The sequence below is a fragment of the Ketogulonicigenium robustum genome, from assembly GCF_002117445.1.
In the GTDB taxonomy this organism is placed as follows: Bacteria; Pseudomonadota; Alphaproteobacteria; order Rhodobacterales; family Rhodobacteraceae; genus Ketogulonicigenium; species Ketogulonicigenium robustum.
Window position 1 is genome coordinate 27,501 of sequence record NZ_CP019937.1, and the last position, 57,051, is coordinate 84,551.

The 57,051-nt window shown below is 61.6% G+C and carries 48 protein-coding genes, 2 tRNA genes, 2 rRNA genes and 3 pseudogenes (2 of these 55 running past the window's edge); 32 read left to right on the top strand and 23 right to left on the bottom strand.

Annotated elements, in window-relative coordinates:
• The 5 genes and pseudogenes from BVG79_RS00150 to BVG79_RS13375 all read left to right on the top strand — a co-directional run.
• Positions 1–863 (top strand): 23S ribosomal RNA (locus BVG79_RS00150); it begins 1,974 nt to the left of the window's first position.
• Positions 864–935: 72 nt separating this feature from the next.
• Positions 936–1,050: ribosomal RNA gene (gene rrf / locus BVG79_RS00155) — 5S ribosomal RNA — on the top strand.
• Positions 1,051–1,095: 45 nt separating this feature from the next.
• A tRNA-Met gene (locus BVG79_RS00160) sits at positions 1,096–1,172 on the top strand.
• A 292-nt stretch (positions 1,173–1,464) separates the two neighbouring features.
• Positions 1,465–1,956: a GntR family transcriptional regulator gene (locus BVG79_RS00165; protein ID WP_257789405.1), complete on the top strand. Its 492-nt coding sequence runs from the start codon at positions 1,465–1,467 to the stop codon at positions 1,954–1,956.
• A pseudogene (locus tag BVG79_RS13375) lies at positions 1,935–2,054 on the top strand (integrase core domain-containing protein); the annotation flags it as partial. The gene BVG79_RS00165 and the pseudogene BVG79_RS13375, both read left to right, overlap by 22 nt.
• 39 nt (positions 2,055–2,093) lie before the next feature.
• Here the strand turns inward: BVG79_RS13375 and BVG79_RS13795 are convergent.
• From BVG79_RS13795 to BVG79_RS00175, 3 genes and pseudogenes are all read right to left on the bottom strand, one after another.
• Positions 2,094–2,225, bottom strand: a complete 132-nt coding sequence (locus BVG79_RS13795; protein ID WP_257789406.1) for a hypothetical protein — start codon at positions 2,223–2,225, stop codon at positions 2,094–2,096.
• A gap of 220 nt (positions 2,226–2,445) precedes the next feature.
• Positions 2,446–2,757: pseudogene (locus BVG79_RS13865) on the bottom strand (hypothetical protein); the annotation flags it as partial.
• 340 nt (positions 2,758–3,097) lie between these two features.
• Positions 3,098–4,055, bottom strand: a pseudogene (locus tag BVG79_RS00175) (IS481 family transposase).
• A 239-nt stretch (positions 4,056–4,294) separates the two neighbouring features.
• On the opposite strand from BVG79_RS00175, the gene BVG79_RS00180 reads away from it, so the two are divergent.
• From BVG79_RS00180 to BVG79_RS00210, 7 genes are all read left to right on the top strand, one after another.
• Positions 4,295–5,421, top strand: a protein-coding gene (locus tag BVG79_RS00180; protein ID WP_418268921.1) for an IS3 family transposase whose coding sequence is annotated in 2 segments (ribosomal slippage) — positions 4,295–4,556 and positions 4,556–5,421 — 1,128 coding nt in all. Because the reading frame shifts where the segments join, the coding sequence is not laid out codon by codon here.
• Between the two features lie 502 nt (positions 5,422–5,923).
• Positions 5,924–6,952, top strand: a complete 1,029-nt coding sequence (locus BVG79_RS00185) for an ABC transporter substrate-binding protein (protein ID WP_085785122.1) — start codon at positions 5,924–5,926, stop codon at positions 6,950–6,952.
• 232 nt (positions 6,953–7,184) lie between these two features.
• Positions 7,185–8,525, top strand: a complete 1,341-nt coding sequence (locus BVG79_RS00190) for an amidohydrolase family protein (RefSeq protein WP_085787151.1) — start codon at positions 7,185–7,187, stop codon at positions 8,523–8,525.
• Between the two features lie 11 nt (positions 8,526–8,536).
• Positions 8,537–9,334: an ABC transporter ATP-binding protein gene (locus BVG79_RS00195; RefSeq protein WP_085785123.1), complete on the top strand. Its 798-nt coding sequence runs from the start codon at positions 8,537–8,539 to the stop codon at positions 9,332–9,334.
• Positions 9,327–10,103, top strand: coding sequence for an ABC transporter permease (locus tag BVG79_RS00200; RefSeq protein WP_085785124.1), 777 nt, complete (start codon positions 9,327–9,329; stop codon positions 10,101–10,103). Before BVG79_RS00195 ends, BVG79_RS00200 begins: the two co-directional genes overlap by 8 nt.
• Complete coding sequence (locus BVG79_RS00205; protein WP_157115590.1) at positions 10,100–10,849, top strand: ABC transporter permease; 750 nt, start codon at positions 10,100–10,102, stop codon at positions 10,847–10,849. Before BVG79_RS00200 ends, BVG79_RS00205 begins: the two co-directional genes overlap by 4 nt.
• Positions 10,850–10,860: 11 nt before the next feature.
• Entirely contained in the window at positions 10,861–11,814 is a 954-nt protein-coding gene (locus BVG79_RS00210; protein WP_085785125.1) for a nucleoside hydrolase, read from the top strand.
• On the opposite strand, the gene BVG79_RS00215 is transcribed toward BVG79_RS00210, so the two are convergent.
• The 12 genes from BVG79_RS00215 to BVG79_RS00270 all read right to left on the bottom strand — a co-directional run bounded on the left by BVG79_RS00215 (position 11,811) and on the right by BVG79_RS00270 (position 25,501).
• Positions 11,811–12,701 (bottom strand): MurR/RpiR family transcriptional regulator, encoded by an 891-nt coding sequence (locus BVG79_RS00215; RefSeq protein ID WP_085785126.1) that lies wholly within the window; start codon positions 12,699–12,701, stop codon positions 11,811–11,813. The two genes, BVG79_RS00210 and BVG79_RS00215, sit on opposite strands and share 4 nt — an antisense overlap.
• A gap of 330 nt (positions 12,702–13,031) precedes the next feature.
• Entirely contained in the window at positions 13,032–13,976 is a 945-nt protein-coding gene (locus tag BVG79_RS00220; protein ID WP_085785127.1) for an ABC transporter ATP-binding protein, read from the bottom strand.
• A complete protein-coding gene (locus BVG79_RS00225) occupies positions 13,973–14,950 on the bottom strand; it encodes an ABC transporter ATP-binding protein (RefSeq protein ID WP_085785128.1) in 978 nt (325 codons plus the stop codon). Before BVG79_RS00225 ends, BVG79_RS00220 begins: the two co-directional genes overlap by 4 nt.
• Complete coding sequence (locus BVG79_RS00230; RefSeq protein WP_085785129.1) at positions 14,950–15,798, bottom strand: ABC transporter permease; 849 nt, start codon at positions 15,796–15,798, stop codon at positions 14,950–14,952. Before BVG79_RS00230 ends, BVG79_RS00225 begins: the two co-directional genes overlap by 1 nt.
• Positions 15,795–16,811: an ABC transporter permease gene (locus BVG79_RS00235; RefSeq protein ID WP_085785130.1), complete on the bottom strand. Its 1,017-nt coding sequence runs from the start codon at positions 16,809–16,811 to the stop codon at positions 15,795–15,797. The genes BVG79_RS00230 and BVG79_RS00235 overlap by 4 nt, the downstream gene beginning before the upstream one ends.
• Positions 16,808–18,427, bottom strand: a complete 1,620-nt coding sequence (locus BVG79_RS00240) for an ABC transporter substrate-binding protein (protein ID WP_157115591.1) — start codon at positions 18,425–18,427, stop codon at positions 16,808–16,810. The genes BVG79_RS00235 and BVG79_RS00240 overlap by 4 nt, the downstream gene beginning before the upstream one ends.
• Positions 18,428–18,555: 128 nt before the next feature.
• On the bottom strand, positions 18,556–19,884 hold the full coding sequence (locus tag BVG79_RS00245; RefSeq protein ID WP_085785132.1) for an amidase: 1,329 nt from the start codon (positions 19,882–19,884) through the stop codon (positions 18,556–18,558).
• Positions 19,885–20,853: a polysaccharide deacetylase family protein gene (locus BVG79_RS00250; protein ID WP_085785133.1), complete on the bottom strand. Its 969-nt coding sequence runs from the start codon at positions 20,851–20,853 to the stop codon at positions 19,885–19,887.
• Positions 20,850–21,779, bottom strand: a complete 930-nt coding sequence (locus BVG79_RS00255) for a polysaccharide deacetylase family protein (RefSeq protein WP_085785134.1) — start codon at positions 21,777–21,779, stop codon at positions 20,850–20,852. The genes BVG79_RS00250 and BVG79_RS00255 overlap by 4 nt, the downstream gene beginning before the upstream one ends.
• The gene (locus BVG79_RS00260) at positions 21,776–22,456 is read right to left on the bottom strand and encodes an isochorismatase family protein (protein WP_236951373.1); all 681 of its coding nucleotides are present in this window, start codon (positions 22,454–22,456) and stop codon (positions 21,776–21,778) included. Before BVG79_RS00260 ends, BVG79_RS00255 begins: the two co-directional genes overlap by 4 nt.
• Positions 22,453–23,199: a VOC family protein gene (locus BVG79_RS00265; protein WP_198167858.1), complete on the bottom strand. Its 747-nt coding sequence runs from the start codon at positions 23,197–23,199 to the stop codon at positions 22,453–22,455. The genes BVG79_RS00260 and BVG79_RS00265 overlap by 4 nt, the downstream gene beginning before the upstream one ends.
• Before the next feature lie 22 nt (positions 23,200–23,221).
• Positions 23,222–25,501, bottom strand: coding sequence for a molybdopterin-dependent oxidoreductase (locus BVG79_RS00270; protein WP_085785136.1), 2,280 nt, complete (start codon positions 25,499–25,501; stop codon positions 23,222–23,224).
• 251 nt (positions 25,502–25,752) lie between these two features.
• Between BVG79_RS00270 and BVG79_RS00275 the strand changes: the two genes are divergently transcribed.
• The 4 genes from BVG79_RS00275 to metC are packed head-to-tail and all read left to right on the top strand — an operon-like array spanning position 25,753 to position 30,095.
• Complete coding sequence (locus BVG79_RS00275; protein ID WP_085785137.1) at positions 25,753–26,661, top strand: LysR substrate-binding domain-containing protein; 909 nt, start codon at positions 25,753–25,755, stop codon at positions 26,659–26,661.
• Positions 26,662–26,713: 52 nt separating this feature from the next.
• Positions 26,714–28,045 (top strand): NAD(P)/FAD-dependent oxidoreductase, encoded by a 1,332-nt coding sequence (locus BVG79_RS00280; RefSeq protein WP_085785138.1) that lies wholly within the window; start codon positions 26,714–26,716, stop codon positions 28,043–28,045.
• An 11-nt stretch (positions 28,046–28,056) separates the two neighbouring features.
• Positions 28,057–28,935 carry a sulfurtransferase gene (locus BVG79_RS00285; protein ID WP_085785139.1) on the top strand — a complete coding sequence of 293 codons (879 nt, stop codon included), beginning with the start codon at positions 28,057–28,059 and terminating at the stop codon, positions 28,933–28,935.
• Positions 28,935–30,095: a cystathionine beta-lyase gene (metC, locus tag BVG79_RS00290; protein WP_085785140.1), complete on the top strand. Its 1,161-nt coding sequence runs from the start codon at positions 28,935–28,937 to the stop codon at positions 30,093–30,095. Before BVG79_RS00285 ends, metC begins: the two co-directional genes overlap by 1 nt.
• On the opposite strand, the gene BVG79_RS00295 is transcribed toward metC, so the two are convergent.
• Genes BVG79_RS00295 through BVG79_RS00310 form a run of 4 tightly spaced genes read right to left on the bottom strand, consistent with a single transcriptional unit; the run spans position 30,092 to position 34,211 of the window.
• On the bottom strand, positions 30,092–31,417 hold the full coding sequence (locus tag BVG79_RS00295) for a F390 synthetase-related protein (RefSeq protein WP_085785141.1): 1,326 nt from the start codon (positions 31,415–31,417) through the stop codon (positions 30,092–30,094). The two genes, metC and BVG79_RS00295, sit on opposite strands and share 4 nt — an antisense overlap.
• Positions 31,410–32,237 carry an MBL fold metallo-hydrolase gene (locus tag BVG79_RS00300; protein WP_085785142.1) on the bottom strand — a complete coding sequence of 276 codons (828 nt, stop codon included), beginning with the start codon at positions 32,235–32,237 and terminating at the stop codon, positions 31,410–31,412. Before BVG79_RS00300 ends, BVG79_RS00295 begins: the two co-directional genes overlap by 8 nt.
• Positions 32,230–33,198, bottom strand: coding sequence for an NAD-dependent epimerase/dehydratase family protein (locus BVG79_RS00305; RefSeq protein ID WP_085785143.1), 969 nt, complete (start codon positions 33,196–33,198; stop codon positions 32,230–32,232). The genes BVG79_RS00300 and BVG79_RS00305 overlap by 8 nt, the downstream gene beginning before the upstream one ends.
• Positions 33,198–34,211, bottom strand: a complete 1,014-nt coding sequence (locus tag BVG79_RS00310) for a 3-oxoacyl-ACP synthase III family protein (protein ID WP_236951374.1) — start codon at positions 34,209–34,211, stop codon at positions 33,198–33,200. The genes BVG79_RS00305 and BVG79_RS00310 overlap by 1 nt, the downstream gene beginning before the upstream one ends.
• A gap of 123 nt (positions 34,212–34,334) precedes the next feature.
• Here BVG79_RS00310 and BVG79_RS00315 point away from each other — a divergent pair, with 123 nt between their 5' ends.
• Positions 34,335–35,402 (top strand): DUF3419 family protein, encoded by a 1,068-nt coding sequence (locus tag BVG79_RS00315; protein WP_085785144.1) that lies wholly within the window; start codon positions 34,335–34,337, stop codon positions 35,400–35,402.
• Here the strand turns inward: BVG79_RS00315 and BVG79_RS00320 are convergent.
• A complete protein-coding gene (locus BVG79_RS00320) occupies positions 35,399–36,235 on the bottom strand; it encodes a hypothetical protein (RefSeq protein ID WP_085785145.1) in 837 nt (278 codons plus the stop codon). The two genes, BVG79_RS00315 and BVG79_RS00320, sit on opposite strands and share 4 nt — an antisense overlap.
• Before the next feature lie 229 nt (positions 36,236–36,464).
• On the opposite strand from BVG79_RS00320, the gene BVG79_RS00325 reads away from it, so the two are divergent.
• On the top strand, positions 36,465–37,895 hold the full coding sequence (locus BVG79_RS00325) for an NAD-dependent succinate-semialdehyde dehydrogenase (protein ID WP_085785146.1): 1,431 nt from the start codon (positions 36,465–36,467) through the stop codon (positions 37,893–37,895).
• Between the two features lie 36 nt (positions 37,896–37,931).
• Here BVG79_RS00325 and BVG79_RS00330 read toward each other — a convergent pair whose 3' ends face one another.
• Complete coding sequence (locus BVG79_RS00330) at positions 37,932–38,714, bottom strand: acetoin reductase (protein WP_236951375.1); 783 nt, start codon at positions 38,712–38,714, stop codon at positions 37,932–37,934.
• Between the two features lie 54 nt (positions 38,715–38,768).
• Positions 38,769–40,160 carry an NAD-dependent succinate-semialdehyde dehydrogenase gene (locus BVG79_RS00335; RefSeq protein WP_085785148.1) on the bottom strand — a complete coding sequence of 464 codons (1,392 nt, stop codon included), beginning with the start codon at positions 40,158–40,160 and terminating at the stop codon, positions 38,769–38,771.
• A 396-nt stretch (positions 40,161–40,556) separates the two neighbouring features.
• Here BVG79_RS00335 and BVG79_RS00340 point away from each other — a divergent pair, with 396 nt between their 5' ends.
• The 6 genes from BVG79_RS00340 to BVG79_RS00365 all read left to right on the top strand — a co-directional run bounded on the left by BVG79_RS00340 (position 40,557) and on the right by BVG79_RS00365 (position 46,186).
• A complete protein-coding gene (locus tag BVG79_RS00340; RefSeq protein ID WP_085785149.1) occupies positions 40,557–42,914 on the top strand; it encodes a heavy metal translocating P-type ATPase in 2,358 nt (785 codons plus the stop codon).
• A gap of 69 nt (positions 42,915–42,983) precedes the next feature.
• Positions 42,984–43,334 (top strand): DUF1304 domain-containing protein, encoded by a 351-nt coding sequence (locus BVG79_RS00345; protein WP_085785150.1) that lies wholly within the window; start codon positions 42,984–42,986, stop codon positions 43,332–43,334.
• Positions 43,335–43,405: 71 nt separating this feature from the next.
• Positions 43,406–44,134 (top strand): response regulator, encoded by a 729-nt coding sequence (locus tag BVG79_RS00350; RefSeq protein WP_085785151.1) that lies wholly within the window; start codon positions 43,406–43,408, stop codon positions 44,132–44,134.
• Complete coding sequence (locus tag BVG79_RS00355; protein ID WP_236951376.1) at positions 44,131–45,537, top strand: sensor histidine kinase; 1,407 nt, start codon at positions 44,131–44,133, stop codon at positions 45,535–45,537. Before BVG79_RS00350 ends, BVG79_RS00355 begins: the two co-directional genes overlap by 4 nt.
• A gap of 100 nt (positions 45,538–45,637) precedes the next feature.
• A tRNA-Ser gene (locus BVG79_RS00360) sits at positions 45,638–45,728 on the top strand.
• A gap of 152 nt (positions 45,729–45,880) precedes the next feature.
• Entirely contained in the window at positions 45,881–46,186 is a 306-nt protein-coding gene (locus tag BVG79_RS00365) for a DUF6538 domain-containing protein (RefSeq protein WP_085785152.1), read from the top strand.
• 66 nt (positions 46,187–46,252) lie between these two features.
• Here the strand turns inward: BVG79_RS00365 and BVG79_RS00370 are convergent, their stop codons facing one another.
• Positions 46,253–48,073 carry an ATP-dependent nuclease gene (locus BVG79_RS00370; RefSeq protein WP_085785153.1) on the bottom strand — a complete coding sequence of 607 codons (1,821 nt, stop codon included), beginning with the start codon at positions 48,071–48,073 and terminating at the stop codon, positions 46,253–46,255.
• A gap of 1,502 nt (positions 48,074–49,575) precedes the next feature.
• Between BVG79_RS00370 and BVG79_RS00375 the strand changes: the two genes are divergently transcribed.
• From BVG79_RS00375 to BVG79_RS00410, 8 genes are all read left to right on the top strand, one after another.
• Positions 49,576–50,145, top strand: a complete 570-nt coding sequence (locus BVG79_RS00375; RefSeq protein WP_217622879.1) for a hypothetical protein — start codon at positions 49,576–49,578, stop codon at positions 50,143–50,145.
• Positions 50,146–50,209: 64 nt separating this feature from the next.
• Positions 50,210–51,184: a LysR family transcriptional regulator gene (locus tag BVG79_RS00380; protein ID WP_236951377.1), complete on the top strand. Its 975-nt coding sequence runs from the start codon at positions 50,210–50,212 to the stop codon at positions 51,182–51,184.
• 116 nt (positions 51,185–51,300) lie between these two features.
• Positions 51,301–52,818 (top strand): NAD(P)-binding domain-containing protein, encoded by a 1,518-nt coding sequence (locus BVG79_RS00385; RefSeq protein ID WP_085785156.1) that lies wholly within the window; start codon positions 51,301–51,303, stop codon positions 52,816–52,818.
• 29 nt (positions 52,819–52,847) lie between these two features.
• Positions 52,848–53,636: a creatininase family protein gene (locus BVG79_RS00390; RefSeq protein ID WP_085785157.1), complete on the top strand. Its 789-nt coding sequence runs from the start codon at positions 52,848–52,850 to the stop codon at positions 53,634–53,636.
• A gap of 140 nt (positions 53,637–53,776) precedes the next feature.
• Positions 53,777–54,583, top strand: coding sequence for a creatininase family protein (locus BVG79_RS00395; RefSeq protein ID WP_085785158.1), 807 nt, complete (start codon positions 53,777–53,779; stop codon positions 54,581–54,583).
• The gene (locus tag BVG79_RS00400) at positions 54,580–55,602 is read left to right on the top strand and encodes an ABC transporter ATP-binding protein (protein ID WP_085785159.1); all 1,023 of its coding nucleotides are present in this window, start codon (positions 54,580–54,582) and stop codon (positions 55,600–55,602) included. The genes BVG79_RS00395 and BVG79_RS00400 overlap by 4 nt, the downstream gene beginning before the upstream one ends.
• 29 nt (positions 55,603–55,631) lie before the next feature.
• Entirely contained in the window at positions 55,632–56,678 is a 1,047-nt protein-coding gene (locus tag BVG79_RS00405) for an ABC transporter substrate-binding protein (RefSeq protein ID WP_085785160.1), read from the top strand.
• On the top strand, positions 56,642–57,051 hold the 5' portion of the coding sequence (locus BVG79_RS00410; protein WP_236951378.1) for an ABC transporter permease subunit. Its footprint extends 1,336 nt past the window's final position; 410 of the gene's 1,746 nt are visible here — the first part of the coding sequence; the start codon lies at positions 56,642–56,644; its stop codon lies off the right edge, out of view. Before BVG79_RS00405 ends, BVG79_RS00410 begins: the two co-directional genes overlap by 37 nt.

Below are 57,051 nucleotides of genomic sequence, written 5' to 3' on the forward strand. Positions count from 1 at the left end.
CCCGTGAAGATGCGGGCTACCCGCGGTTAGACGGAAAGACCCCATGCACCTTTACTCCAGCTTCACATTGGCATCAGGCCAAGCATGTGCAGGATAGGTGGTAGGCATTGAAACAGAGACGCCAGTCCCTGCGGAGCCATCCTTGAGATACCACCCTTGCTTTGCTTGATGTCTAACCGCGGTCCGTTATCCGGATCCGGGACCCTGTGTGGTGGGGAGTTTGACTGGGGCGGTCGCCTCCCAAAGTGTAACGGAGGCGCGCGAAGGTTGGCTCAGACCGGTCGGAAATCGGTCGTCGAGTGCAATGGCATAAGCCAGCCTGACTGCGAGACTGACAAGTCGAGCAGAGACGAAAGTCGGCCATAGTGATCCGGTGGTCCCGAGTGGAAGGGCCATCGCTCAACGAATAAAAGGTACGCTGGGGATAACAGGCTGATGATGCCCAAGAGTCCATATCGACGGCATCGTTTGGCACCTCGATGTCGGCTCATCTCATCCTGGGGCTGGAGCAGGTCCCAAGGGTATGGCTGTTCGCCATTTAAAGAGGTACGTGAGCTGGGTTTAGAACGTCGTGAGACAGTTCGGTCCCTATCTTCCGTGGGTGTAGGATACTTGAGAGGAGTTGCCCCTAGTACGAGAGGACCGGGGTGAACGGACCACTGGTGGACCAGTTATCGTGCCAACGGTAGTGCTGGGTAGCTATGTTCGGACAGGATAAACGCTGAAGGCATCTAAGCGTGAAGCCCCCCTCAAAACAAGGTATCCCTGAGGACCGTGAAAGACCATCACGTCAATAGGCTAGAGATGTAAGTGCAGTAATGCATTCAGTTGACTAGTACTAATCGTCCGATAGGCTTGGTTTGATCCAGAAATAGCTCAACCAAATCAAAAATCATACATAACAGTATACTTGAACAAAAATGCTTCTTTCCCGGTCTGGTGGATATAGCTCTTGCAAAACACCCGATCCCTTCCCGAACTCGGAAGTTAAGTGCAAAAACGCTGATGGTACTGCGACTTAAGTCGTGGGAGAGTAAGTCACCGCCAGACCTGATAAGAAGCATATCTCTCTCTATATACAAAAAATCCAAACAACGCGGGGTGGAGCAGCCCGGTAGCTCGTCAGGCTCATAACCTGAAGGCCGCAGGTTCAAATCCTGCCCCCGCAACCAACAAATCCTACACTTTCCGCAACCTCCCCTAAAACGGAGGTCTTTTGATGCACAGACATCAGGTCCGCATTCAGGCTCAAAGCCAGAATAATGCCGGACAAGACAGCGAACAATCATCGAGCTGAGGCTTGAGCACCCATTGGTGCAGGTCGAGAAATCGAACGACGCGCGGATGGGTTTGACGCGCGAAGAGTATAGAGCCCTGCGCACCCCTAGCGCCAGAAAATACTATTCTTGCTGTATCATGGTATTATACTGGACCTATATTTGGCTTTGATCTTGCAGGGGCATAGTGGAAGACCAGATCGCGACCCAACCGCGCCTTCTTGCTGATCGCATTGCTGCTGCCCTCGCGCAGGACGCGGGCGAGGACCCGCTTTATCGCCGTTTGGCGCGGGCCATGCGCCTCCTCATCGCGGCGAGCGAGATGAAAAACAACGACAACCTGCCCTCCGAGCGACGCCTCGCCGAAGTCACAGGGCTGTCGCGGGTGACAGTACGAAAGGCGCTGACAGCTTTGGCCGAGGAAGGCATCATCGGTCGGCGCGCCGGGGCGCGTGCGCATGTCGTGAAAGATATCGACCAATCGCTCTCGGTGCTTATCGGGTTTACGGCTGATATGCGACGGCGCGGGGCTGATGGCCGCTCGATCCTGCTGTCGCAAGATGTCGGGCTCCCGACCCCTGACGAGGTTATTTTGTTAGGGATATCACCGACCGACAAGGTCATGCGGTTGTCGCGGGTGCGGCTGGCCGAGGATGAGCCGGGATCGGCCGATATCTGAACTTCTACAACACCCGCCGTCCGCATTCATCGCTTGACGGGAAAACCCCCGATCACGCTTACTTCAACCAGCCAATGCCCGAAGTGGCAGACGCCTAACCGAAGAGGAAAACCACTTAGAAAACGCCCGGAACATATTTAGATAAACCGAACCACCTCTATACCGGGGGGCAGGGCATTGCGCAACGTCACCCAAAGGCCTGCCAGAATCTCGGGCGGGTATTGCGGGATGAAGTCGAACCTGAAGAAGGTGGTCAGAAAATGGTCCATGGCTTTCAGTCCGGACGTATGGGCAGGGGGGGCGCAAGGCACGGCACAGAAGTGGCGGATCAGTCGCAGCTGAGGGTGTGTTCGCTCGCGTCATACCCCTCGTAGTCGGGGGCGCCGTAACCGGGGAAAACCTCGGCTTGGGGGGCTGCGGCGGGGCGATGCCGAACCATTTGGTGTAGATTTCAGCGAACGCGTCGTTGGTCTTCATGCATTCCAGCGCGACTTCGACTTCGTTGCGGAAAGCGACGTCGTCCTTGCGGAAGAAAAACGACACGTTCACGCCCACCGGAATGCGTAGCGACACTTCCAGTTGCGGGTTTTCGGCAGCGAAATACCGGCTGGCCGACATATCGGCAATGGTGGCGTCGGCGCGGCCCGTCAGCACTGCGCGGATCGCATTGGGCTGCGAATTGTAACGGTCCGACTGCAGGCCCGTGAAGATCGACGAAAACGGGGTGTCGATCAGGTCGGTGCCGGGGCGGCCCATCTGCGCGGCCAGTGCAACGCCAAGGTCGTAGGTAAAGCCGGTCAGGTCACCGTCATCGCCGACGAAGGCAAAGGGGGCGAAGCCGCCCTCTCATGGGCATCAACTGCCGCCGCCACCCAAATTACCCGGACGGGCGCCGCGCAAAGCATCCCTTTTGCGTCAGAGCTCCTCAGCTAGCACACTTTTTTGACAATGCGCGCCATATGCCCATCATGACACGCCATGAACCTCATCGCTTTCGTCTCTCAGAAAACGAAAGTTCAGCGCCCGAGACCACGACAATCCTGTACGGTGCAATCCCAGTATAGCCGCGCCGCGTACCGCACCATTGTCCGCGAATATCTCAACGATGCCTCGATCGTGGATGATCCGGAGGCCTACGTCCCTAGGTGTTCAGTCCCGACATTTGGTGGATCGGGTTGAGGATGAATCGATCTGGCTCTGATGTCCAGATTTTGCAAATGTATTCGTAGGGCGTAAGTCCGCCGGAGTCTTTAGCCTGCGCGCGAAGTTGTAGGCCGCCATGAAGTCCCCCAAGTGGGTGCGGAGCTGGTCATGGCTTTGGTAATGGAAGCGCTTGATCGTGGCCTCTTTGATCGTGCGGTTCATCCGCTCGACCTGACCATTAGTACATGGATGGTTGGGCTTGGTCAGCCTGTGCTCAATCCCGTTTGCCTCGCAAATCATGTCGAAGCGCATCGGCCGAGAGTAGATGGTATTCTTGTTCCGCGGCTGCTCAGCGTACTGAATACCGTTGTCGGTGAGAGTGGTATGGACTTGGTAGGGCACGGCTTCGAGCATGTGCTGGAGGAATCCCTAGGCTGTCTTTCTATCGGCCTTTCGACGAGTTTGGTCACAGCGAACTTGCTCGTCCGGTCGATGCCAACGAACAAATATAGTTTGCCTTCAGCGGTCTGCACCTCGGCAATATCGATGTGGAAGAACCCTATGGGGTAGCGTTTGAACTTCGACCGCTTCGGCTTGTCGCCCTCCATATCAGGCAGGCGCGAGATGCCATGTCGTTGCAGACAGCGGTGCAGCGCAGATCGCGTCAGATGTGGGATCGAGGGCTGCAGGGCATAAAGGCAGTCGTCCAGCGGCAGCAGCGTATGGCGCCGAAACGCGACGACCGTCGCCTCTTCAGCCTCAGTCAGAACGGTCGATCGAGGCTCGGAAGGTCCGTTCTTCATATCCTCGACCGTCGCGCGATTGCGCCACTTCGCAACCGTCTTGGGATTAATGCCCAACTCCCGGCTCAGCTGCGCGAGCAAAGCTTGCGATCGCTGTATTGCTGCTCGGACAGCGTGCGTGGTCGTGGCGCTGCCGTGACGAACTTGTCCCACAAGGCTTCCTTCCATTCCAGAGAAAGGATCGCACCATCAAACCGTGGGATCAAACACCTAGGCGCAAGCCCCATTGATTTCGGGATTTTGGCTTGATTCAGGCTCCGCGCGGAGACCTGATCGATGATCAATCTTTACTGGCTGAGCGATACTCAGATGTCGCGCCTTGCGCCGTTTGGACTTGTCTCACTTCCGTTCCGGTTTTTTACGAGCAATGCTCGCCATAAAGGAGACCAGATATGGCACCCAAGCACAGTGAAGATTTCAAGCGCGATGCGGTTCGGATCGCGACGCATAGCGGCCTGACACGGCGACAGGTGGCGTCGGACCTTGGTGTCGGGTTTTCGACCTTGGGCAAGTGGATGCGGGATTATTCGACCGATCCGACAGCGGCCGAGGACGCGGAACTACGCCGCGAGAATGAGCGCTTGCGCAAAGAGAACCGTATCCTGCGGGAGGAGAGGGAAGTACTAAAAAAGGCCGCGATCCTCTTCGCGAGCCAAAAGCAGTGAGATTTCAGTTCATTGCGGAGTATCGCGGAGATCTTTCACGCGCCCGCCTTTGCTGTCTGATGCAAGTTTCGGACCGTGGTTTACGAGCGTGGCGTCACAGGCCGCCCTCGCTGCGTCAGCGGCGCGACATGGTCCTTCTGGCCCATATTCGCGAACAGCACCGGCTCAGTCTGGGTAGCTATGGCCGCCCGCGCATGACGCAGGAATTGACCGAATTGGGCATCAGGGTGGGGCAACGCAGGGTTGCCCGGATCATGCGCGACAATGGCATCCAGGTCTTGCGAAGCCGCAAATTCAAGCGCACGACCGACAGCGACCACAGTTTCAACATCGCCCCGAACCGTCTGAACCAGGATTTCACGGCGCGGGCCCCGAACCAGAAATGGGCGGGAGATATCACCTATATTTGGACCTGCGAAGGATGGGCCTATCTCTCTGTGATCATTGATCTATATTCGAGGCGCGTAATCGGTTGGGCAATCAGCAACCGTATGAAGCAGGACTTGGCCTTGCGGGCTTTGGACATGGCAATCGCGTTACGCCGACCGCCACCGGGCTGCATTCACCGCACCGATCGCGGCGCGCAATATTGTGCGCACGCGTATCAGAAGCGCCTTCGCCGTCACGAGTTGCTGCCTTCCATGAGTGGCAAAGGAAATTGTTACGATAATTCCGCAGTCGAGAGTTTCTTCAAGTCGCTCAAGGCCGAACTCATCTGGCGAAACACGTGGCAAACACGCCGGGACGTCGAGGTCGCGGTGTTCGAATACATCAACGGATTCTACAATCCGCGCAGGCGGCATTCTTCGTTGAATGGAAAATCACCCGTGGCCTTCGAAAAGATCGCCGCATAACATCAGCAACACACCGGAACGAAAACGGTGCAAGTCCAAACGCCTTTTTAACTTGGCGCGGATCTGCGGCAAGGTAGGTGTCAGTCTGCCGCCGGGGCGCTGATTTAGAATCCACGTGTAGAGAGACGTCGTGCTGATCCGAGGCGTTCAGCGAGCCCTGAGACGGAGTGACCGCGATCGGCAACTTGCGCCACGGCACTTTACTTAAACTCATATATAGATCGATTTTGCGATCACATATCCGCTTTTCCCCGCTTCCAAAAGTAACGCGCAAAACGTTTGCAAACCTAGCGGCACCTCAGGGCGCTGTGGGGGGGGGCGGTCAAAGAAACACGAGGCTGTCTAGAAAATAGGCAAAGACCCGCGTTCTTCGGTATTCAAATGAGCATTGATGTCTAGAGTCCAGTCTTTGTGATCGGGAGTGCTTGGTCCAAACGAAGATGGGTGTAATGGTAGTTACAGTTTTTAAATAGTTGTGAAACTGAGATAACGGATTCGTATCATGCTCTCGCCCTCACTATCACGTCGTCACTTCATCGCTAATTCGTGCGCAGGTTTGGCTTTCGCCGCCAGTCTACGACCCGCTTTCGCGCAGAACAACAACGCTGCGCTTCGGACCGCGCTCAACTGGTTGCCCAATGTCCAGTACGCTGGTTTTTGGGTTGCACTGGAGCGCGGCTACTTCGCCGAGGAAGGTATTGACCCGATCTACTTCCCGGGGGGGCCGAATGCGCCGAATTCGCTGGTTACGCTTGCAGCTGATGGTGCCGACTTGGGCATGGGCCTATGGCTTCCATTTCTGGACGCGCGGGCGCGCGGAAACGATATGGTGATGTTGGGTGCTAACTTTCCCAATGGTCAGAACGGGTTCATTTCGCTGCCCGGTAAACCTATCGTCACTCCTGCTGATTTGGTGGGCGCGCGCATCCTTGGCCAGACCGAGAGCGATAAGCAGATCATAGAAACCATGCTTATCCGCGCGGGTCTTCCCTTGGACTATCATTTCGTTCCGGCTGGCTTCTCGCCCGAGCCATTGCTGGCAGGGGACGGAGATGCCTACATATGCTTTGTCACCAATCAGCCTATCACGCTGGAAAACCTTGGTTTGAAGCAGGGCACTGATTTCTTGGTTCATCGGTTTGATGAGTTCGGCTACCGCGCGCCCAATACTATATTCATCTCTACGCGCGAGAAGCTCGAGGCCAATCGTGACCGCTACGTGCGTTATCTGCGCGCGCTGGCGCGTGGGTGGCAGGAGAATGAGAAAGACCCCGAATTTGCAGCTAGTTTGGTCGTGAATAATTACGGGGCTGATCTCGGCCTAGATCTGGTTCAGCAGACCCGCCAGAACGAGCTTCAGATTGCTTTGGTTCAGGACGCGACGGGGCGCTACTTTGGGCTCGCCCCTGACGATATCGCGTCCGGGCTTTATGATTTGGCGCGGAGTTCTGGTAAAGGCGACGTTCTGCCGGACGACCCCACTGTATTGTATGATTTCTCAATACTCGATGAAGCGCTTGCTAGCCTCTGAACGTCTCCGGGTCGTTCCATTGCGTTCGCTGCCCTAGGTCATTGAGGACCTACTATTGGGCTGCCCCAGTCCCCCCAAGTCTTTTGGTGGGACACCCCTTACCAGATGTCGGACTTGTCCCTTGACTTCAAACCTGATTCCCAGCCCGGTCGGCAGTTATAATGCTGATCCGGCTTCCAGCACACAGCCCCAAGTGATCGATCTACTGGTCACGAATGCCAACATAGTTTCGATGGACGAGGCGCGCCGTACCATCGCTGACGCTGCGATCGCGGTCGATGCGGGGCGGATAGTGTGGATGGGCCCAAGCGTCGAGGCCGCCGCGCGCTTCGCGCCGCGCGAGCGGCTTGATGCGGCCGGCAAAATAGCGATGCCGGGGATGATCGATGCGCATTTCCATACCGCACAGCAATTCTTGCGCGGCAAGTTGAGCCAGCTTTCACGGCGACAGCCGCTGAAAATACCGATATGGAAGAACTATTACGTGCCCTTCGAGGGTATTCTTGACCCCGAAGATGTCTATTTGTCGGGGCTTTTTGCTTATGCGAACATGCTGATGGTCGGCACGACCTGCTTTGCCGAGGCGGGGGGGCCGCACCCCGACGAGATGGGCAGAGCTGCCGATGAGATCGGTATCAGGGGATTGATCGCGCTCTCGACCGTTGACAGCCATGCCAGCACCGGCGCCGTGGTGCCGGATTCGATGATGATGACGCGCGATCAGGCTATCGAGCGCAACATCGCGCTGGTTCAGCGCTGGAAGACACACCCCCGCGTGAATGCGTCTTTGGCGCTGCGCCAGATCATCGTATGCTCGCCCGAACTTATCACGGCGATCGGGCAAGCGGCGGTCGATTTGGATGCAAAGATCCATACCCATCTGTGCGAGGGGATCTATGAAATTGATTTCGCGCTGCAAAAGTTCGGGATGCGGCCCACAGAATATCTCGAATCTCTTGGTGTGCTAAGTCACCATTTGCATGCTGCACATTCAGTGATCCTGTCGCCCGACGAAGTCGATCTGTATGCCAAGCATCGGGTTTCGGCATGTCACTGCGGATTGAACAACTACTCGCTAGGTGCGCCTCGGCTGGTGGAAATGTGGCGGCGTGGTATCGACATCGGAATGGGTTCGGATGGCGGAGCCACGGCGGGAACGATCGATATCTTTCAGGTGGCCCACGCCGCCAAGATCGGGCAGCAGGTTTTGGCTGGTACGCCATGGCACATCCGCACGGCCATCTCTTACGAGGAGTTGTTGGCCGTGGCCACCAATGGTGGCGCGCGGGCGCTTGGGATGTCGCCCGATATTGGCCAGCTGTCGGTTGGATCTAAAGCCGATATTTTGCTGGTGAGTTGCGACGACATCGATCAGCAGCCGCTCTATGACCTGATGTTCACGGCCTCGTCCTCGGTCGTCGGGCGGGATGTGCGTGATGTGATTGTGGATGGGCGGGTTGTGGTGAAGGACCGCGAGTTGCTCAGCATGGATATGGGCGAGATCAGGGCTAAAGTTGCGCGGCGGCAGCCGCAATTGATGGAGCGCTTCGAGCGCCTCGTCGGCGCTCAGTAACGAGGGACAAAATGACCGTCAGCCGGACCGAAAAAACCCCTGCAGTAGTTTTTTCCTCTGTAACAAAGAGCTTCAGCCTCGCGGGCCGGCAAAGTGTGCAAGCGCTTTCCGACACTAGTCTCGAGATCGCATCGGGCGAGTTTATTGCTCTGATCGGCCCGTCTGGCTGCGGCAAAAGCACCTTGCTGCGCCTCGCCGCCTCGCTTGATACGCCCACGAGTGGTCAGGTTCGCGTAAATGGCGCTGCACCCGATGTTCTTGCGCGGCAGCACCGGTTGGGGGTTGCGTTTCAGGAACATGCGCTGCTGCCTTGGTTAACGGTCGAGCGGAATATCGCACTCCCCTTCCAGCTTGCCGGGCTAGCGGTGAAACCGGCGCGCATCGCCGAGCTTATCCAGCTCGTCGGGCTGAAGGGCTTCGAGAAGGCCAGGCCGAAACAGCTTTCTGGCGGGATGCGGCAGCGGGTCGCAATCGCACGCTCGTTGGTGCTAGAGCCGAGTCTGTTGTTGATGGATGAACCCTTTGGGGCGCTTGATGCGGTCACCCGGCGGCAGATGAATATCGAGCTGCAACGAATATGGCAGCAGACCGGCGTGACAACGATCTTCGTGACGCACGATGTTGGTGAGGCGCTATTCCTCGCCGATCGCGTGGTCGTGCTTTCTGCTCGGCCTGGGCGGGTTGTGGAAGACATCCGTGTGCCATTTGACCGCCCACGTGGGGCCGAGATCATGCGCAGTTCGCGCTTCCACGAACTCTCGGATTACCTGACCGACCTGCTGCATCCTGCCGAGGCAACACATGTCTGAGGCCAGTTTCGAAAAACGCTTTGGCTTATTGAACAGCGATGCCGCGCTGGGTGTGCTCGGCGTGGCGCTCTTTTTAACTGCTTGGGAGCTTATCGGACGCTCGGGGGTGGCTGGACTGACGCTTCCGCCCCTATCACAGGTCGTCACGTATGCGCTCGAAGCCCCGCGAATTACACTCTTCAGTCGCGCAGTTCCCGCCACGGTGAAAGCGATGGCCGGCGGCTATCTGATAGGGGCGCTAGCCGGGATAGGGCTGGCGTTCATCGGCTACGCGGTGCAGCGCCTGCGCGCTGGCGCTGATATGGGGGCAACTCTGCTGCACTCGATTCCCGCCATCGCACTGGCGCCCATCTTCGTGCTGGGCTTCGGCCGCGAAACCGCACCGACAGCACTAGCAGCGTTCAACGCCTTTTTCGTGTTCTATGTCGCGGCTAGTTCGGGGCTTTCGGGGAATGCGCCGATTTTTCGGGATGTGATGAAGGTATATGGCGCCTCGCCCATGCGCCGCTTTTGGCACGTCGACTTTCCCGCAGCGCTGCCCGCAATTGCCACAGGCATGAAACTTGCGGTCCCCGGCAGCTTGATTGGGGCGATCCTGGGCGAATGGTTCGGGGCACCCCGTGGCCTAGGCCTGCTAATTGTCACTGCTATGCAGAACTTCCAGATCCTGCTTCTGTGGAGCGCAGTTTTGCTTACCGGAATGATTTCATTCGGTCTTTTCTGCCTGCTTTCTCTGCTAGAGCGCCATGTATTCGAGCGGTTCAGATGATCTCCATGCTGTTTAAACGACTACTTGATTTCTGGGTTGTGATCCTGCTTTTTTTGGCCTGGCAGATGGGCGTTACCCTTTCACAGGTAAATGCCATCGTGATGCCTAGCCCGCTCGCTACGGTGCAGGCCGTGCTGGCGACGCCAGGGCTTTACCTCGGCGCGCTGTGGAGCACAGTCTCGCTTGCGGTTGGCGGACTGGCGTTTGGAATGGGCCTCGGCGTGCTGGTGGCGCTTCTAAGCTGGTACTCGCGCATTTTGCGCGGGCTGCTTACGCCGGTGGGGATCATCTTTTCGTCTGTTCCGGTTGTGGCGCTTATCCCTATCCTTTCCCGAATGTTCGGCTATGGCGGCGGCACAGTGCTGGCAGTGGTGGCTATCATTAGCTTTTTCCCCTTCTTTGTTTTTGTATCTAGTGGGTTGCGGGCGCTTCCGGCAGGGTCCGACAATGTGTTCACCGTCTTTGGTTCAAGCCGCTGGAATCGGCTGATCCGCCTTGCTATCCCTTCGGCACTGCCGAATTTTGCCGTGGCTCTGCGTATTACTGCTCCCAACTCAATCCTCGCCGCGATGGTCGGCGAGTTCCTGATGAAAACTGGGGGACTGGGCAATCTGCTCTCGTCTGCGGCAGATGGTTTCCGCACCGAGCAAGCGATCGGTGCCAGCCTCGTTGCCACATTTGCGGCGGTTATGCTTTTCAGTGCGTGCCGCTGGCTGGAAGCGCTGATCCGCGCGCGCACATTGTGAGAGAGTGATCCATGCGCCGCATTATTCTTGATGTAGATACTGGTATCGATGACGCACTCGCCATCCTTTATGCGCTACGCCGCCCGGGGATTTCGTTGGAAGCGGTAACCACAACATATGGCAATATCGATATAGCTCAGGCCACGCGCAATTCACTCCAGATACTTGAGGCCGCAGGCCGCACAGATATACCTGTTGCGCGGGGTGCCGCGCGCGCGCTTGTGCGGCCTTACACGAAGAAAGGTAGTGTGATCCATGGGGCCAACGGCTTCGGTGGGATCAAGCTGCCCGAGCAGAAGGCTGAGCCGGTAGCACGCTTCGCTCCTGATTTTATCATTGATCTCGTTCGGGCTCACCCCGGCGAGATCACGCTTGTACCTGTGGGGCCGCTTACCAATATCGCGCTGGCGCTGATGCGCGCGCCGGACTTGGCGGAAAAGCTGGCAGGCATCGTGTTTATGGGGGGGACCATTCACCATCCAGGGACACCCAGCATGCCCAGTCCCATGGCCGAGGTGAATATCTTCAATGACCCAGAGGCCGCTCGAACCGTGATCGCCTCGGGCGCGCTACTCACTATGATAGGCCTTGATGTGACCATGACAACAAAGCTTACCGAGGAAATGATAGCCCGGATGGCCAAGCGGGCTGACGCCGCAAACGATCTTGCTGGCAGGGTGACGATGGAGGCTGCGCGCGCCTATCTGAATGCCTATCAGCGGCAATACCCCGGTATCACCTATTGTGCCCTGCACGATCCGCTTGCGGTAGCGGTAGCCGAGGACCCTTCGCTTGTGACCCTTCAGCCGATGAAGCTTGATGTGGAATGCGTCGGCGAAATCACGCGCGGCCAGATCATCCCAGATTTGCGCAAGGTGGCCGGTGTCGTGCCTAATACTTCTGTGGCGATGCTGGTGGATGCTCCAACTTTCGAAGCGCGCTTCGAGGCGGCTCTGGGCGGCTAGCGCGCGATTAGCCATGGTTGTGCGAGCTCGGCAAAGCGAGCCGAGTTATCTGCGGCATCGGTTCGGCAGGCGGCCACACAAGCAGCCAGAGCTTCCAGAACCGAAAGCACTGCCGCATCTGAAGTGGCCCCCACCTCGCGCTTTGCTTGAATGTAGAGCGTCTGGGCCCCTAAGGCGGCCAACGGCGACGAGGGCGCGTCCGTAATGACAAGCAAGGGCACACCACGCCGATGTAACGCATGGGCGAGATCGACCGTTTCGCGTATGTAGCGTCTAAATCCGAATGTGACGACAAGATCTTGCGGGCCATAGCTGCCCAACTCGGCCAATGCAGCCAATTTGCCCCCAGCCGCCGCGGTGCTGGCCTGTCGTCCCAGCACTGTAAGATTATGAGCAAAGATTTGTGCGAGCGGTAGTCCTTGCTCGAAGGCTAGGACAAACAGCCGGCCCGCATCCGAAATCATGGCCGTGGCGTCTTCGATCTGCGTGGTGTTCAGGTTCCGGCGGGCCTCTGTCAGATTGTCGATATCGTCTTCCAGCACAGAAGCGTAAATTGCACTAGCGCCAGTCTTCTGCTGGATCGTGCGGCGTAGTCTATCGGCCGGGGCCAACACCGCCTCGAAACCACCGATTAGATCCGAGCGGAAGGCCGGGTACCCATCATAGCCGAGCTTACGGGCGAAGCGATTGGCGGTCGCAACTGAAACACCCGAGGCATGTACAGTTTCGTTGATGGTCATCTGCGCGACCTTCATCGGCTCTGCTAAAACGAAATCGGCGAAGCTGCGTAGGGCCTGTGAAAACTCGGGGTAGGCTTCTGCGATTCGCGCGCCGACCACCGAGCCAGCGGGCAGATTGTTTTGCGCCCAAACTTGGCCCGCACTCATTCCTGCCTCGCTTTCGTAATTGTATAATCTTACGCCTGATCATACTCGAAAGCGCGTGCCGAGCCAACCGCCCGCGTCAAAGCCATCAATCGGGGCCGTGGTGGCGATTTTTGACGGTAAAAAAACACGGAACTGACCAGCTTTGGCGAAAAACATCATGATGAAAGCCGCGGTATTTTCTTACCGATCCTCAATCGGTTCGAGCCAAACAGCGGAAGGGGATCGCAATCAGTTGCTACTTATGATCCGGCCGGTTGGGCGCGTTCGGCCCCTTTCTTGATACAGGTGGATGGCCGCGAAACGATCCGTTGATCGAAGCCGTCCACGGCCTCAGACTGTATAAAGCGTCTCGGCAAAGTGGCATGCGACGCTGAGGCCTGCGCCTTGATCGCGCAGCTCGGGGACCTCGGTGCTGCAGCGTGCCTGTGCGAAGGGGCAGCGTGTGCGGAATGTGCAGCCGCTGGGGGGATTGACGGGGCTGGGCACATCGCCGTCCAGAAGCACTGCGTCGGTGCGGCGGGCGGATTCATCGGGGATCGCTGCCACAAGTGCACGCGTGTAGGGGTGCATTTTGCGGTGCCAGACCTCCTCGGCGGGGCCGATTTCGACGATGCGGCCCAGATACATCACGGCGATCCGGTGCGATATGTAGCGCACGACCGAAAGGTCGTGGCTGATGAACAAATACGTCAGGCCCAAATCGCGTTGCAGCCCCAGCAACAGGTTCAAAACCTGCGCCTGCACCGAGACATCGAGGGCAGAGACGGCCTCGTCGCAGACCAGCAGCGCTGGGTTCAGGGCCAAGGCGCGGGCAATGGACACGCGTTGGCGCTGACCGCCTGATAGCTCGTGCGGCAGACGTTCGAGGTGATAGTCCGACAGGCCCACTTTGCGGGCAAGGTCCAACACCTGCGCCTTGCGGGCCTCGCGCCCGGCACGCTGGTGGATCTGCAATGGCTCGCCGATGATACGTTCGACCGTCAGGCGCGGGTTCAGCGCGCCGCTAGGGTCTTGGAATACCATCTGCACGGCCCGCGCCCGCGCAAGGCGGCTTTTTTCTGGCGAAACGCCAGCTACTTCCAGCGTGCCGCTGGTAGGAGTGTTGATGCCGACGATGCACCGCGCCAAGGTGGACTTTCCGCAGCCGGATTCGCCGACCAAGCCCAGCGTTTCGCCGGGCGCTACAGAAAGCGATATCCCGTCGACGGCCTTCAGCTGGCCGCGTGCGGTGTTGTGGTGGACCTTCAGGTCTTGTGTTTTCAGCACTGGCGTCATGCTGGCACCTCGGCAAGGGGATGGAAGCAGCGAAACGCGCGGCCATCCATAGTGGTTTGCAGGGCAGGGCGGGTCGCTTCGCAGGCGGCTGTGGCACGCGGGCAGCGCGGGGCAAAGACACAGCCGGCGGGGCGAGCGTCGGGGGCGGGAACCGCGCCGCGAATTTCGGTCAGCGGGGTCGGGTCGGCGGCGTAGCTGCCGTGCGGGCGCGCGGCAATCAGGCCGGCGGTGTAGGGGTGATACGGGGTGTCGAGCACCGCATCTGTCGGCCCTTCCTCGACCAACGATCCGGCGTACATGACGGCTACGCGATCAGCGACCTGCCGGACAACGCCCAGATCATGGGTGATCAGCAACAGCCCGAGGTTCGCCTCGCGTTGCAACTGTTTGACCAGCCGCAGGATCTGCGCCTGTACGGTGACATCCAGCGCTGTCGTCGGTTCATCTGCAATCAGCAGGCTGGGGTTGCACGCCAGCGCCATGGCGATGACAACGCGCTGACGCATCCCGCCCGACATGCGGTGTGGATATTCCGAAAACCGCGCGGCAGGGTCGGGGATGCGCACCAGCGCCAGCAGTTCGATAGCGCGGGCGCGGGCGGCGGCTTTCGACATTTTCTGGTGCGTGCGCAGCACTTCGACGATCTGCGCGCCAGCGGTCATCACGGGGTTCAGCGCGGTCAGCGGCTCTTGATAGATCATCGCCATGCGGTTGCCGCGCAGGTCGCGGAACGCGCTATCGGGCAGGGTGGTTAGCTCCTCGCCCTCTAGTGCGATGCTGCCGCCGGTGATGGCAAGGTTGCCCGCCAGCAAGCGCATCACGGCCAGCGCGGTCATCGATTTGCCGCAGCCGGATTCGCCGACCAGCCCCAGTGTTTCGCCGCGGTTCAGGGTGAAGGAAAGCTGTTCGACAATCGGGGCGCTGGCGCCGCTGGCAATGCGCAATTTGTCTACCTTCAGAAGGGGGGCGTTCATCAGCTGCGCTCCTTCAAACGGGGGTTGAGGACGTCGTTCAGTGCGTCGCCGATCAGGTTCAGGGCCAGCACTGTCAGCACCAGCGCGCCTGCAGGCAGGGCGGTCATATACCATCCCGCGCGCAGTTCGGGGCGGCCGACGGATAGGATCGTGCCCCAGCTCATGACATTGGGGTCGCCAAGGCCAAGGAAGGCAAGACTGGCTTCGGTGATAATGGCCGTCGCCACCAGAACCGAGGCCGAGACGATGATTGGCGCAAGGCAGTTCGGCAGGATTTGCTGGAAGATGATGCGGATGTCGGACATGCCGATGATGCGGCACGACTGTACGAAGTCATAGGTGCGCAGGCGCAGAAAATCGGCTCGCACAAGGCGAGCGATCATTGGCCACGACACAATCGCGATGGCCGAAATGATGGTGCCCATCGATGCGCCCAGCACGCCCACGATGGCGATCGAGGCCAGAAATGACGGGATGGTCTGCATTGCGTCGGTCAAGCGCATCAAAATATCGTCGATGGTGCCGCCGTAATAGCCCGCAATCGCGCCGACCAGCGTGCCGATAACCAACGACACTGCCGCCGCCGTCGCACCCACGGCCAGCGATACACGCGCACCATAAAGCAGCGATGCCAGCATATTGCGGCCCAGCGCGTCGGTGCCAAGGGGGTAGCCCTCGACCGCGCCCGGCCAGCTGCGCGGTGGCCCCGAAATGGTGAACGGCCCGTTCGGAAAGAAGATGCCCGCCGCCAGCGCCATTATGACGACTGTGGCCAGGATCACGATGCCGAACAACCCGCTGGAATGGCGCAGAAGGCGCCCGAAAATGGTTCTGGCTGGTTTCTTCATTTCACTTCCACCCGTGGGTCGAGCAGCATGTAGAGCAGGTCGATCCCGAAATTCACCACGACCACGCAAAGCGAGCTGATGAAGACGACCCCCAACAGTAGGTTGGTGTCGCGCTGGAAAACGGCGTCGAAGGCGGTGCGGCCCATGCCGTTCAGCCCGAAGATCGTCTCGATCAGGACGGCGCCGCCGACAAGGGCGCTGACCTGCAGCCCCGCCATGGTGACCAGCGGCAACAGCGCGTTACGCAGGGCGTGCACATAGATCACGCGGCGCTCGCGCAGCCCTTTGCCGCGGGCGGTGCGGATGAAGTCCAGCTTCATCACCTCCAGCATGGCGGCGCGGCCGATGCGCCCGTAAATGGCGATGTAGAACGTACACAGCGCCGAAACCGGCATCACAAGGTGCCAGGCGACGTCTTTAAAGTAATCCCATCCCGTGTAGCCCATCCCGATCGAGGCGAAGCCTGCAATCGGCAAGACGTTCATCTTTACCGAGAAAATCAGGATCATCAGCACCGCGATGATGAATGACGGCGTGGCATAGAAGACCAGCATCAGCACCGACAATCCCAGATCGACCGGTTTGCCCGCGTTGCGCGCGGCCATCACGCCCAGCAGCGTCCCCACGACCATCGAGATGGACACCGAGGCGATCACCAGAATCGCCGTCACCGGCCAGCGCTTGGCGATGACGTCGATAACAGGCGCGTTGTTGGCGGGCGAAAAGCCGAAATCCAACGTCACAAGGCGCGCCATGTAATACAGCAGTTGCACCGGAACCGGCTGGTCCAGGCCATAGCGTGCGCGCAGCGACGCCATTTGATCCGCCGTCATTTCCGACGTGCCGGCCAACGTATCGACAAAGTCGCCCGGCGACATTTTCACCAGAACAAAGCTGCCGATCACCACCAGCAGCATCACCAGCACGGCTTGGCCCAAGCGGCGCAGCACATAACGCACCGCCGCCCGCGAGGGGGCTTTGGGCCCCCTCTTGGTTGTCAGGGTTTCGCTCATGCGTCGATCCAGGCGCGGGAAAAGCCGCCCAGCGCGCCCAGCGCGTCGATCGTGGTGTCTTTTACCTTCACGTTGACGATGTTGGCACCAAAGATGTTGGTGATCGGCAGAACCGGCAGATCAGCCATGACGATTTGCTGGAACTCGGCATATTGGGCCTTGCGCTTGGCGGGGTCCAACTCGACCTGTGCGGCTTCCAGCAGCGCGTCGACCTGCGGGTTGACGTAATGCGCCCCGTTCGAGAAAGCGACGCCCGGATTATAGCTTTTCGACCAGTAGAAGCGCTGGGTGCCGATGACGGGATCAACCCCAAGGTTCACGGTGTACAGCACCAGATCGCCCTTGCGCTCGGTCCAGACAGTGGTGGTGAACACGGCAAAGTCTTGCGTGCGGATCGTCACATCGATGCCGATCTGGCGCAGCTGTTCCTTGATATAGGGGGCCGCGCCAATCGATTCCGTGCCCCAAGGCGAGGGGTCCAGCATCAGGCTGAAGCGCATCCCGTTTGCGGCGGGGGCAAAGCCTGCCTCGTCCAGCAGGGCTTTTGCTTTTTCCAGATCGTAGTCGTAGCTGGGGACGCCGTCGGTCGTGTAGTATTCCTTTTGGTCGACGTGCAGCGGCGATTTGCCCGGCGCGCCAAGGCCGTACCAGATGTTCTGGGTGATCCAGTCGGTATCGATCGCATGGGCGATGGCATGGCGCACGCGGATGTCGGCCAGATATTCGTTATCTAGGTTGAAATCGAGCTGCTGGGCCGAGGGCATCGCCTCGTAGCCTTTGGTGTCACGCTCGAAATCAGGCAGCGCGTCAAGGCGAAGGATCTCGGGGGCGGGCAGCATGTTCAGGAACACGCCGTCGATCTGACCGGCTTCCAGCATCGAGGCGCGGGTCGCTGCATCGGCGACGAATTGGATGATGATCCGGTCGAGCAGCGGCAGGCCCGCGTCCCAATAGTCGGGGTTCTTGACCAGCACGATATACGAGCCGACCTCGTATTCGGCCATTTTGAACGGTCCGGTGCCGATGGGGGCGGTGTTGGCGGGGTTCGCCTGAATGTCCGTGCCCTCGTAAATATGGGCGGGCAGGATCGGGCTTTCGCGGCTGTCCAGCGCGCGCATCATGGCGGGGCTGGGCGTGGTCAGGCGGAAGACGGCGGTCAGATCATCGGGGGTGTCGACGGCCTCTAGCGCGGCGAAGGTTGCTTTGCCGCGGCCGTGGATGACCTTCAGCACTTCCATGAAAGTGAAAGCGACGTCTTTGGCGGTAAAGGCCGTGCCGTCATGCCATTTCACGCCGTCGCGCAGTTTGAATGTAACGGTCAGGCCATCTTCGGCGATGTCCCAGCTTTCGGCCAGTTGGCCGCGCGGGACAAGGCCGGTGTCATAGGCCAGCAGGCCGTCGAACATCTTGGGCGCGATGAAGCTTTCCGTACCGGCGGTCGAGATCGCCGAGTTGAGGACGGTGGGCGCGGGCCATGCCACGGTGCGCAGCATGCCGCCTGCCTTGGCCTCTTGTGCCAGCAGGCGGCTGGGCAGCGATGCCATGGGCAGGGCGGTTGAGGCCGCAAGGCTGGCGATGAACGCGCGGCGGCCGAGGGTGAATGAAGGTGCTTTCACGCTAGTTCTCCTGTTGGGGCGTGCCGTTGGGCAGACGCTTGTGGGCAGACGCTTGGGTTGGGGGTGCGGGGCAAGCCCCGCGGCCGTGCCCGTTCTTGATGCGGGCTGTGGCGGTTCGGGTCGGGGGCCTACACGGGCGGGGGCGAAAGTTTAGGGCCCAGCAAGGCGGCGACCTGCAGGATCTTGCGGTCGCTAAAGCGGGGGCCTGTCAGAGTCACGCCGATGGGAAGGCCATCGGCGGCGGTCAAGCCGGGAATGTTGACGCAGGGCATATGCAGCAACGTCCAGATGCGATTGAACGTCGCCGCGCCGGTGTTTTGCGGGCCAAGGGGCGCGGTGCCGGGTGTGCTGGGGGTCAGCACCGCGTCATAGGGGGCGGCCAGCGTGTCGAATGCCGCGCGGCACTGCGCCGCCAGATTTTGCGCCTTCAGCAGATCGGCGCGGGTCTGTCCTGCGGTATTACGCATGATGTCCACGAGTTCGGGATAAAGCGCATCGCCGATCGCAAGGTATTCCGCACGAAAGGCGCTGCGCATTTCCGATTGCATGATGACGCCGTGCGCCGCTGTCAGCCCGTCGAATGCGGTGGGCAGGGTCAGGGTGTCGACCGTCGCACCCGCTGCGGTCAACGCTGCAATGGTCGTCTTGATGGCCTGCTGCGTGGCAGGTTCGGCGCGGTCCCAGACGGGGCTGGGGCAGAACGCAATCCGCAGCCCATGCAGGGTGTCGATGGCGCTGGCCGCGTCGTCTGCGATCCCGAACACATCGGCCAGCAGGGCCAAATCGGCGGCGCTGCGGCCATACCAGCCCAGCGTGTCGAAGCTGGCGGCACAGACTTTGAACCCCTCGTGGCTGACGGCGTTCCATGTAGGTTTCATGGCCCAAGCGCCGCAATAGCTGGCTGGTCGGATGACCGAGCCGCCGGTCTGCGTACCCAGCGATAGCGGCACCTGCGCATCCGCGACAGCCGCCGCCGACCCCGAGGACGACCCCCCCGGCGTGCGGCTGGGGTCGTGCGGGTTCTTGGTGGCGGCGCGCCGTCCGTTCACCGCAAATTCGACCGTGTCCAACTTGCCCATGATGATCGCGCCCGCGTCGCGCAGCATCGCGACCGAGGCGGCATCGATGTTCGGGAAATAGTCCTGAAAATGCGGCGAGTTGAAACTGGTGGGCATATCTTTGGTGTAGATGATGTCCTTGATGCCGACGGGCACGCCATGCAGGGGGCCGCGGCCGTCCATAGGGGCTGCATCGGCGGCATCGGCGGCGGCCAGCACTTGGGCCGCATCCAGATAGGTCCAGGCGCGCACGGCGGCATCGCGCTGGGCGATGCGGGCAAGATAGGCCTCGGCCAAGGCGCGCGCGGTGATCGCGCGGCTTGCAATGGCGGCAGCGGCGTCGCAGGCGCTCAGCTGCGTCAGGTCGTCGGCCATGTTGTCTTGCCCGCTGTCTGTCATTTATGCGTTCCCGCCCATAGCGACCCAGTCGCTGCGCAGGGCTTCGCCGGTCGCATGGCTTACCCCCTCGTTGCCGAGGAACTGGCCCAGCATCCGGTCCAGCGCGCGGATGCGGCTGGGCTGGGCGATGATCCACGGCGACAGCGACAGCGAGAGGATCCGCGCCCCTTCGGTTTTGCTTTCCGCGTCCAGCGCGGCGAAGGCGCCGTTGATCTGCCATTCATAGTCGGGGATGGCCATGTTCTGATTATGCAGGATCTTGTGGTCGGACAGGTCCCACGACAGGGGCATCTGGGTCAGATCACCCGCGCTGGTGCGGAAGGCATAGGGCATGTCGTCGTTGATCCAGTCGGCGATCCATTTGCCGCCCTCGGCTGCGACCAGATCGGGCGTCTGGGCCGATTGCGAAAACGCGGGCGAGTGCCACCCCGTGACGGCTTGGCCCGACAGGCTGCGCAGGGTGCTGAAGCTTTCTTGCACCAAGGCGACTTCGGCGGCGGGGTCCATCTGGCCGTGGAACAGGTGGCCCATATCGGTACCGGCGGCAGCGACTTCCCAGTCGCGACGCAAGATTTCTTGCAGCAGATAGGGATAGCGCTGGGCAACGACCGAATTCATCGCAGCGGTGGCCTTGATGCCGTATTTATCCAGCACCTTGAAGAGCCGGAAAATGCCCACACGGTTGCCGTAGTCGCGTGTCGAGAAATCCCACACGCTGGGGTAGGGGCGATCCATCCCCCCCGGCGGGACAAAGGGTTTGGCGGGCATGTCCATGGGGAAATGCTCGAAATGCACTGTCACCCACAGCTTCAGGCGGCTGCCGTCAGTCCAGTTGCGCACCGGCATATCGCGCAAAAAGCGGCGGTCGAACCGGTCGTGGTCCAGACCCTTGCGGCGGTGCGGGTAGTTGAAATAATCGGCGTCGATCCGCGCGTCTGGCGTCACGCTGTCGGGAAGGTAGCTGCTCATTGCGACACCACTGTGTTGAAGGGCTTCATCCAGTTGGTGAAGCTGTCGTAATAGTTCGCCTCGAAATGCGCGGCGATCTCGCGGGCGGTTGCCAGCCAGACCTTGTCGTGGCCGGTGATGTATTTCAGCGCCTCGTCCAGAATGCTCAGGCGGTGGGGCTGGCCGATCAGATAGGGGTGCAGGGGGATGCACATGACGGTGCCGCTTTCGGCGCCTTCCTCGTACAGTTGGTCGAAGTGGTCCTTGATCAGCTGCAGATAGTTGCGCGGCGAGATGTTCTTGAAGTTCAGCACCGGCACGTCGTTCGTTTCCATCATGTAGGGAACGCTGACAAAGCGGCTGGGGTTGCGGGTTTTTACCGGCATCGGCTGGTCGTCGTGGAACAGATCCAGCGTGTATTTGATGCCTTCCTCGGCCAGCAGGTCTTGCGTGGTCTCTTGGTTGGAAATCGCGGGCGACAGCCAGCCAGCCAAGTCCTGCCCCGAGGCGCGTTTGATCGTCTCGCGGCTGTCGCGGATGATCTCGCGCTGCTGGTCCTCGGTCATGTTGTACATGTAGCGGGTGTTATAGACGCCGTGGCTGAACAACTCCCAGTCCAGCTCGCAGCAGCGTTCTATGATCTCGGGGTAGTGGTCGCACACCGCGACGTTCAGCGAGACCGAGCCGCGCACGTTATACTTGGCCATCACATCGGCCATGCGGTTGAAGCCGACGCGGTTGCCGTAATCGCGCATCGAATAGTTGATGACGTCAGGCTCGGGGCGGTACCAGACCGACCGGGTGGGCGAGGGCGGCGGAGCGAGTTCGTAGAACTCGATATTGGGCGCGACCCAGAACGCGACGCGGGCGCCGTTCGGCCATTCGATTTTGGGGCGGCCCTGATAGGGCGCGTAGTCGTAGTTGTTCGGATCTGACAGCTTGGTCATTTTGTCCCCCGTGCTGCAAGGGCGGCCAACACGTCCGCAACGGGCGTGACGTCGCCATATTTGAAGGCAATGTCGTAAAGGCTGGCGTAGTGGGCCCATGCCTCGCGGTCGGCGACGGTCTCCTCGGGGACGATCACCTGATAGCCGTGCGACATGGCATCGACGACCGATCCGCGCACGCAGCCCGATGTGGCGCCGCCGGTGACGATCACGGTGTCGATCTTGTGCCAGTTCAGCCACGACGGCAGATGCGTTTCAAAAAACGCCGAGGCCATGCGCTTGTGCAAGATCAGGTCGCGCGCGCGGTCAACATCAAGGCGCGCGTCCAGTTCGGCCTGCGGGCTGTCATGGCCGACGCGCTGCAGCGACATCGGGGTGTCGGTGCGTTTGCTCCACCAGCCCGCATCCTCGCCCGAAGGGAGGTAGGCGACGTAAGTCCAAATCACCGGCATATCGAGGGCCCGCACCGCGCGCGCCAGCTGGTTCACGTAGTCCAACTGTTTGGGGTCAGCCTCGTACGCTGATGGGAAGGTGGCGGTATCGGTATAGCGGCGCTGCAGGTCGATGTTCAGCAGCGCGACACGGCTGCCGATCCCGCGCGACGGGATCTTGGGGGCCGCTTTCCAGTCGTCCCAGATTTGCCGCGCGGTTTTGTCTGTCTCGATCATCTTGCTCATTGCGCGGCACCGCGGATGAGGATCGGCGCGCCGTGGGTGAGGGCGGGGTTCAACTCGCCATCGGCGATGCCCTTCAGCACCAGATTGACCATCCCGCCTGTGGCGCGCCCGCCGGGTATGACGGCAGGGGACAGCACCTCGACATACGCGCCGTCGCCCATGTCGACCCGCAGCCCATTTGTCGCATCGGCCGTGCCGCCAAGGGCGACCAAGGTGTCGACGACCTGCTGCGGGGTGTCGGTGCTGATCGCGACCGATAGGATGCCCGTTGTGCCGTTGGCATGCACCGACGGCCCCGGGATACGGGCGGCGCGGCCGGTGACATCGGACACCACGAAAGGCAGGGCGACATCGCCATCGGCGCCGCGGCCGGTCATCAACAGATCCAGCGCCCAAGCCTCGCCGGTCGCGATGACGTTCGACACCGCGACGGGCCCGCGCACGGGCAGCCCCTTGGCGGCCAACGCGGCGCCGGCGGCTTTGGCATCGGCAACCGTAAACGAATAGTCGGCCAGCCCCTCGCCATCATCCATCACCGGGCCGAGGCGGTGGCCTGCCCGCGCGGCATCGGATGTGAAGGTCGTCAGCAGAATGTAGGACCCATCCACGAACGAGATGAAGCGGAACGCCGTCGCGCCGTGGCTGGTGTCGGCGCGTTCCAGCACCGTAAAGCCCAGTGTTTCAAAATCCTGCGCGGCGGTGTCCAGGTCGTCTACCAGCAGCACGATGTGATCGAAGTTCATGGTCATTCTGTCCTTGGTGGCGTTATGGCGCGGCGTGCAGCGGGGCGTGCATGACGCGAAGGGGCGGCAATGGGCCGTTCAGGCGTTCGACTTGCACCAGACACGACTGGGCCGAGCTGCCCTGACCCAGATCGGATGTGCCGATATCGCGGGTCAGGACGTTGGGGTTGCTGTTGCGATCCAGCGTGCCGTCGGGGTCGTAGGTGGCACCGGTGGGCAGCAGAACCACGCCTTGCATGACGGCGGGGTCGACCCCCAGAACCGCAAGGCACGCCCCGCGATCATTGAAGATGCGCACGGCATCGCCATCCGACAGGCCGCGCTGGGCGGCATCATCGGGGTGCATCACCAGAATTTCGCGGTCGTGGCGCTTGCCCGCGCGGCTGTAACTGGAAAAATCCATCTGGCCGTGCAGCTTGCGCGCGGGTTGGGGGGACAGCAGATGCAGCGGGTGCGTTTGCGCGGCGGGGGCCCCCAGCCATTCCTCGGGGTCGAGCCATGCGGGGTGACCCAGCTGGCCCGCCTCGGCGGCAATGGCGTCGCTGAACAGTTCGATCTTGCCCGAGGGGGTGCCAAGCGGCCTGCCATCAGGGTCGGCCCGCCAGCTGGCGAACATGGTATAGTCGCCCTCGGGTTCGGGCATTTTGAAATAGCCGGTATCCCAGAAGTCCTGAAAACGGGGCGGGGTAATGCCGCGGCTTTGCAGACGCCCTGCAATAACCTCCCACGCCTTTTCCAGCCAGTCAGCCTCGGTCTTGCCTTCGGTAAAGGTGTCATACGCGCCAAGGCGCTGGGCGAGGGCGGCGAAGATCGCGTAATCGTCGCGCGCCTCGGCATAGGGTTCGACCAGCTTGTGCATCGCCAGCAAAAACCGATCGCGCGAGGCGCCGCCGATGTCATTGCGTTCCAGCGTCACGGTGGCGGGCAGCACGATATCGGCATGGCGCGCGGTGGCGGTCCAATAGCTTTCGTTCACGATGATGGTCTGCGGCTGGCGGAACCCCTCGCGCAGGCGGTTCAGGTCTTGGTGGTGGTGGAACGGGTTGCCGCCAGCCCAATAGACCAGCTTTACATCAGGATAAGTTCGCGTCTCGCCGTTGAAGCGGTAGGTCTGCCCGGGCTGAAGCAGCATGTCGGTCACGCGCGCACACGGGATCGACAGGCCGGTGGCATTCTTGATCGCGGGGATGCCGTAAAGCGGCGTGCGGTAATTCGGGTTCCCCATCGCATTCGACGATCCGTAGCCGAAGGCAAAGCCCCCGCCCGGAAGGCCGATCTGCCCCAAAGCCGCGGCCAGACCGATCGCGGCCCAATAGGGCTGCTCGCCGTGGCGCGCGCGCTGCAGCGACCAATTCAGCGAAACCATCACCCGTTTGCCCGGAAGGCTCTCGGCCAAGGCGCGAATGTGCGCTGCGGGAATGCCGGTGATCGTGGCCGCCCATTCGGGCGTTTTAGCTACCCCATCGGTGCGGCCCATCAGGTAATCCAGCCAGCGTTCGGCCCCATGGGTGTAGCGCTGCAAGAAGCCGATGTCGGCCTTGCCCGCCGCAACAACCGCTTGCGTGAGGGCCAGCATCAGCGCGGTATCGGTGGTCGGGCGCACGGGCATCCATTCGACGCCGTAGTCATCCTCGATATCCTTGCGCCACGGCGAGATGTTGATGGTGCGCACGCGCTGCGTAATGCCGCGCATGAAGGTGTCAAAGCGGTGCTCGCCCACGCCCCCCGACTGGATGTCCCAGTTTTTCAACGGGATGCCGCCGAAGGCCAGAAAGATGTCGCAGTGTTCCGCGATGGTAGCGATGCCGGTTACACTTGAACCTATGGCATCTGGCACCCCCAGCACACGCGGCAGAAAGGCCATGGCAGCACCATAGCTGTAGTTTGTTTCTTGGTCGACGTAGCCGCCCAGGGCCCCGAAGAACCGCCGCACGAGCGAACGGGCGTGATGCAACCGGCCCGCGCTCGACCATCCGTAAGAGCCTGCGAACAGCGCCCCATTGCCGAATGTGTCGCGCACGCGGGCGATTTCACCGGCCACGCGGTCGAGTGCAACGTCCCAATCGACCTCGATATACGTGTCCTCGCCGCGCGCGGCGCCGTTGTCGCCGGCCAACCAGCCACGGCGCACCGCAGGGCGGGCGATGCGCAGAGGGCTGTCCAGCATCTCGGGCCACGCCTCGTTCATCCGCGAGGGGCGCGGGTCGTGTTCAAAGGGGTACACACGGGTGATTTTGCCGCCCTCGACCTCGGCGCGAAACGCCCCCCAATGAGAGGCGCAAAGTGGCAGATTTTGCGGCATGAGGTGCTGATCCTTTGGGCGGTTCGGGTTCGTGCGTCAGGTGCGAATGCGGTTTCAGGCCCGACATTGGCCGAAAAACACTCGACATTGAATCGGGTAGATCATAACTTTTTCATCGTCAAGTTTCGCTGTTGACGTTGGAAATATTATGTTCAAAACATGGGCGAAGTTAGGATGCACATCCCCTTTTTCGCAGCTGCGCTTGATCATAATGCGTTGAATACAACCCTGAACTTTTGCCCCGAGGATGAATGAAACGTTTTAATATCAGGCAGATAGAGGCTTTTCGCGCAGTTGTGACCCTCGGCAGTATGACCAATGCTGCTGAACAATTAGGCATTTCCCAGCCCGCCGTGAGTCGCCTGATGTTGGACTTTCAAGAGGCAGTCGGCTTCAAGCTATTCCGCAAGCAGCGCGGTGGTGCCGAGCCGACCGAAGACGCCCGCCGTCTTTTTGAGCAAGTCGAGAAGCTGTTCGTCGGACTTGAGGAACTGAATCAAGAGGTTCACGCCATTCGCAGCCTAACCAGCGGATCGATAACGCTGGTTGCGATGGGGCCTTATGACAATGGCATTCTGCCCGATATGATCGCCCGCTTTCGTCAAAGCTACCCCGACATTTCGGTGCGAATCGACAGCCAGCCGCAAGATCGCGTGATCGAATGGGTCGCATCCGGGCGCGCCGATATTGGCGTCTTGTCGCTGCCGACGGCGATTTCAACGGTCGATACCTATGAACTGATGACGCGCCCCGCCCTGTGCGCCATGCCGGTCGATCACCCCTTGGCCGCCAAAGATGTGATCACCCCCGAGGATCTGGCAGATCTGTCGTTCGTCAGTTTTCCGCGCGGCACGCCCTTTCGGTTTCGCACCGACAGTATTTTCGAACGCGCTGGCATCGAGCGGCAGATGCTGACCGAGGCCTCGACCCACGAAGCCGTCTGCAATCTGATCGCGGCTGGCTTGGGCGTCAGCATTGTCAGCCCGTTTTCCCCGCACCTGCGACGCAACCCAGCCTTGGCGTTTCGTCCGTTCAAACCCGCCATTCCGATCAGCATCGGCATGGTTTGCGACGAGGCCAGCCTGTCGGTCGCGGCGCGTGCGCTGCACGGCTTCATTCTCTCCGAGGTGGCGCACCTTGAACAGCGCGCGCCTGCCTAACTCTAACAGACCGCGCCGATCGGGCCTGCGGTAAACCGAAGAAAGCATCTCTATGGACGATCTTGCGCAAAACCCGAACGATTTCACAGTCGTGCCCCCCGAAACCGAGGTGGTGGTGATCGGTGGCGGCATCATCGGGGCGTGCATCGCCCTCGAGCTGGCCGAACGGAACATTCCCGTCGTTCTGTGCGAGAAAGGCACGATCGGCGAAGAACAGTCCGGCCGCAACTGGGGCTGGGTGCGCAAGATGGGCCGCGACATCCGCGAGATGCCGCTGATGCTGCGCGCGATGGAGCTGTGGGGCGGGATGGAAGCGCGTGTCGGTGCCGATGTAGGCTTTCGCCGCCGTGGCATCACTTATTTCTGCGACGAAGAAAAGGATATGGGCAAGTACGAGGCATGGATGAAGGCGATGGAGCCTTTTGGCCTTGATACCCATTTTATTGGTCGCGAGCGCGTCAACCAGATCGCCGTCGGCAATACGCGCAACTTCGCGGGCGGCCTGCATACGCCTTCGGATGGCTTTGCCGAACCGCACCTTGCCGCCCGCCTGATTGCCGAAGGCGCCCGCAAGAAAGGTGCCCGCATCATTGAAGGGTGCGCTGTGCGCGGGTTCGAGACGACCGGCGGCCGCGTCAGCGAGGTGATCACCGAGAAAGGCCGCATCCGCTGCAATACCGCTGTACTTGCGGGGGGTATCTGGTCCAGCCTGTTTGGGCGCAACCAGAATGTGAAAATTCCGCAACTGAAGATGCTGTCGCAGGTCATGCGGACACGCCCGATCAGCGGCGGCCCGCTGGGGTGTGGGTCGGGCAAAGGGTTCGGCTTCCGCCAGCGCAATGACGGCGGGTACAATATCGGCATGCGCTCGGCCCATGCGGTTGACATCGTGCCCGACAGCTTCCGGTTTTTCCGCGACTACATCCCCGCCATCAAGAACGAATGGCGCGCGATGAAGTTCCGCATCGGCAAGCGCAGCTTTCAGGAAACCGCCATGCTGCGCCCATGGTCGATGGATCAGCGGTCGCCGTTCGAGACCTATCGCATTATGCGCCCCGTGCCCGGCAATGCGATTCTGGACCAAGCGACCATCAACATCAAAACGCTGTTTCCCCAGTTCAAAGACATGGTCGTGAACGAACGGATGAGCGCGTGGATCGACGTGACCCCTGATGCGATTCCCACGATTTCGCAAGTCGATGCGATTGCGGGCTTCTATGTCTCGACCGGTTATTCGGGCCATGGCTTTGGCATCGCCCCCGCCGCAGGCCAGTTGATGGCCGAACTGATCACCGGCGAAGCCCCCCATGCCGACCCGACCCCGTTCCGTCACAGCCGTTTCATCGACGGGTCGGAAATTGTTCACTGGCCGATTGGCTTTTAAAGGGGGCCGATATGGCAAACGACGTGGCAAATGACGTGGGGCCGGATACCTATCTGGTCGAGCCTGACTGGCTGGAGCAGCACCTCTACGACCCCGGTATCGTGGTGATCGACTGTTCATGGTACATCCCCGAGGCGGAAAAAAGCGCGCGGGCCGAATTCGGCGCGGGGCATATTCCCGGCGCGCGGTTTTTCGATCTGGATGCCGCATCGGACGCCGCATCGCCCTATGTGAACATGCTGCCCAGCCCTGCGCAGTTCGCAGCGGTGGCGGGCGGACTGGGTATCGGGCCCGACACATTGGTTGTGGTGTATGACAGCAGCTATGTCTCGGCCCGTGTGTGGTGGATGTTTCGCCATTTTGGCCACAACCGGGTCGCCATTCTGAATGGCGGCTGGAAACGCTGGTTGGCCGCAGGCTATCCGGTCGAGGCGGGGCTTTCTGACGTGGCGCCTGTCGCCCATACCACGGCGACCCCTGCCGCAAGGGCAGGCGATGTAGCCGATTGGCACGATGTGCAAGCCGCCCTTGCCGATGGCAGCGCAGGCGTCGTCGATGCCCGCACGCACGAGCGGTTCACTGGCGCGCTGCCATCGGGCTATCCGGGGGTGGCTGGGGGGCATATGCCCGGCGCGATCAATGTGCCGTGGGGCCAGTTGCTGCCGCAGGCGGACGATTACACCTTTGTGTCGCCCGATCAAGCGCGGGCCGTCATGGAAGCCGCCGGTGTGGATCTGGCCCGGCCGCTGATCGCGACCTGCGGGTCTGGGGTTACGGCTGCCATTTTGCTGTTTCAATTGGCCCGTATGGGGAAAACCGATGTCACGCTCTATGACGGGTCGTGGCACGAGTGGGGGCAGCGCGACGACCTGCCGAAGGAGACTGTGTAATGAGTAAACCCGATGGCACCTTGCTGGTCAACACCGGTCGCCCGCATGGCGCGGGAATCCACGGGGTAAACCCGCCCATCGTGCGCGCCTCGACCTTTGTGTTCGACACGCTGACGGCGTTCGAGGACGCCTCGAAAACCCCGTTTGATGTGCCGTTCTACGGCCGCGTCGGCACCCCCACCACCTTTGCCTTCGAGGCCGCAATGGCCGAGCTGGAAGGCGGCCACCGCGCGATTGCGACCTCATCGGGCGTATCGGCGATTTCGGCGGTGCTGCTCGGCTTTATGGCCGATGGCGGGCATTTGCTGGTGGTCGATACCGTTTACGAGCCTGTGCGCCGGTTCTGCACCCGTATGCTGGCGCGTATGGGCGTAGAAACCACCTTTTACGACCCCGCCATTGGCGCTGAAATCGCAGATCTGATCCGCGACGATACACGGTTGATCTACATGGAATCGCCGGGGTCGGGCACGTTCGATGTGCTGGACGTGCCTGCCATTGTGGCCGCGGCGAAGGCGCGTGCCGTGCCCACCGCCATTGATAACACATGGGCGACCCCGCTGTTCTTCCGGCCGCTGGAACATGGGGTCGACGTGTCGATCCACGCGGCGACGAAATACATCGTCGGCCATTCGGATGCGATGCTGGGGGTAATCACCACCAATGCCGCCGTCCATGATGCAGTGCGCCGCGCGACCCAAGATCTGGGGGCCTGCGCCGGGATCGAAGAGGTAAATCTTGGCCTGCGCGGATTGCGCACGTTGGACGTGCGCCTGCGGCGGCACGCTGCCAGCGCGATGCAGTTGGCGCAGTGGTTGCAGGCGCAGCCGGGCGTTGCGCGCGTTCTGCACCCCGCACTGCCCGATTGCCCGGGGCATGCCTTCTGGGCGCGCGATTTCGACGGTGCGGCGGGACTCTTTTCGGTCGAGCTGACGGGCGGCGCGGATGCGGCGCGGCAGTTTATCGATGCGCTGCAGCTATTCCGCATCGGCTTTAGCTGGGGCGGGTTCGAAAGCTTGGTCTTGCCGGTCCACCTTGAAAACCGCGCGCTGCCGCGCTGGGCGAACACCGGCGCGTTGGTGCGGCTGCAAGTCGGGCTGGAAGACCCTGATGACCTGCAGCGCGATCTGGCGCAAGCCTTGGCCGTGATCGCGCCTTAACGCTGAACGGTGACCCTGCGCCGTTTTGGTGCGGGGTCACCGCCCCGTGCTTGATCCTGCGTTGGGGGGGGTATCCCGTGGCTGAAGGTCAGCGGCGGCAGCTGGGCGCCCAATGCCTCTGCTGCGCGCTGCAGGTTGGCCTGCACGCTTACGCAGGCCGCGTTGAATGCGGGCGTATCCAGCGTGATATGCAGCGTGTCTTGCCGGATTTGCTGCATCCGATAGTCGTCGATCGGCGCAGTCGCGGTGGCCACGGCCTGCCGCAAAATATCGGCAGGCACATAAATCAGGCCAGTTTCCGTGCCTGCCGTGCCGCTGTTGCGGGTGTGCCAATACACCATGTCATCGGCGCGCCCCTCGATCCGGGTGATGCGCGTTGCGGCAGATCCGCAGGCGCAGGGGGTAGGGTCGGGCACAAGCACATCGTCCAGCCGGTAGTTCAGAATCGGCAAGGTCTGGCGGCGCAGGTCGGTGATGATGGGACAGAAGGCCCCCGTGGCAGTATCGACGACATCGCGGCCGAAATGGACATATCTTTCGTTCAGATGTAGCGATCCTGCCTTGCAGGTCAGGGCCAGCACCCCCTCGGTGCATTGATAGATCTGCGCGACGGGGCGTTCGAAGGCGCGGGTGATGGCGATTTCATCCTCGGGGGACAGTACCTCGGCCACGGAAATCACTTGCTGGGGGGCGATGTGCAGGTGGCCCGCGGTCTGCGCGCCCGCCAGGCGGGTCAGCACCTGCGCGGGGGCAATCAGTACCGTGGGGTTTTGGTGGTTCAGCGCGGGGATATGCGCATCAATCCCGCGCAGCAGGTCATAGAACCCGAAGGCGATCAGCGGGTTTCGCACCGTTTCATAAAGCGGGTTATTGGCCCGCAGAAAGAACGCGACGCGTTGGCGGCGCCACAGCTGCGGCATGAACCGCCCCATCATCAGGGCCGCCCACAGCCGCCGTTCCGCCCGGTTCGAGGCGAACAAGCCCCGCTGCCCCGATGTGCCCGTCGACAACCCCAGCGCCACATCGCCGATCATCGGGGTGAAGTCGCGGCTGGCTTCGGCTTGCAGGGTCAGATGCAGGGCTTCCTCGCGCGTGAGGCCAGCGGTGTTGATCTGGCTGAAATGCTCCATCAGCCGCGCTTTGTTCATCTGGGGCCAGCGGGCCACCGGCTGGTCGGCAAAGGGCGCATAGAACGGGCTGCGGGGCATAACAGTGCGGCGCAGCCGTGCAAAGCCCTGGGCCTGCAGCCGGTCGATTGCCGCGCGGGTGCGCGGGGGTGGCAGGTAGCGCGTGGCGATTAGGGTGTTGATAGCCTCAATCATGCGGGGGGAAGTTTTCGGGGCAGTGCGACGCAACAATACGTACATGCGGCGCGCGGCGATGCAGGGCCACAAGGCGCGCGAAGGTTGCCAGATAGGCATTGGCATCGCCCAGCCGCGCCAATGTCATGCGGGGTGGCGGGCTATTGGCGCGCAGGGCAGACAGGCCCCAAGCCGCGTCGGCAACCAGAAACGTCGGCCCCGTGCTGGTATGGGGCACGAACAGCCCCACCTGACCAGTGCCATGGCCGGGCAGCGGTACGATCAGCGCAGACTGGTCGCCAAACAGGTCGAACCCCGTGCCGAACTCTGCCAAATCCCACGGGGTCAAATCGACGGGCGGCAGGGCCTGAATGGGCGCGATGGGGATTGCCCGCAGATTGTCGCGCAGCCCTTCGGGAAGCCCCGCCTTCAGACTGGCCAGCCGCCCCGCTTTCAGCGCGGCCATCGCGGGGGCGCTGGCCAGAACGGGGGGCAGCGGCGCGGCAAGGTCGAACAGGCCCGCCACATGATCGGCATGCAAATGCGACAGAACGATGCGGTCGGGCTGCTCGGCACGCAGCTGATTGGCCAGCGACTCGTGCGCATGAAACGTCACGGGGGTGAGCCACCGGTAAAGGCGTTCGGGGAAGGGCGCGGTGGCATCAAAGAACGCGCGGCCATAGCCAGTGTCGAACAGCACGCTGCCATGGCGAGGGTGGCGCAGCAGCGCAGCGCCCGCTGGAAACGCGACGGGCCGCAAGCCGCCATCACGGCGCGATAGCCGTTCGGGCGCGCGGCAGTACCCGACCCGCAGCAAAGTGACCTCGTAGGCCTCAGGCATAGTCCTGCACGCCTTGCTGCAGGGTGGTTTGTGGCTGGTAGCCCAGCTGGCTGCGCGCCTTTTCGATATTCAATGTCAGGCTCCGCCCGAGGGAGGCGACCGCTTGGCGCGTCAGCACAGGCTCGCGCAAGGGGGCGAAGATGCGGTGCGCCCCCTCCAGCACGCTGGCGATGGCCATGGCCGCGCTATAGGGCAGCCGCACCTCGCGCACGCTGAGGCCGCGCAACTGGCTGACGGTTTGCAGGATTTGCCCGAACGACAGGGTCTCGCCCGATGTGATGTTAAAGACCTGCCCCCCAGCCGCAGGGTGGTGGCCCAGTAGGTGCATGGCGCGTGCCGCATCGCTGACATGGGTGATGTCGACCAATGCGCCGCCGCCCGCGATCATCGGTACCTTGCCGCGTTGCATTGCGGCCAGCAGGCGCGGCATCAGCGACCGGTCGCCCGTTCCGTAAATCGCGCGGGGGCGCATCGCCGTGGTGCGCATGCCGCGCGGGTTGTCCGACGACATGACAAGTTGTTCGGCCAGAAACTTGGTGCGGGCGTAGTGGCTGGCGAAAACCTTGGGCAGGGGGGCGTCTTCGGGCAGGTTCAGCCGATCTGCGCCGTTCGCATAGATGCTGGGGGACGATGCAAAGACAAACCGCCCGACGCCTGCTTGCTGTGCGATGCGCAGCAGCGCGGCTGTGGCCGTGACGTTGACGGCCTGAAACGTGCGTGGGTCACCCCATGCCGATGACAGCGCGGCGCAGTGGTAGACGGTATCGACCCCGTACAGGTGACGGGCCGGCAGCGGCTGGGTCAGATCGTGGTGGACGAAGTGGGCCCCCTGCACGCTTAGTTGCGCGCCGGCCAGTGTGTCGCGCCCGATTGCGATGACATCATCGCCCGCGTGCAGGCAAGTGTCGACCAACCGCGCGCCAAGGCAGCCGGTGGCCCCAGTGATCAGAACGCGGGCCATCAGATTTGCACCACCATGCCGCCCAGTGATATACCTGCCGATGTGCCGATGATCAGCGCCCTGTCACCCGCCTTTAGCTGCCCATTGGCGCGTGCGTGATGCAGAGCCGTCGGGATTGATGCCGCGATCTGGTTGCCGCAGCGGGTGTAGGTGTTGACGACGCGGGCAGGATCGATCCCCAGCCGCGCGATTTCCCGTGCCAGCGCCGGCCCCGAGGCTTGGTGCGGGATGACACAAGCCAGATCATCAAGGCGGCACCCCGCATCGTCCAGCAGCGCCGCCAAAAAGGCAGGCATGTGGCGCGCGGCATAGCGAAACGCCTGCGCGCCGTCCATTTGGAACAGGTTTTGCGCGGCAGCGCCGTGCACGCCCAGCCGCGTGCCGCCGCCTTCCAGCCTGCAGATTTCGTGCCCCGCGCCGTAGGTTGCAAAGCGGTGCGCGAGGAGTTGCGAAGGGCCTGCCGTCAGCACCACGGCCGCCGCGCCATCGCCGAAAATCGCGGCAGCGTCTGGGTTCGACCAATCAAGCGCCGCTGACGCGATATCGGCCGAAAACACCAGCACGTTGCGCGCGAGCCCCAAACTGATCCGCATGACTGCCAGTTCGAACGCTTGGACAAAGCTGAGGCAGGTGGCATTCACATCGTAGGCCGCCCCCCCCGACTGCCCCAGCCCAAGGCGGTTTTGCACCAAAGCAGCGGTTGAGGGGATGGGCTGTTCCATCACCCCGCACGCACCGATGATCAGGTCCAGCGCGCTGGGCGGCATGTCTGCATTTTGCAGCGCAGCGCGCGCGGCGGCGGCGGCCATAAAGGATGTGGTCTCGTCGGGCGCAGCGATGTGGCGCTGGGTCAGGCCGTAGCGCTGGGCGCATTGGCCCGCGGGCCACCCCAAACGGTTGTCGATTTCGTCCGAGGGCAGGATGTGCCGTGGCAGATAAATCCCGCTTCCGGCGATGCTGAATGTGATCGGCGAAGGGGCGCGTGTGGGTGTCGTTTTAAGGTGGGGCATCATGCCTTTGGCGTTGCACCGCAAAGCCTGCGGCCTGTAACAGGTAAACGTTGCGCGAAAAGCTGCAAGCGTTTCGAACGGCTTGGGACAGTTTCCGCCGATCTACGCGGCTGCAAGGGGAATGGTGTGGGCTTTTTCGGGAATCTGAATTTCACCTCGGCGAACGAGGATAGTCGCAGCGAGCTGGCCGCGATTGGCACGCAGCGCGGCACGATTGTGACGCTGACAGGCAGCGGCGCGCGCGCGTTAGATCTGCTGCTGGGGGCGGCTGACCAAGTCCTCGCGCTGGATATGAACCCTGCGCAAAATGCCCTGCTGGGGCTGAAAATGGCGGCCTTCGATGTATTGGATCACGATGCATTGCTGGCGTTTTTGGGCGTGACCGCCAGCGATGACCGCGCGGCGACTTATCAGGCGCTGCGGCCAGCGCTGACCCCCGATGACCGCGCCTTTTGGGATGCGCGCCAAAAGATTTTGGCCCGCGGCGTGATTTACGCGGGGCTATGGGAAAAGGTGCTGCGCTTTGGTGCGCGCGCCACGCGGTTGTGGCGGGGGCAGGCGCGCATCGACGCGCTGTTCGCCGCCCCCGATGTGGATGTGCAGGCAGCCCTGTGGCGGCAGTATTTCGATGATCGCGCGTGGCGCCTTGCCATCCGCGCGCTGGGACAGCGTTGGGTGTGGACGCGGCTGGTGGGCGAGCCGGGCGGGGCCTTCCTGCCGCCGCCCCGCGTGGTCGAAGCGCGTCTGGCAGGCGCATTCACTGGCGCTGCCGGTCGCTTTTTGTGGCGCGAGAGCGATTTTGCCAGCCTGATCCTGCGCGGCACCATCGCGCCGCCTGCCGCGCTGCCTTTGCACCTTTTGCCTGAGAATCACGACGGCATCCGCGCGGGGCTGGCCCGCATTCGCCGCATCGATGGGGGCTTGCTGGATCTGCCGCGTTTGGGGGTGCAGGGGGTGACGGGGTTTTCGCTGTCGGATTTCGGCTCGTACTGTGATGCGGCGACCTATGCGCAGGTTTGGCAGGCCGTGTTGCAGGTCGCCGCACCAGATGCGCGCTTTTGCGAGCGTATTTTTATGAATGATCTGCAGCTGCCCGACCCGCGCATCGTGCTGGATCGGGCCCTGTCAGACAGGTTGACGGCGCAAGACCGCGCCATCATTTACACGCTGCGCGCGGGGCGGCTGGCGGTTTAGCCGCCGCAGCTGACGTTTTGCCCGACGACGGTGGGCCCTTCGGGCGGAACACCTTCGCCTGCAGTGACGACCTGCAACAGATCGGGGCCGTTGGTGTAGCGGAAGCTGCAAAAGTTCAGACCGGTTCCCGAGCAACTGTCAGCCTCGGGCACGCCGCCTTCGGCGAACGCGATAGACTGGGGGTCGCGCGCCTCGGGCGGGGTGATTTCAACCTCCCACCCCGCGGCAAGGTAGGCCTCGCGGGCGGTGGCAATCGGCTGGCCGTAGCGCAGGGGCAGCTCCATCGACCCGCCGCAGACGCTCTCGCGTTCGGGCAGTGGGGCGAGGGCGATGTGACCGGCTGCGGTCAACGCGATGTCGGCCGTGGGCAGCGACAGCACATCGCCGTCGCGCAACCGCACCGCCCCGTTTTCCAACGCTTCCAGCCCGCCAATGGCGAAGGGCATGTCGCCTTCGGCCCAGATCAGGCCCAGCAGGTGATCATCGCTGAAGACCCCGATATTGCCGCCGCTGATGGCGCAGGCTCCTCCACCAGCCTCGTTGGCCCCGGCTGCGAAGCTGACAAGCGTATACGGGCCCAAGGGAGCCTCGCTGGTGACATGCCACCCTAGCGCGTCAACCAGTTGGCCACCCACGCTGGTCGGCGGGGCCGCGAAACAGCTGCGGTCGCCATCCGGCGGCGGGGCCAACTGTGCGGGGCGACCTGCGGTGAAGCCCGCAAGTTCGGTCGAAATGTCGATGTCCAGCGCCTGCGCCGTCGCGGAGGAGGCACAAAGCGCGGTGACCAAGGCTGCCAATGTCGAGGTGCTGGCGGCAAAGATGTGATGCTGCATGGGATACCTTTTGTTTCACAAAACCTTGCGGTGGTGGCAGCGGCTTTGCACCCATTTGGTGCGCCGCGCCGCGTATGGGCGCGTTTCTGCCGACGCACCGGCCTGCGCATCGCAGCCCCGCGCGCGCCGTGCGATCGCGCTGTTGCCGCCCTAGGCTGGCGTGGATATCATCGCGGAGTAGCTGGCGGCGGCCTTACGCCCCTGCCTTCATCCCGAACGAGGACCCCCGATGTATCACGACACGTTATTGCTGATCGACGGCACATGGCGCGCCGCCTTGGATGGCCGCACGATTCCCGTCGTTAATCCCGCGAGCGAGGAGGTGATCGGCCACGTCGCCCATGCAGGCACCGCCGATCTGGATTTGGCGCTGGATGCCGCACAGCGTGGGTTCGACGTGTGGAAAGCCGTGTCCGCCTATGATCGGTCAAAGATCATGCGCCGCGCGGCCGATTTGCTGCGTGAACGCGCCGCCGATATTGCCGTGTTGTTGACGCTGGAACAGGGTAAACCACTGGCGCAAAGCAAGATGGAGGTGCTTGGCGCCGCCGACACCATCGATTGGTTCGCCGAGGAAGGCCGCCGCACTTATGGGCAGGTGATTCCCGCCCGCGCCCCCGGCGTGCTGCAAATCACCATCAAGGACCCGGTCGGGCCGGTCGCGGCCTTTACACCGTGGAATTTCCCCGTGAACCAAGTGGTGCGCAAGCTGTCGGCGGCGCTGTGCACTGGCTGCTCGATCATCGTCAAAGCGCCCGAGGAAACCCCCGCATCGCCCGCCGAACTGCTGCGTTGCTTTATGGATGCGGGCGTGCCGGCGGGGGTGGTGAATCTTGTCTACGGGGTGCCGTCCGAGATTTCGCAATACCTGATCCCGCATCCGGTGATCCGCAAAATCTCGTTCACCGGCTCGACCCCTGTAGGCAAGCATCTGGCGGGTCTGGCGGGTCAGCATATGAAGCGCGCCACGATGGAGCTGGGCGGCCACGCGCCGGTGATGATCTTTAACGACGCCGATATTGACGAGGCGATCGCCCTGATGACGACGCACAAGTTCCGCAATGCGGGGCAGGTTTGTGTCTCGCCCACGCGCTTTTTGGTGCAGGACGGGGTGGCGGATCGGTTCCTTGCGGGCTTTGCCGAGGCTGCGTCCAAGTTGCGCGTCGGCGACGGGATGGACGCAGACAGCGACATCGGCCCCCTTGCGAACGAGCGGCGCATTCCCGCGCTGCAGGGCATGATCGACGATGCCGTGCAGCACGGCGGGCGCATCGTCACGGGCGGCCGCCGGATCGGCAACAAAGGCTATTTCTTTGAGCCGACCATTCTGGCCGATGTGCCGACATCGGCGCAGATCATGAATGACGAACCCTTTGGCCCCGTGGCTGTCGTGAACCGTGTCGCGGGGATCGAGGATGCGCTGGCCGAAGCGAACCGCCTGCCGTTCGGCCTGGCGGCCTATGCCTTCACCAAGTCTTCGGAAACATCCGACCACCTGCGGGCGCGCGTGCGCGCAGGGATGCTGACGGTGAACCATTTGGGGCTGGCGCTGCCCGAAGTGCCCTTTGGCGGGATCGGCGATTCCGGTTACGGCACCGAGGGCGGGTCCGAGGCGGTCGATGCCTATCTGGACACCCGCTTCGTCACCCAGAAACTGTAAGGCAAAGGCGCGGCCCGATGGGGCCGCGCCACACGCTTAGCGGTAGACAATACCGCCGTCTGTCAGAATGGCCTGACCGGTGATGTAGTCTGAATCATCGCTGGCAAGGAAAGCGACAAGGGCTGCGACATCCTCGGGCGTTTGGGCACGGCCCAAGGCGATACCGTCGACGTATTTCTTATACGTCTCGCCTTTGGGGGTACCGGTGATTTCGGCAAAGCGTTCGTCGATTTCGACCCACATGCTGGTGCCGACGATGCCGGGGCAATAGGCGTTCACGGTGATCCCGGCGCTGGCATATTCTTTGGCAGCGGCTTGGGTCAGGGCGCGGACGGCGAATTTCGTGGCCGAATAGACACCCAGCATCGCAAACCCGTCATGCCCTGCGATGGACGAGGCGTTGATGATTTTGCCCTTGTGCCCCAGCGCCTTGAACTTGGCGGCTGCGGCCTGAATGCCCCACAGAACGCCATCGACGTTGATACGGAAAATGCGGTCCATATCCTCGGGGGTGACGTCGGCCAGCGGCTTGACCTGCGCGATGCCCGCGTTGTTGACGATCACGTCGAACCCGCCCAGTTCCTTCTCGGCATGATCGACGGCGGCCTTGACCTGATCTTGCTTGCTGACATCGGCCACGAAGGTGGTGGCCTTGACGCCAAAGGCCTCGACCTCTTTCTTGACGCCTTCCAACTGTTCGGCGCGCAGGTCGACCAGTGCGATGTTGGCGCCATCTTTGGCGAGGCGCAGGGCGATGCCGCGGCCAATGCCTTGGCCCGCGCCGGTGATTAAAACGACTTTACCTTTAACAGACATCATACAATCCTTGTTGGTGTGGTGGGGGCCCACGTTATGCGCAGGCCCCTGTTGGAATTAGAAATGCGCGTCGATGTCGACGACGCCAATCAGCTTGTGGTTGACGAATTCCTTCAGCCCCAGCCCGATCAGCTCGCGGCCATAGCCCGAGCGGCGGATGCCGCCGAAGGGCAGGTCGGCCTCGACCTTGGTCGGGTGGTTCACAAAGACCATGCCGGTCGAGATGCGCTTGGCCACCTCGGCGCCGTGCTTGGCATCGGCGGTAAAGACCGAGCCCCCCAACCCGAACGGCGAGTCGTTGGCGATACGGACGGCGTCATCCTCGTCCTTGGCGCGGAACAGCATCGAGACGGGGCCGAAGAATTCCCAATAGCGGGCAGGGTTGTCTTCGCCGATGTCGGTCAGAATGGTCGGCTGCACAAATGCGCCTTGGTTCGGCACGGCGGGGCCGACTTCCTCGGCCTTGGCACCGTGTTTGACGGCTTCGCGGATCTTGTCCTTCACCTCTTCGGCGGCGCCTTTGGACGACAGCGGGGCAAGGGTGGTTTCGGGGGCAAAGGGGTCGCCCGCAACAAGACCCGCGACGCCCTTGCGATAGCCCTCAAGGAATTGGTCATAGACCTCGTCCACGATGATCATACGCTTGGACGAGACGCAAACCTGACCGCCGTTCCAGTGACGCCCGAACACGGCCCAGTCGATGGTCTTTTGCATGTCGGCGTCTTTCAGAACGACGAAAGCGTCGGCGCCGCCCAGTTCCAACGTCGATTTTTTCAGCGCCTTGCCTGCTTGCGATGCGACGACCGATCCTGCGCCTTCCGACCCGGTCAGGGCAACACCGTGGACGCGGTCGTCGTTGATGATCAGTTCGATCTGGTCGCGCGTGGCATAAAGGTTCTTGAACGCGCCTGTGGGCAGGCCAGCCTCGGCCATCAGCTTTTCAAACGCAGCGGCGGCCTGCGGCACGTTCGAGGCGTGCTTCAGGATCAGCGTGTTCCCGGCCGACAGTTGGGGGGCCAAAATGCGGGCGATCTGGTAGTAGGGGAAGTTCCAAGGCTCGATCGCTAGCAGTACGCCAAGGGGTTCGTGCACCAGAATGTTGTCGCCTTCGGCTGGATCAAGCACCGGCAGCTTTTCGGGGGCTAGCAGCTTTTCCGCGTTACGGACGTAGTATTCGAAGATCTTGGCCGACAGCTCAACCTCGGCCTTGGCCTCGGCGGTCAGTTTGCCCATTTCCAGCGTCAGCAGGCGGGCGTAGGCGTCGGCATCACGGCGCAGGATATTGGCGGCGTTTTGCAAGATCTTGCCGCGTTCGGCAAAGCTGGTGTTGCGCCACGCTAGAAACGCATCATGGGCCCCGCCGATTGCGGCGCGCACTTCGTCATCGGTCGCGTCCTTGAAGGTGGCGACGGTTTCGCCGGTGTAGGGGTTGATCGTTGCGTAAGCCATGTGTCTTCTCCACTTCTGGTCCCGATGGCGCGGCACGTGCGACCGCTGCGGGGCTTGGGTTGAACAAAAAGCCCGCCCCGCTTGGTGCGGGACGGGCCGGGCATTTCATTCGCGTGGGGCACGCGCGGGTTTGGTGGCGTCTGGAATTGCTTTTGCGGGGTAGGCGCATTTCACGCCGAAACAGACGGATTTCGCCCCTCGGGCGCTGCCCGAGATATGCCGGAATTGCCAGTGACTGCCAAACATGGGGAAACCCCTTTCGCGTTGTACTTTTCATTACCTAGGCGCAAAATAGCGGTATATAAGTGCATACAGAACGGTAAGTGTCGAATTTTTTTCACGCCAGCGTGATGCCTGCCGCTCGCACCGGCAGCCCGGCACGATGAAGGTGACAAGATGGAAAACCAGCATAGCCATGGGCATAGCCACACGCATAGTGACGGCGCGCATGCGTCTGCGGGGGCCAAGACTGTAAAAGACCCTGTCTGCGGTATGGATGTGAATCCTGCGACAGCGCAGCATTTCAGCGATTACCACGGGCAACGGTATTATTTCTGTTCAAGCGGGTGCAAGGCCAAGTTCGACGCCGCACCCGATAGCTATATGAAAGGCGCGCCCGCACCTGTCGCTGCGGCCAAGGGCACGGTTTGGACCTGCCCGATGCATCCCGAAATTCGCCGCGACGCGCCCGGGGTCTGCCCCATTTGCGGCATGACGCTAGAGCCGTTGGTCGCAACGCCGGACAGCGGCCCCAGCGCCGAACTGGTAGATATGACGCGCCGGTTCTGGGTTGCGCTGGCGCTGACGATACCGGTTTTTGCGCTTGAAATGGGCAGCCATATCTTCCCCGCGCTGCACCACATGGTGCCGCCGCATGTGTCGGTCTGGGCGCAGTTGGTGTTAGCGACGCCTGTGGTGCTGTGGGCGGGGGCACCGTTCTTTCAGCGGGGCTGGGCGTCGATCCGCAACCGCAGCCTGAACATGTTTACCCTGATCGCCATGGGGACGGGCGTGGCTTGGGCCTATAGCATGATCGCCGCGCTGGCGCCGGGGCTATTCCCTGCCACGTTCCGCGCCAGCGACGGCAGCGTCGCCGTTTATTTCGAGGCCGCCGCCGTCATCACCGTGTTGGTGCTGCTGGGCCAAGTGCTGGAGCTGCGCGCGCGCGAGCAGACCTCGGGCGCGATCCGCGCGCTGCTGGACCTGTCGCCGAAGACCGCGCGGCGCATATCTGCTGGCGGGCAGGACGAGGATGTGCCGATCGAGGCGGTTGCGCTGGGCGATCTGCTGCGCATTCGCCCTGGCGAGACGGTGCCCGTCGACGGTGTGGTGACCGAAGGACGGTCGTCGTTGGACGAATCTTTGGTCACGGGCGAGGCGATGCCCGTCTCGCGTGATGTGGGCGACCCGCTGGTGGCAGGCACGGTCAACCAGACCGGCGCGCTGATCATGCGGGCCGAAAAGGTGGGGCACGATACGATGTTGGCCCGCATCGTGCAGATGGTCGCCGATGCGCAGCGCAGCCGTGCGCCCATTCAGCGCATGGCCGATCAGGTCGCAGGCTGGTTCGTGCCGGCTGTGATCGGCATTGCGGTGCTGGCGTTCGTCGTCTGGGCAGCTGTCGGGCCGGACCCGCGTTTTGCGAACGGGCTGTTGGCGGCGGTCTCGGTTTTGATCATCGCCTGTCCATGTGCGCTGGGGCTGGCGACGCCGATGTCGATTATGGTGGGTATCGGCAAAGGTGCGGGTGCGGGCGTTCTGATCAAGAATGCCGAGGCGCTGGAGCGGATGGAAAAGGTCGACACGCTGGTCGTCGACAAAACCGGAACGCTGACCGAAGGGAAGCCAGCGCTGCTGCGCATCGCCGCTAGCGGGGGCTTCGACGAAGACACGCTATTGCGGTTAGCCGCCGCTGCCGAGGCTGGGTCTGAGCACCCGCTGGCGCAGGCGATTGTGAAAGCGGCGCAAAGCCGCGGCGTGGCGATCCCCTCGGTTACGGGGTTCGACCAGCCCGTGGGCAAGGGCGTGACCGCCACGGTTGAGGGCATGCAGATCTTGCTGGGGAATGCGGGCTTTCTGGGCGAGAGCAGCGTCGATGTCGCGCCGCTGGCCGCCACGGCCGAGGATATGCGTCAGGATGGAGCCAGCGCGATTTTCATGGCGGTCGATGGCCGCTTGGCGGGCGCCTTGGCCATCGCCGACCCGATCAAGGAAACCAGCCTTGACGCGATCAGTGCGCTGCAGGCCGAAGGGGTGCATGTCGTCATGCTGACGGGCGACAATGTCACTACGGCGCAAGCTGTGGCGAAACGCCTTGCTATTGATGCGGTCGAGGCTGATGTGCTGCCTGACCAGAAAGCCGCTGTTGTGGCCAAGCTGAAAGGGCAGGGCAAAGTTGTCGCGATGGCGGGCGACGGGGTGAATGACGCGCCCGCGCTGGCCGCTGCGGATGTGGGTATCGCGATGGGCCAAGGCACGGATGTGGCCATTGAAAGCGCGGGTGTGACGCTGCTGCAGGGCGATCTGACGGGTATCGTGAATGCGCGTGTGCTGTCGCAGGCAACGATGCGGAACATTCGGCAGAACCTGATGTTCGCCTTTATCTACAACGCTGCGGGCATCCCGCTGGCGGCGGGGGTGCTTTACCCGACCTTTGGCATTTTGCTGTCGCCCGTGGTGGCGGCGCTGGCGATGGCGTTATCCTCGGTCAGTGTGATCACCAACGCGCTGCGGCTGCGGGGGTTACGGCTATAGCCCTCTTGCGTGGGTGGGGGTAGGTGCTAGGCTGCCCTGATAGTGATGGGGCGAAGAAGGTGGGTTGGAATGATCGCGGTAATTCTGACGGCGCTGGTCGCGCTGATTCATATATGGATTTTCGTCCTCGAGGTGTTCTTGTGGGACAAGCCGCAAGGTATCCGCGCCTTTGGCCTACAGCCCGACTTTGCCAAGGCCACCAAGATTTTGGCCGCAAATCAGGGGGTCTATAACGGCTTTTTGGCGGCCGGGCTGATCTGGGGGATTTGGCTGGGCCCGCAGGGCGATGCGATCAAGGTGTTCTTCCTGCTGTGTGTCGCGGTGGCGGGGGTATTTGGCGCGCTGACATCCAGCCGCAAGATCATATTCGTTCAGACGCTGCCCGCCGCGCTGGCGTTGATCGCCGTTCTGGCCAGCTAGCGCGTGGGCGGCGATGTAATATTTTGTAAGGTGCCTTTCTGCGCCCGCCTCAGCCGCGCTATAGTTTCGCCATGAACAGAAATAGCTATGACACGCCGCGCCGCATCGCGCTGGTCGAGGACGACGACGAGCTGCGCAATCTGGTTGCCAGTTTACTGGAGGAAGAGGGGTTCCTTGTGACCCCGCTGCCCGATGGCCGCGCGCTGGATGTCTATCTGCTGCGCGAGCACCCCGATGTGCTGCTACTCGATGTCATGCTACCCGGCGAGGACGGCCTGTCGATTTGCCGGCGCTTGGCGCCCGAATCCCCCTTCCGCATCATGATGCTGACGGCGCGCGGGGCCGATATAGACCGTATCGTCGGGCTGGAACTGGGCGCCGACGACTACCTGCCCAAGCCCTTCAACCCCCGCGAGCTGATCGCCCGTGTCCGCGCCCTGCTGCGCCGCGCGGTGCCGGTCGAGGGGCCGGGCGGGCGCGAGGTTGCCGATTTTCTGGACTGGCGGTTGGATTTCGCCGCGCGCAGTCTGGTGGGGCGCGATGACGGCGTTGATGCGGGGCTGTCATCGGGTGAGTTCGAGCTGCTGGTGCAGTTCGTCATCGCGCCCGGGCGCGTGCTGAGCCGTGACCACTTGCTGGATACCACGCGCGGACGCGTGAGCGGCCCGTTTGACCGCGCCATTGATGTTCAGGTGTCCAAGCTGCGGCGCAAGTTGGGCGATGACGCGGGCCAGATCATCAAGACAGTGCGCGGCGGCGGCTATGTTCTGGTCTGCCCCGTGCACAGGACAAAGGTATGAGCAAGCTGGGTCTTGGCGCCCGGCTGATGTTGGTCATCCTGTTTTCCATGCTGGTGCTGCAGATCCTCAGCGTGGTGGTCTATATATCTGACCGTGGGGTCGATGCGCTGACGCGCCGCGCCGCCATGTTCCCCGACCGGCTAGAGGCAATCGTCACCCTGATGGACCACAGCAACGCCGAGCAGCGCGGCTTGTTGGTAAGGTCGATTTCGGATGAAGGAACGACGATCAGTTGGACGGACGATATCCCCGCCTTGGGTGATGGTATCGATGCGCGCAGCGGCGAGGTGGTCGTGCCCGGGTTCGGCGCATGGCTTTCGGATTATTCTGATATGTTGGGCAGCCATCAGCTGCAAGTCGTGATCCCGCGCGAGGGGCGCCATTGGTTTTTGCCCAACCTTTCGCGCAGTATAAATACCCAGCAGGTCCGGGTTTCGGTGCGACTGGCTGACGGGACATGGGTGAATCTGTATCGCCACCCCGTACGCGGGCTGTTTTTCGCGGGCATCCCGCTGGGGGTGTTTACGGCATTGTTTCTGGCTGGCGTCGCGCTGCTCTCGATGGCGATTATCTGGCGCGAGACGAACCCCCTGCGCCGTCTTGCCGCCGCTGCCGAAGACTTCGGCCGCGATCTGGAGCCGCGCCCCTTGCCTGTGCCGCGACCGCCGGATTTGCGCGTGCTGGTTTTGGCATTCAACCGCATGCAACAGAACATCGCGCAGGCCGACCGAAGCCGCAGCGACATGATTGCGGCGCTGTCGCACGACATCCGCACGCCGCTGGCGCGTCTGACGTTACGGATTCGCAAGTTGGATAGCGATCTGCGCGCGGCGGCTGAACATGACATCGACCAGATCACCCGCGTGGCTGACGGGGCCTTCCGCTTCACTGAAACCGAAATGGCCCGGCTGGAAGAGACGATGGACCTGCGCCATTTGTTGCGCGACATCACCGCGGATTACGACCTGCCCCTGCAAGACCCGTTGCCCCAGCGGCTTGCGCTGATGCAGGGACACGTCGGCCTGCTGGATCGGGCTTTTTCCAACCTGATCGAGAACGCAGGGAAATATGCCCAGACCGTGCGCGTCAAGCTGGTTGCAGGCCCGCAGCCGCGTGATGGACGCGGTTGCAAGCATATGATTCTGTTCGACGATGACGGCCCTGGCATCCCCCCCGAGGATCGCGCCCGCCTTTTGCAGCCCTTTCAACGCGGCCAGACGGCGCGAACTGACCAGTCCGAAGGCGTGGGGCTGGGGCTTTACCTTGCGAACCGCATTATAGAACGCCATGGCGGCAGCCTCGAGCTGGAGGCGTCGCCAGCGGGCGGGCTGCGGGTGAAAGTGCTGCTGCCTGCGTTGGTCGCAGGCGCTAGCGATAAAGATAAGCCCTTAATGGGGCTGTGACGACGATTTTCATGCCCGCTGCTTGACCCTACTGCAACTGCGCCCTCGGACGCAGAATTGACCTTGTGTTTCATCGGCTTTGGCTGATAGACCCGCAGGCGGAGACGTGGCCGAGTGGTCGAAGGCACACCCCTGCTAAGGGTGCAGGCCCCTAAAGGGTCTCGAGGGTTCGAATCCCTTCGTCTCCGCCATTTTTCTTGCGATAGAGTTGCGCAAACCACTGATAATAAATGATATTTATAATATCACTTATCAGAGTGTGCAAATTTACCCTACATTTCCCCATACATTCTCCCTTACTGGGTGATTGCGCTTGCGGCTTTTCGGGCGCTAGCGTTGGGGCATGAAGAAGATTCCCTCCCCTGTCCTGCGTGGCTCCAGTTATTATCTCTATCGCCGCGTGCCGCGTCGGTATGAGTCGGTCGAGCGACGCGCGTTCATTGACCTGTCTCTGCACACGGATTCGCTCGCCTTGGCGTCGGAAAAGGCGGTGAAGGTGTGGTCTGAGCTTGTCGCCGCTTGGGAGATCAAACTCACGGGTCGCGACGGCGAGGCGCTGGCGCGGTTCGAGATGGCGCGCGAGCTCGCTGCCAATCGCGGCTTTAGCTATCCGAAAGCTGCGCTCAGGCGTGACGGGGTCAGAACGTGATACGAAGGTCGGCGATGCGGACATTCCTGCCGTTGGCTGGTCTGCGTTTAGTGTAGGTTTTTTACCTTACTCCGCAGCGGCATCCGCACCTCCTTGGAAAAGATGACCGCGAATTTTTTCGATCATAGGACGGAAGCTTTCGAGCTCCCGCTCAGCGTCTTCCTGATCCAGACGCTGAATAAACATCGACGCCCGCCGCTTACCCAGATCATTGAACTTATTACAGATTCGCGATGCGTCTGCCTCATTTAGTTCAGCAAATGGATTCGCTCCGCCGGCTGCCATCCGATTTAACAATTTAGGAGAAAGCAAGCTTGCAAGATCGTCGATAGGCTCGAGCCAGCCACTCTCGATCGCACGCTCCCACACTGCGTCGGTATAGTAAGATTCAAGATCCACCGAAAGTTTAAACCCGCGCCGAGCGAGAGGCTGAAGTCTGGGTGGAGTATCGAGCTTAAAGGATTTCAAACCACAGTGACCCAGATTCATTCTAGTAATGTCATTTCCGAGAGACACTCTCGCAGCGTTTCCGCTGGCATCATCGTCGAATACTGATGCTGATTTTACGCGATCAGCTACAGGTCGATGACGCACTGTCAACATCCAAGCGAGCGAACGACTATGCAGAGCTGAGGCTCCACCATACGCTTCTCCACCTGAACAGATGTAAACGCGATCATCTGCGATGCCGCTAAAGAGCTGCCAGGCTTTCGCAAAGACAACGCGGTCACTATCGCCTTCGACAAAAATTGTCGGGCGGCGCTGCTCTGCAATGTCTTGGACGGCTTCCAGTTGCGCACCAATCTCATCATAGCGCCTCTTGGCTTCTGCGACATACGGAGCCACTATCGGCATCAAGCCCATGCTTTCATCCACCTCGTCGGGAGCGCGGGTTGTCGTAATCGTATGGTTGCCACTTTTCGACACAAAATGGGAGGTGAGCCAGTCGACACCTTCGGGCCTGCGTTGGTCGAGACGATAGAAAATTGGAGAATGCGTAGTCAAAAAAAGTTGAAAGCGATCCGATTCTGCAATGAGTTCAAGGAACTCATCTCCCATTGCAAAAGCGGCAGACATCTCAACGTTATTCTCCGGCTCTTCAAATCCCCAGATATGTGTGTAACGGACTCCGCCTCTAGTAAGAAGGTCATCCTGCTTTTGTGCTATAAACTTCAGCATCAACGGAATATGCCGGATTTTAATTCCATCCCCACGCCGAGAGAGAGGAACTTCACCAGAACTGATCTCCAAGCTTTCGAAAATTTCGCGAAGATTTTCGGGGAGCCGCATTGTGGACTCCGCCTCGAACGCTTCTCTGAGGTTCGAGAGCAAATCCTGTAGTTGCGCGCCAAGCTGAGCTTGAAACTCCCCTGCTGAATTTTTTAATGGCCCCTCAGCGACGGAGGCGAGCACGTCATACAGCCGTCCCTGAAGATCGGCGAAAAACGCCTTATCCTTAATCGCGGGGATATGCGTAAACCTGATTCGATCTAGCAACGCCGGTATTTTGCTTCTTTGTGGAAATGGCTGCCCGTCGGAGAACGCGCGCCTCTCTAAAGCACGCACCTCACCATCCTTACGCCAGACTTTTTTCCAAACAACTTGATCGGACTGCCCTTCGCGCTTATATCCATCGGGTAGATCAAAAATAATCGAAATCTCAATCTGCGCAGCTTTCCGATTTAGCGCTGGCGCAAATTGATTGTAGTCTCGTGTAAACTCGAAATCCTCCCCTGAATTTATCTCATTATTGAAGAATAAATTTAAGGCTCGCAGAACGTTAGACTTTCCTGCATCATTTGCACCAACGAGTGTTGTAATCCAATTTCCATCAATATCGGCACTCGCAATTGACCGAAAGTTCCGTATTGAAATTCTACTGATCATCGAGTCTGATCTCTATAATTTGCGCAGGACGAAAAAATGTATAGTTTCCCAACGAGGCGGTCTCCCAGGCGTTGCCGGCCCAAATTGATTTAATAAGTGCGCTCTAGTCAAGGCCTTACGCTTGGCATAGTTGCGAAACATAAGCCATTGCGAGTTGAAGGCAGATTTGGGGGTGGAGAGATCGAGCTGGATCTCTGAGCGGACGACCGGCTGACCGTCCGCAATGGGTTCGCAATGACCAAACGGCCGTGGGAATGTTAGGCCGTTTTACAAAGTTGGCCGAACGTCCGGTTATTCATTACGCTGCGGTCTGCTGGCCGATTTTTTCCTTGGTCGCTCACCGCCCTTACCTCCGAATAATCCGCTACCTAGGTGTCCGCTCAAGGCTACCTATAACGACAGACTGTAGGTAGCTTCGCAGCTACCTTATTCTGCCCCTTGCGCCGGCGAGGCGCTCCGTCGGCCCATGCGGGCCAACTGCGCGGCGGTCTCGTGCCTCAACCCCCTTGCAATCTGTGGTCTGCTCTTTGAGCTCGGCCCTCAGATTCCAGCACATATTGAACCACAGTGCCGCCTGTTGCGGCCCTTTGTTCAATCATTTGCTGGCGAGGGGAGCACCCCTCGAACCCCTTTCGCGCGGCCTTGAGCGCCAAAACGCTCCGGCGTTGGGCGTTCAGGGCCATAGTCGCGACCAGCGGCTGCGCTGGGGCCGTGCTGCGCAGCTGCCGCACGGGCCACTGGATTGGTGCCTTGTCATGGCACCAATCCTCATAAGGCCCTTACGGCTGTCATTTCGACGATATGGGCGTCCAAATGACCTTCGCACGCCAATCGCGTGCGGCCTTTTGAGGGGCGGGGCATCGCTACCGCCCCCTCAAAAGGCTCTTTCTTTGTATATAATGATATACCCATATCATTATATACACGCTCACTTGGCTGACGGGGCGGCCCGCTCAGCAAAAGCGGCATGGAACGTGCCGCCAAGACCCTCTGTCCCGCGACGGCGGGCAGAGGGGCAAAAATAAAACAAACCTCAAAACCAATGCCAGCTTTGAAGGGATGCACACCACCTCACCCCCCCCCCCCACAACGTCTTTATATTATATATGACAGCCAAGCAGGCGAGAGCCTGCGCGGGCTGCAGCCGCCCTAAGATCGGCGCGCAGAAGCGCGGGGCGGCAAAATGAAGGCAAACCTTCTGACCTTAAATGCCAACATCTACCTTACATTTCGCACTACAATCTGGGATACACGGTGGAATTATTTTATATATTTATTAATATATTGAACGTATTATCACGGAGACATGAATCCCTTCGTCTCCGCCACTTTCCCAGCATACCCCCGAAATCACGTCTTTCATGTGCCCAGTTTTCGTTGCTCTGGTATGTGATCAGGCTAGAGTGTGCGCGAAGTACGAATATGGCGCAGGGTGTCTGGCGGTGAAATTGCATGTGTTTTTGTGCTGTATGGCTGCGCTGGCTGGCGGTGGTGTGGAGGCTGTGGCTGACGTCCTGCCCCAAGGCTGCACGCTTTCGGGTTGGATCAGCCCTGCTGTTGCCGATGGCGTTCCCGCGCGCGCTTTGCCCGACTCGGGGGCGGCCGTACTAGGCGTTTACCCTGTCAGCGATAATACCCCGCCAGCGGGCCGCGAGGATCCCCTCGTTCCGGTGATGGTCGAGGTGGGGGCAGCGCAGGACGGTTGGTTTCAAATCGTCGCGGCAAGCGATGGCGATAATGACGATGCGCGGCCGCTGCCCCCTAATACGGGGTGGGTGCCTGCGGATAGCGTCCGCTTCGCCATCCAATCGGCGCGCGGTTATGCGCAGCCCGACACCAGCAGTGCGCAGCTGGTCGATCTCGGTGACGATTGGGCGACGGATCTCGGGGCGGTCGATCAGGTTTTGTCGTGTGCGGGTGATTGGGTGCAGATCGACTATCGCCAAACGCTCAAGCGCGCTGCAAACGACGCCTTGGTGGATATCACGCCCCACACCCAGACGCGTGCATGGTTTCGTGGTGTATGCGGCAACCCCATGACGACGTGCGATATGCGTAGCGTCGACCGTTAGGCGCGCCTTGCTATTTGCCCGCCGCGTCGCTTGGATGGGGTGGGCGACAAAGGGGCGGGTGATCATGGCGAATTCCTTCGTGCACGTGCATCTGGTGGCGCTGCGCTATTTCAGCGAAACTGTGCGGTCGGGGTCGATGCGGCAGGCGGCCGAGCAGCTGTCGGTCGCGCCGTCAGCCGTAAACCGCCAGATTCTGAAGCTGGAGGAACAATTGCAGTGCCGCCTGTTCGAACGCCGCGCGGCGGGCGTGCGCCTGACGGCGGCGGGCGAAGTGCTGTATCAGTATGTGCGCCAGCTAGACCGCGATCTGGAGCGGGCCATTGCCCAAATCGACGACCTGCGCGGCTTGCGGCGCGGGCACGTGCGCTTGGGGTGCGAGGCGGGGATTGCCCGCGATTTCCTGCCCAATGTTCTGGCCGCCTTCCATCAGGCCAATCCCGCCGTGACCCACACGATCGAGGTGGGTGATGCCGAGACGATTATGACCCGTATTGCCGCTGATGAAATCGACATCGGGCTGGCCATGTCGCCCCTGCCGCGCGCCGAGGTTGCGCTGGCGGGGCGCGTCGAAGTGCCCGTCGGGCTGGTCGCGCCGCCGCAGTCGGCTCTGGCAGGGCAGGGCAAGGTTGCGCTGCACGATCTGGTAGGCGTACGTCTGATCCGCGCGGCCGATAGCTTGGGGGCGGGGACGTGGCAAAAGCAGATCGAGGCCGCCGCCCCCTCGGCCACGATTGTCGAGACGAACACCGTCGATCTTATCCCGCCGCTGGTGAAGGCTGGGTTGGGGATTGGCGTGCGCAGTCCCGTTGGCATCATGGCGGATGTGCGGCGGGGGGAATTGGCCTTTGCGGCGCTGATTGATCCGGCGGTGCGCAATCCCTCGCTGGTGCTGCAGGTGCGGGCGGGGCGTATTTTGTCGACCGCCGGTGCGCTGATGCTAGAGATGATGCGGGCGGCCTTGCCCGAGTTTAGCCGCGATATTTGGGATATGGTGGGCCTGCCCCAGCCGGAAGGGGGCGTCAGTCGCGGAGCAAGCTAGGTGGCGTTGCCAAAAACGCAACGGGGCGGCGCTGACTGAGCGCTTTTCCACGGCACACCGCTGCGCCACCATGGCTTGCCGGTAACCCGCCGGCGCTGCAGGAGCCACCCCCACTGATGTCGGTATCGCCCGCTGCGCGGCCCGCGCACCCCATATCGACCGACCCGCCCGCCCCGCTGCAGGATCACCCCGCAGCCGCCGCGCGTTTGGCGTCGCTGCGCGCGCAGATTCGGGCCGAGATGGACATGATGTCCTTTGCCACCCAGCCGTGGGTTATCGGGCAGCAATATGCGGGGCAGGATATACCCGACGTGGTCATCATCGGGGCAGGGCAGTCGGGCTTGGGCTTGGGCCATATGCTGAAGCGGCGCGGTATCACCAATGTGCTGCTGCTTGACCGCAACCCCGCAGGATACGAGGGCGTCTGGGACACTTACGCCCGCAATCACGAGATCCGCTCGCCCAAGGGGATCACTGGCCTTGAAATGGGCCTGCCGTCGCTAACGGTGCATAGCTGGTTCGTCGCCCGTTATGGGCAGCCCGCATGGGATGCGATCACCCGTGTGCCCCGTGTGCAGTGGATGGAATATCTGCGCTGGTACCGCGCGATTGCCGACCTGCAGATCCGCAATGATGTCACGGTCACCGACATCGCCTTTGACGCCGATGGTGTCAGCCTGACCACGGCGGATGGCGGGGCGATCCGCAGCCGCTATGTGGTTTTGGCCACGGGTATGGAAGGGGGCGGCGATTGGGCAGTGCCCGATTTCATCCGCGACGCCTTGCCGCCGACCGCCTATTCCCATGTGTGCCACGGGTTTGATGCCGCGGCGCTGCGCGGCAAGGATGTGGGGGTGTTGGGGGCGGGCGCATCTGCCTTTGACGCCAGCGTTGCCGCGCTGGATGCAGGGGCGCGCAGCGTGCAGACATTTATGCGCCGCCCCGACGCATCGCTGCGCGATCTGGTGCGCGCCTTTGAATACAGCGGGTTTTTGGGCCATGCTGCGCAGCTGAGCCACCAGACCAAGTGGGATCTGGGCGTGTTTTTGTCGGGCGTCTCGCAGGCCCCGGCCGAGCATCACTTCAACCGCGCGCTGGCGTTCGATAACTTCCGGTTCTGGCGCGGGGCCCCGTGGACGGCGCTGCGCTATGAGGCCGGACAGGTGGTGGTGGACACCCCCAAAGGCACGTTCCGGTTCGACCACATCATCGCTGCAACCGGCCTGACATCCGACATGACCCTGCGTCCCGAGTTGCAGCACATCGCCGCCGCCGCTTTGCGTTGGGGTGACGTTTTTCAACCGTCGGCGGGGCGCGATTCCACCCGATTGCGCCAGCCCTTGATCGATGCCGATTACCGCTTTCAGCCGCGGGCACCGGGGTCTGCGCCGGGCCTGACGCGGGTTTACACGTTCAATTCGCTGGCAATGGCGTCGATGGGCGGGCTGTCGGCGGTTTCCATCAGCAGCCACCGCTACGGCCTGCCGCGCTTGGCTGATGCGATGACCAAGGCGCTTTTTCTGGATCAGGAACACCTGCTGATCCCCATGCTGGAGCAGATCGATACCCCGTGCATGACCCTCAGCCCCTATGCGCGCGAGGTGCTGGGGTTGAATGACGCCCCCGATGTTTGAATTTGAGTGTTTGCAAAGGAGAATGCAGTATGGCCCGCAAAATTTGGTGGAATGACTTCACCGCCGCCGATTTCGACACCGTAGATCCGATGAAGACCATCGCCATTTTGCCCATCGCGGCCGTCGAGCAGCACGGCCCCCATCTGCCGGTGGGCACCGATGTCATTATCAATACCGGCCATCTAGAATTGCTGGCCAAAGTCGCGCCCGCAGATCTGGATATTCGCATCCTCCCCGTGCAGCCCGTCGGCAAATCGAACGAACATCTGTGGGCCAAGGGCACCGTCACGCATGCGGCCAAGACGCTGATCGATTCATGGGTCGAAATCGGCGAGAGCGTGGCGCGCACGGGTATTCGCAAGCTGGTGATCGTAAACTCTCACGGCGGGAACGAGGAAATCATGGGCATTGTCGCGCGCGAGTTGCGTGTAAAATGCGGACTTTTCGTTGTGAAAACAAGCTGGTCTCGGTTTGGCGCGCCTGCGGGGCTGATCTCGGCCGAGGAAGCGCGGCAGGGCATTCACGGCGGCGAGGTCGAGACCGCACTTGTGCTGCATTTCCGCCCCGAACTGGTCGATATGTCCAAAGCGGGCAACTTCACATCCGTCGCCGCGCAAGAGGAAGCCGACTACACCTACCTGCGCCCGACCGGAACCCATGCATGGGCGTGGATTTCCAGCGATGTGCACCCGTCGGGCGCCATCGGGAATGCCAGCCTCGGCACAGCAGAGAAAGGGCAGGCCATCGCCCAGAACCACGTCGATGGATTCGTCGATCTGCTGGGCGAAGTGCTGCGCCATCCCGTGATGCCGCAATAAATCGCATTTGGTGCAATTTTGGGCAAACTTTCCCCTTCGTAAGGCTGGGTGGAGCGCACAAGGCGCAAATCAAGTTGTTTTATGTTGATTTGCGTTGGTCTTGATGTGCGAGTTTGATGTGAATGAACAGGAAAAGCGCAATGGCTGATCTGTGGTGGACCCTTTCGACAGCCGCATTCGCCGGCCGCGATATGACGCAGGCCGTGGCCGTGCTGCCAATCGCGACGGTCGAACAACACGGCCCGCATCTGCCCGTCGGTGTCGATGCGATGATTAATGCGGGCATCGTGGCGCGCGCCTTGGACCAGATCGACCCCGCCTTGCCGGTCTATGTTCTGCCCATGATCCCCGTCGGGAAATCGACCGAACATTTGTCCTACCCCGGCACGCTGACCCTGTCGTGGGACCTTGTGGCGAAAATCTGGTTCGAGATGGGCGAATGTGTGCGGCGCACGGGGTGTCGGCGGATCATCTTGTTCAATTCGCACGGCGGGCAGGTGCAGCTGAGTGAGATCGTCGTCCGTGATCTGCGGGCCAAGCTGGGGATGCTGGCGGTTGCAGCAACATGGTTCCGCATCACGTCCATGGAGGGGCTGTTCACCCCCGAGGAAGAACTGCACGGCTACCACGGCGGCGAAATTGAAACCAGCGCCATGCTGGCCCTGCACCCCGAATTGGTCGATATGTCCCGCGCCGCCGATTTCCGCCAACTGTCGCAGCAAATGGCGGGCGAGGCCGAAATTTTGCGCCCGGGCCTGTTTGGCTGGATGGCGGAAGATCTGCACCCTTCGGGCGTCAGCGGCAACGCCGCCGCGGCCGATGCACAGCGGGGCGAAATCCTGATCGACCGCGCCGCAGCGCGTTTGGTGCAACTGATCCGCGAGACAGCGGACTTCCCCATAGACCGGCTGTCACAGGCCGCAGATTATCAGGTTAGCCCGACATGAGCCGAGACTTCCTTCGCCTGCAGCACCTTAACGCCCATTACGGCAATGCGCTGGCCGCGCAGGATATTTCGCTGAACATCGACAAGGGCGAGCTGGTCTCGCTGCTTGGTCCATCGGGTTGTGGCAAGACCACCACGCTGCGCATGATTGCGGGGTTCGTGCAGCCGACCTCGGGCGAGGTGGTGATCGACGGCAAGGACGTGACGGGGCTGGCCCCGCATCGGCGCAACATCGGCGTCGTGTTCCAATCCTACGCGTTGTTTCCGCATCTGACCGTGCTGGGCAATGTCGCCTTTGGTCTGTCGATGCGCGCCGTCCCCAAGGCCGAGCGGTTGGAACGTGCCCGCGCCGCCGCCGAACTGGTGGGGTTGGGTAAGTTCGTTGACCGCTATCCGGGCCAGCTATCGGGCGGGCAGCAACAGCGTGTTGCCTTGGCCCGCGCGCTGGTGATCGAGCCTTCGGTGCTGTTGTTGGACGAGCCGCTTTCGAATTTGGACGCGCATCTGCGCGGCGAGATGCGGTCGGAAATCCGCGCCCTGCAGCAGCGTCTGTCGATCACCACCGTTTTCGTGACGCACGATCAGGCTGAAGCCTTGGCCATGTCCGACCGCGTCGTGGTGATGAGTGCGGGCAAGATTGTCGAAGTCGGCGACCCGCGCACCTTGTGCGATCACCCGACGCATGAATTCACGGCATCCTTTTTGGGCGAACGCGCCGTCATCACGGGCGAGACTCATGAAGGCGTTTTCACCGCGCCGGGTTTTCGCTGGGACGGCGCGCCTGCTGGGGCCACCCGCGCCGTGCTGCGCGCCGCCCGCCTGCGCTTTTCGCCCGACGCCGGCCCCGAGGTTTTCGCGGGGACGGTCGTGTCCTCGGCCTATTTGGGTGATGCGGTCGAGACCGATGTGACCACCCCGTCTGGCCGCGTGCGGCTGCTGACACCTTCCGACCAGCCGGTGCCGCCCGTCGGCAGCGCCTGCCGCGTGCACGCCCTGCCGGGCAGCATTACGTTCATCTGAAAAACAAAAAAACCAACAGGGATATGGCTATGACACTGATGAAAAGACGGACTTTCGGAAAGCTGGTTCTGGGTACGGGTGTCGCAGCCCCGTTCAGCTTTGTACGCAGCGCAATCGCCCAGCCCAAACCGGGGGACGAGCTGATCGTCGGTATTTGGGGCGGCGCGCAAGAGCGCATCGTGCGCGAATTCGTCGAACCCGCGCTGGTCGAGAAATACGGTTGCAAGGTCAGCTACGTGCTGGGCGGCACGGGCGAGCGTCGCGCGCGCGCCTATGCCGAACGCGGCCGCCCCAGCTTTGATGTCATCTATCTGAACATCTACGAATCGCGCCAGGCGGTGACCGATGGCGTGACACAAGCACCGACGGACGCGGTTGAAAACGCGCAATACCTGTACCCACTGGCAAAAATGGGCGGCTACGGCGTCGCCTTCAACCCCGCGACGATCATCTACAAAACCGACAAAGCCTCGGCCCCGATCACGTCGTGGAAGGATCTGTTCAACGATGAATGGAAGGGCCGCTTCGCCGTGCCGCAAGTGCCGGGGATGGAAGGCATGGCAGCGTTGCTGATGCTGGCCAAAACCTATGGCGGCGATGAATTCAACATCGATGTCGGCTTCGACAAGCTGAAGGAACTGAAGCCTTTCGCTGCGGTGCAAACCTCGGCCGAAAACGCGTGGCAGATGTTCGAACAGGATATCGCCGACATCACGGTCGAATTCGGGTCGCTGGCCAATATCGCCAAGGATAGCACGCTGCCGGGCATCACCATCGCAGACCCGACCGAGGGGATCTGCGCGGCGATGAACGTGGCGTGCATCACTACCGGCACCCAAAATCAGGTTCTGGCCGAGGAATGGATCAACCTGCACCTGTCCGAGCCCTGCATGCAGGCCTACATGCGCCAGACCTATTACTCGCCCACCGTGAACAACGTCGTCATCCCCGATGACCTGAAGGATAAAATCCTCACCCCCGAACAAATGGAGCGGTTGGTCAGCTTCGACTGGGAACATATCGCGTCGAAGCAGTCCGAATGGTCCAGCCGCTTCACGCGGGAAATCGCAGGGTGATTTCGCAGCGCAATATCGGCCGGGGGTTGGCAACCCCGGTCACTTTGGTTTTGATCGCGGCCTTTGCGGTGCCGATGGCGGTTGTGATGCTGCTGTCGCTGCACGGCTATTCGGACCCGTTCGGGCCGCTGTTCCGCACCCCCAGCGCGGCGCAATATGCGACGGTTCTGGGGGATTTCTTCTACCTCAAGGTCGTGCTGGAAACGCTGCTGCTTGCGGGCGGGGTCACGGTTGTTTCGGTGCTGCTGGGCTATCCGCTGGCGTTGTGGCTGGTTTCGGTGCCTGCGCGGTGGCGGGCGTTGGCTTTCGTCGTCATCCTGATCCCGCTGCTGACCAACGTTGTGGTGCGGTCACTGGGCATTGTGCTGCTGCT

Excerpts from the sequence above, each read along its gene's own strand:
- metC (WP_085785140.1), top strand. The coding sequence starts at position 28,935 with ATGAGTAAACCCGATGGCACCTTGCTGGTCAACACCGGTCGCCCGCAT.
- BVG79_RS00185 (WP_085785122.1), top strand. The coding sequence starts at position 5,924 with ATGCTCTCGCCCTCACTATCACGTCGTCACTTCATCGCTAATTCGTGC.
- BVG79_RS00265 (WP_198167858.1), bottom strand. The coding sequence starts at position 23,199 with ATGAACTTCGATCACATCGTGCTGCTGGTAGACGACCTGGACACCGCC.
- BVG79_RS13795 (WP_257789406.1), bottom strand. The coding sequence starts at position 2,225 with ATGGACCATTTTCTGACCACCTTCTTCAGGTTCGACTTCATCCCGCAA.
- BVG79_RS00250 (WP_085785133.1), bottom strand. The coding sequence starts at position 20,853 with ATGAGCAGCTACCTTCCCGACAGCGTGACGCCAGACGCGCGGATCGAC.
- BVG79_RS00350 (WP_085785151.1), top strand. The coding sequence starts at position 43,406 with ATGAACAGAAATAGCTATGACACGCCGCGCCGCATCGCGCTGGTCGAG.
- BVG79_RS00335 (WP_085785148.1), bottom strand. The coding sequence starts at position 40,160 with ATGGCTTACGCAACGATCAACCCCTACACCGGCGAAACCGTCGCCACC.
- BVG79_RS00285 (WP_085785139.1), top strand. The coding sequence starts at position 28,057 with ATGGCAAACGACGTGGCAAATGACGTGGGGCCGGATACCTATCTGGTC.
- BVG79_RS00385 (WP_085785156.1), top strand. The coding sequence starts at position 51,301 with ATGTCGGTATCGCCCGCTGCGCGGCCCGCGCACCCCATATCGACCGAC.
- BVG79_RS00300 (WP_085785142.1), bottom strand. The coding sequence starts at position 32,237 with ATGCCTGAGGCCTACGAGGTCACTTTGCTGCGGGTCGGGTACTGCCGC.
- BVG79_RS00320 (WP_085785145.1), bottom strand. The coding sequence starts at position 36,235 with ATGCAGCATCACATCTTTGCCGCCAGCACCTCGACATTGGCAGCCTTG.
- BVG79_RS00395 (WP_085785158.1), top strand. The coding sequence starts at position 53,777 with ATGGCTGATCTGTGGTGGACCCTTTCGACAGCCGCATTCGCCGGCCGC.
- BVG79_RS00200 (WP_085785124.1), top strand. The coding sequence starts at position 9,327 with ATGTCTGAGGCCAGTTTCGAAAAACGCTTTGGCTTATTGAACAGCGAT.
- BVG79_RS00225 (WP_085785128.1), bottom strand. The coding sequence starts at position 14,950 with ATGAACGCCCCCCTTCTGAAGGTAGACAAATTGCGCATTGCCAGCGGC.
- BVG79_RS00220 (WP_085785127.1), bottom strand. The coding sequence starts at position 13,976 with ATGACGCCAGTGCTGAAAACACAAGACCTGAAGGTCCACCACAACACC.
- BVG79_RS00380 (WP_236951377.1), top strand. The coding sequence starts at position 50,210 with ATGGCGAATTCCTTCGTGCACGTGCATCTGGTGGCGCTGCGCTATTTC.
- BVG79_RS00390 (WP_085785157.1), top strand. The coding sequence starts at position 52,848 with ATGGCCCGCAAAATTTGGTGGAATGACTTCACCGCCGCCGATTTCGAC.
- BVG79_RS00190 (WP_085787151.1), top strand. The coding sequence starts at position 7,185 with ATGGACGAGGCGCGCCGTACCATCGCTGACGCTGCGATCGCGGTCGAT.
- BVG79_RS00270 (WP_085785136.1), bottom strand. The coding sequence starts at position 25,501 with ATGCCGCAAAATCTGCCACTTTGCGCCTCTCATTGGGGGGCGTTTCGC.
- BVG79_RS00195 (WP_085785123.1), top strand. The coding sequence starts at position 8,537 with ATGACCGTCAGCCGGACCGAAAAAACCCCTGCAGTAGTTTTTTCCTCT.
- BVG79_RS00280 (WP_085785138.1), top strand. The coding sequence starts at position 26,714 with ATGGACGATCTTGCGCAAAACCCGAACGATTTCACAGTCGTGCCCCCC.
- BVG79_RS00405 (WP_085785160.1), top strand. The coding sequence starts at position 55,632 with ATGACACTGATGAAAAGACGGACTTTCGGAAAGCTGGTTCTGGGTACG.
- BVG79_RS00370 (WP_085785153.1), bottom strand. The coding sequence starts at position 48,073 with ATGATCAGTAGAATTTCAATACGGAACTTTCGGTCAATTGCGAGTGCC.
- BVG79_RS00230 (WP_085785129.1), bottom strand. The coding sequence starts at position 15,798 with ATGAAGAAACCAGCCAGAACCATTTTCGGGCGCCTTCTGCGCCATTCC.
- BVG79_RS00295 (WP_085785141.1), bottom strand. The coding sequence starts at position 31,417 with ATGATTGAGGCTATCAACACCCTAATCGCCACGCGCTACCTGCCACCC.
- BVG79_RS00355 (WP_236951376.1), top strand. The coding sequence starts at position 44,131 with ATGAGCAAGCTGGGTCTTGGCGCCCGGCTGATGTTGGTCATCCTGTTT.
- BVG79_RS00205 (WP_157115590.1), top strand. The coding sequence starts at position 10,100 with ATGATCTCCATGCTGTTTAAACGACTACTTGATTTCTGGGTTGTGATC.
- BVG79_RS00365 (WP_085785152.1), top strand. The coding sequence starts at position 45,881 with ATGAAGAAGATTCCCTCCCCTGTCCTGCGTGGCTCCAGTTATTATCTC.
- BVG79_RS00305 (WP_085785143.1), bottom strand. The coding sequence starts at position 33,198 with ATGGCCCGCGTTCTGATCACTGGGGCCACCGGCTGCCTTGGCGCGCGG.
- BVG79_RS00310 (WP_236951374.1), bottom strand. The coding sequence starts at position 34,211 with ATGATGCCCCACCTTAAAACGACACCCACACGCGCCCCTTCGCCGATC.
- BVG79_RS00260 (WP_236951373.1), bottom strand. The coding sequence starts at position 22,456 with ATGAGCAAGATGATCGAGACAGACAAAACCGCGCGGCAAATCTGGGAC.
- BVG79_RS00210 (WP_085785125.1), top strand. The coding sequence starts at position 10,861 with ATGCGCCGCATTATTCTTGATGTAGATACTGGTATCGATGACGCACTC.
- BVG79_RS00325 (WP_085785146.1), top strand. The coding sequence starts at position 36,465 with ATGTATCACGACACGTTATTGCTGATCGACGGCACATGGCGCGCCGCC.
- BVG79_RS00400 (WP_085785159.1), top strand. The coding sequence starts at position 54,580 with ATGAGCCGAGACTTCCTTCGCCTGCAGCACCTTAACGCCCATTACGGC.
- BVG79_RS00340 (WP_085785149.1), top strand. The coding sequence starts at position 40,557 with ATGGAAAACCAGCATAGCCATGGGCATAGCCACACGCATAGTGACGGC.
- BVG79_RS00235 (WP_085785130.1), bottom strand. The coding sequence starts at position 16,811 with ATGAGCGAAACCCTGACAACCAAGAGGGGGCCCAAAGCCCCCTCGCGG.
- BVG79_RS00275 (WP_085785137.1), top strand. The coding sequence starts at position 25,753 with ATGAAACGTTTTAATATCAGGCAGATAGAGGCTTTTCGCGCAGTTGTG.
- BVG79_RS00245 (WP_085785132.1), bottom strand. The coding sequence starts at position 19,884 with ATGACAGACAGCGGGCAAGACAACATGGCCGACGACCTGACGCAGCTG.
- BVG79_RS00345 (WP_085785150.1), top strand. The coding sequence starts at position 42,984 with ATGATCGCGGTAATTCTGACGGCGCTGGTCGCGCTGATTCATATATGG.
- BVG79_RS00215 (WP_085785126.1), bottom strand. The coding sequence starts at position 12,701 with ATGAGTGCGGGCCAAGTTTGGGCGCAAAACAATCTGCCCGCTGGCTCG.
- BVG79_RS00330 (WP_236951375.1), bottom strand. The coding sequence starts at position 38,714 with ATGATGTCTGTTAAAGGTAAAGTCGTTTTAATCACCGGCGCGGGCCAA.
- BVG79_RS00255 (WP_085785134.1), bottom strand. The coding sequence starts at position 21,779 with ATGACCAAGCTGTCAGATCCGAACAACTACGACTACGCGCCCTATCAG.